The sequence below is a fragment of the Mesorhizobium sp. WSM4844 genome, assembly GCF_055811775.1.
Window position 1 is genome coordinate 51,994 of record NZ_JBVVQB010000003.1, and the last position, 54,205, is coordinate 106,198.

Annotated in this window: 68 protein-coding genes (2 of these 68 running past the window's edge); 59 read left to right on the top strand and 9 right to left on the bottom strand. The window is 61.5% G+C overall.

Annotated elements, in window-relative coordinates:
* The 8 genes in view from AC0L2A_RS03875 to AC0L2A_RS03910 are tightly spaced (each overlapping or abutting the next) and all read left to right on the top strand, a layout consistent with a single transcriptional unit that may run on beyond the window.
* Positions 1-1,761: the 3' portion of a DNA methyltransferase gene (locus AC0L2A_RS03875; RefSeq protein WP_473607610.1), read on the top strand. The gene continues 864 nt to the left of window position 1, outside the view; the window shows 1,761 of its 2,625 coding nt (coding positions 865-2,625); the start codon falls outside the window, past its left edge; it ends in the stop codon at positions 1,759-1,761.
* Positions 1,758-2,372: a hypothetical protein gene (locus tag AC0L2A_RS03880; protein ID WP_473607611.1), complete on the top strand. Its 615-nt coding sequence runs from the start codon at positions 1,758-1,760 to the stop codon at positions 2,370-2,372. The genes AC0L2A_RS03875 and AC0L2A_RS03880 overlap by 4 nt, the downstream gene beginning before the upstream one ends.
* Positions 2,369-2,791 carry a hypothetical protein gene (locus AC0L2A_RS03885; protein ID WP_473607612.1) on the top strand — a complete coding sequence of 141 codons (423 nt, stop codon included), beginning with the start codon at positions 2,369-2,371 and terminating at the stop codon, positions 2,789-2,791. The genes AC0L2A_RS03880 and AC0L2A_RS03885 overlap by 4 nt, the downstream gene beginning before the upstream one ends.
* Positions 2,788-3,087 (top strand): hypothetical protein, encoded by a 300-nt coding sequence (locus AC0L2A_RS03890; RefSeq protein WP_473607614.1) that lies wholly within the window; start codon positions 2,788-2,790, stop codon positions 3,085-3,087. The genes AC0L2A_RS03885 and AC0L2A_RS03890 overlap by 4 nt, the downstream gene beginning before the upstream one ends.
* Positions 3,084-3,377, top strand: coding sequence for a hypothetical protein (locus AC0L2A_RS03895; protein ID WP_473607615.1), 294 nt, complete (start codon positions 3,084-3,086; stop codon positions 3,375-3,377). The genes AC0L2A_RS03890 and AC0L2A_RS03895 overlap by 4 nt, the downstream gene beginning before the upstream one ends.
* On the top strand, positions 3,374-3,937 hold the full coding sequence (locus tag AC0L2A_RS03900; protein ID WP_473607616.1) for a DUF1643 domain-containing protein: 564 nt from the start codon (positions 3,374-3,376) through the stop codon (positions 3,935-3,937). The genes AC0L2A_RS03895 and AC0L2A_RS03900 overlap by 4 nt, the downstream gene beginning before the upstream one ends.
* Positions 3,934-4,494 (top strand): hypothetical protein, encoded by a 561-nt coding sequence (locus AC0L2A_RS03905; RefSeq protein ID WP_473607618.1) that lies wholly within the window; start codon positions 3,934-3,936, stop codon positions 4,492-4,494. Before AC0L2A_RS03900 ends, AC0L2A_RS03905 begins: the two co-directional genes overlap by 4 nt.
* Complete coding sequence (locus AC0L2A_RS03910; protein WP_473607818.1) at positions 4,491-5,825, top strand: DNA cytosine methyltransferase; 1,335 nt, start codon at positions 4,491-4,493, stop codon at positions 5,823-5,825. The genes AC0L2A_RS03905 and AC0L2A_RS03910 overlap by 4 nt, the downstream gene beginning before the upstream one ends.
* On the opposite strand, the gene AC0L2A_RS03915 is transcribed toward AC0L2A_RS03910, so the two are convergent.
* Positions 5,826-6,011, bottom strand: coding sequence for a helix-turn-helix domain-containing protein (locus AC0L2A_RS03915; RefSeq protein ID WP_473607619.1), 186 nt, complete (start codon positions 6,009-6,011; stop codon positions 5,826-5,828).
* Positions 6,008-6,274 (bottom strand): hypothetical protein, encoded by a 267-nt coding sequence (locus AC0L2A_RS03920; RefSeq protein ID WP_473607620.1) that lies wholly within the window; start codon positions 6,272-6,274, stop codon positions 6,008-6,010. The genes AC0L2A_RS03915 and AC0L2A_RS03920 overlap by 4 nt, the downstream gene beginning before the upstream one ends.
* A 65-nt stretch (positions 6,275-6,339) precedes the next feature.
* Here AC0L2A_RS03920 and AC0L2A_RS03925 point away from each other — a divergent pair, with 65 nt between their 5' ends.
* The 28 genes from AC0L2A_RS03925 (at position 6,340) to AC0L2A_RS04060 (ending at position 26,539) form a co-directional block, all read left to right on the top strand.
* Positions 6,340-7,224, top strand: coding sequence for an adenine nucleotide alpha hydrolase family protein (locus AC0L2A_RS03925; protein ID WP_473607622.1), 885 nt, complete (start codon positions 6,340-6,342; stop codon positions 7,222-7,224).
* Positions 7,221-8,129 (top strand): hypothetical protein, encoded by a 909-nt coding sequence (locus AC0L2A_RS03930; protein ID WP_473607623.1) that lies wholly within the window; start codon positions 7,221-7,223, stop codon positions 8,127-8,129. Before AC0L2A_RS03925 ends, AC0L2A_RS03930 begins: the two co-directional genes overlap by 4 nt.
* Positions 8,126-8,575: an XF1762 family protein gene (locus AC0L2A_RS03935; RefSeq protein WP_473607624.1), complete on the top strand. Its 450-nt coding sequence runs from the start codon at positions 8,126-8,128 to the stop codon at positions 8,573-8,575. Before AC0L2A_RS03930 ends, AC0L2A_RS03935 begins: the two co-directional genes overlap by 4 nt.
* Positions 8,572-9,726 (top strand): helix-turn-helix domain-containing protein, encoded by a 1,155-nt coding sequence (locus tag AC0L2A_RS03940; protein WP_473607626.1) that lies wholly within the window; start codon positions 8,572-8,574, stop codon positions 9,724-9,726. Before AC0L2A_RS03935 ends, AC0L2A_RS03940 begins: the two co-directional genes overlap by 4 nt.
* Entirely contained in the window at positions 9,701-10,378 is a 678-nt protein-coding gene (gene nusG, locus AC0L2A_RS03945; RefSeq protein ID WP_473607627.1) for a transcription termination/antitermination protein NusG, read from the top strand. Before AC0L2A_RS03940 ends, nusG begins: the two co-directional genes overlap by 26 nt.
* Positions 10,379-10,498: 120 nt before the next feature.
* The gene (locus tag AC0L2A_RS03950; RefSeq protein ID WP_473607628.1) at positions 10,499-10,831 is read left to right on the top strand and encodes an HNH endonuclease family protein; all 333 of its coding nucleotides are present in this window, start codon (positions 10,499-10,501) and stop codon (positions 10,829-10,831) included.
* A gap of 186 nt (positions 10,832-11,017) precedes the next feature.
* Positions 11,018-11,404 carry an AraC family transcriptional regulator gene (locus tag AC0L2A_RS03955; protein ID WP_473607630.1) on the top strand — a complete coding sequence of 129 codons (387 nt, stop codon included), beginning with the start codon at positions 11,018-11,020 and terminating at the stop codon, positions 11,402-11,404.
* Between the two features lie 153 nt (positions 11,405-11,557).
* Positions 11,558-11,932, top strand: coding sequence for a hypothetical protein (locus tag AC0L2A_RS03960; RefSeq protein ID WP_473607631.1), 375 nt, complete (start codon positions 11,558-11,560; stop codon positions 11,930-11,932).
* Positions 11,933-11,938: 6 nt separating this feature from the next.
* A complete protein-coding gene (locus tag AC0L2A_RS03965) occupies positions 11,939-13,816 on the top strand; it encodes a terminase large subunit (protein ID WP_473607633.1) in 1,878 nt (625 codons plus the stop codon).
* Complete coding sequence (locus tag AC0L2A_RS03970; RefSeq protein ID WP_473607634.1) at positions 13,816-15,153, top strand: phage portal protein; 1,338 nt, start codon at positions 13,816-13,818, stop codon at positions 15,151-15,153. The genes AC0L2A_RS03965 and AC0L2A_RS03970 overlap by 1 nt, the downstream gene beginning before the upstream one ends.
* Positions 15,146-16,135: a collagen-like domain-containing protein gene (locus AC0L2A_RS03975; RefSeq protein ID WP_473607635.1), complete on the top strand. Its 990-nt coding sequence runs from the start codon at positions 15,146-15,148 to the stop codon at positions 16,133-16,135. Before AC0L2A_RS03970 ends, AC0L2A_RS03975 begins: the two co-directional genes overlap by 8 nt.
* 12 nt (positions 16,136-16,147) lie before the next feature.
* The gene (locus AC0L2A_RS03980) at positions 16,148-16,834 is read left to right on the top strand and encodes a head maturation protease, ClpP-related (RefSeq protein WP_473607637.1); all 687 of its coding nucleotides are present in this window, start codon (positions 16,148-16,150) and stop codon (positions 16,832-16,834) included.
* A gap of 92 nt (positions 16,835-16,926) precedes the next feature.
* A complete protein-coding gene (locus tag AC0L2A_RS03985; protein ID WP_473607638.1) occupies positions 16,927-18,342 on the top strand; it encodes a phage major capsid protein in 1,416 nt (471 codons plus the stop codon).
* Between the two features lie 77 nt (positions 18,343-18,419).
* A complete protein-coding gene (locus tag AC0L2A_RS03990; RefSeq protein WP_473607639.1) occupies positions 18,420-18,920 on the top strand; it encodes a hypothetical protein in 501 nt (166 codons plus the stop codon).
* A gap of 67 nt (positions 18,921-18,987) precedes the next feature.
* On the top strand, positions 18,988-19,341 hold the full coding sequence (locus tag AC0L2A_RS03995; protein ID WP_473607641.1) for a hypothetical protein: 354 nt from the start codon (positions 18,988-18,990) through the stop codon (positions 19,339-19,341).
* Positions 19,338-19,988 carry a hypothetical protein gene (locus AC0L2A_RS04000; protein ID WP_473607642.1) on the top strand — a complete coding sequence of 217 codons (651 nt, stop codon included), beginning with the start codon at positions 19,338-19,340 and terminating at the stop codon, positions 19,986-19,988. The genes AC0L2A_RS03995 and AC0L2A_RS04000 overlap by 4 nt, the downstream gene beginning before the upstream one ends.
* Entirely contained in the window at positions 19,985-20,614 is a 630-nt protein-coding gene (locus AC0L2A_RS04005; protein WP_473607643.1) for a class I SAM-dependent methyltransferase, read from the top strand. Before AC0L2A_RS04000 ends, AC0L2A_RS04005 begins: the two co-directional genes overlap by 4 nt.
* A 3-nt stretch (positions 20,615-20,617) precedes the next feature.
* A complete protein-coding gene (locus tag AC0L2A_RS04010) occupies positions 20,618-21,265 on the top strand; it encodes a hypothetical protein (protein WP_473607645.1) in 648 nt (215 codons plus the stop codon).
* A complete protein-coding gene (locus AC0L2A_RS04015) occupies positions 21,262-21,669 on the top strand; it encodes a hypothetical protein (RefSeq protein WP_287121437.1) in 408 nt (135 codons plus the stop codon). The genes AC0L2A_RS04010 and AC0L2A_RS04015 overlap by 4 nt, the downstream gene beginning before the upstream one ends.
* A 250-nt stretch (positions 21,670-21,919) precedes the next feature.
* Positions 21,920-22,270, top strand: coding sequence for a hypothetical protein (locus AC0L2A_RS04020; RefSeq protein ID WP_473607646.1), 351 nt, complete (start codon positions 21,920-21,922; stop codon positions 22,268-22,270).
* Between the two features lie 26 nt (positions 22,271-22,296).
* The gene (locus tag AC0L2A_RS04025) at positions 22,297-22,623 is read left to right on the top strand and encodes a hypothetical protein (RefSeq protein WP_473607647.1); all 327 of its coding nucleotides are present in this window, start codon (positions 22,297-22,299) and stop codon (positions 22,621-22,623) included.
* A 5-nt stretch (positions 22,624-22,628) separates the two neighbouring features.
* A complete protein-coding gene (locus AC0L2A_RS04030) occupies positions 22,629-23,255 on the top strand; it encodes a hypothetical protein (protein ID WP_473607648.1) in 627 nt (208 codons plus the stop codon).
* Entirely contained in the window at positions 23,255-23,668 is a 414-nt protein-coding gene (locus AC0L2A_RS04035; protein WP_127319339.1) for a hypothetical protein, read from the top strand. Before AC0L2A_RS04030 ends, AC0L2A_RS04035 begins: the two co-directional genes overlap by 1 nt.
* A gap of 8 nt (positions 23,669-23,676) precedes the next feature.
* Complete coding sequence (locus AC0L2A_RS04040; RefSeq protein ID WP_473607649.1) at positions 23,677-23,847, top strand: hypothetical protein; 171 nt, start codon at positions 23,677-23,679, stop codon at positions 23,845-23,847.
* Positions 23,848-23,907: 60 nt separating this feature from the next.
* Positions 23,908-25,392 carry a phage tail tube protein gene (locus AC0L2A_RS04045; protein WP_473607651.1) on the top strand — a complete coding sequence of 495 codons (1,485 nt, stop codon included), beginning with the start codon at positions 23,908-23,910 and terminating at the stop codon, positions 25,390-25,392.
* 96 nt (positions 25,393-25,488) lie between these two features.
* Positions 25,489-25,728: a hypothetical protein gene (locus tag AC0L2A_RS04050; RefSeq protein WP_473607652.1), complete on the top strand. Its 240-nt coding sequence runs from the start codon at positions 25,489-25,491 to the stop codon at positions 25,726-25,728.
* 26 nt (positions 25,729-25,754) lie between these two features.
* Positions 25,755-26,192, top strand: coding sequence for a hypothetical protein (locus AC0L2A_RS04055; RefSeq protein ID WP_473607654.1), 438 nt, complete (start codon positions 25,755-25,757; stop codon positions 26,190-26,192).
* Positions 26,132-26,539: a phage tail assembly chaperone gene (locus tag AC0L2A_RS04060; RefSeq protein WP_473607655.1), complete on the top strand. Its 408-nt coding sequence runs from the start codon at positions 26,132-26,134 to the stop codon at positions 26,537-26,539. Before AC0L2A_RS04055 ends, AC0L2A_RS04060 begins: the two co-directional genes overlap by 61 nt.
* A gap of 8 nt (positions 26,540-26,547) precedes the next feature.
* Here AC0L2A_RS04060 and AC0L2A_RS04065 read toward each other — a convergent pair whose 3' ends face one another.
* On the bottom strand, positions 26,548-26,808 hold the full coding sequence (locus tag AC0L2A_RS04065; RefSeq protein ID WP_473607656.1) for a hypothetical protein: 261 nt from the start codon (positions 26,806-26,808) through the stop codon (positions 26,548-26,550).
* A gap of 54 nt (positions 26,809-26,862) precedes the next feature.
* On the opposite strand from AC0L2A_RS04065, the gene AC0L2A_RS04070 reads away from it, so the two are divergent.
* The 3 genes from AC0L2A_RS04070 to AC0L2A_RS04080 are packed head-to-tail and all read left to right on the top strand — an operon-like array spanning position 26,863 to position 31,560.
* On the top strand, positions 26,863-30,156 hold the full coding sequence (locus tag AC0L2A_RS04070; RefSeq protein ID WP_473607658.1) for a phage tail length tape measure family protein: 3,294 nt from the start codon (positions 26,863-26,865) through the stop codon (positions 30,154-30,156).
* A 3-nt stretch (positions 30,157-30,159) separates the two neighbouring features.
* Positions 30,160-30,915 (top strand): hypothetical protein, encoded by a 756-nt coding sequence (locus AC0L2A_RS04075; RefSeq protein ID WP_473607660.1) that lies wholly within the window; start codon positions 30,160-30,162, stop codon positions 30,913-30,915.
* Complete coding sequence (locus AC0L2A_RS04080) at positions 30,916-31,560, top strand: hypothetical protein (protein WP_473607661.1); 645 nt, start codon at positions 30,916-30,918, stop codon at positions 31,558-31,560.
* 25 nt (positions 31,561-31,585) lie between these two features.
* On the opposite strand, the gene AC0L2A_RS04085 is transcribed toward AC0L2A_RS04080, so the two are convergent.
* Positions 31,586-31,879 (bottom strand): hypothetical protein, encoded by a 294-nt coding sequence (locus AC0L2A_RS04085; RefSeq protein ID WP_473607662.1) that lies wholly within the window; start codon positions 31,877-31,879, stop codon positions 31,586-31,588.
* 53 nt (positions 31,880-31,932) lie between these two features.
* Between AC0L2A_RS04085 and AC0L2A_RS04090 the strand changes: the two genes are divergently transcribed.
* The 12 genes from AC0L2A_RS04090 (at position 31,933) to AC0L2A_RS04145 (ending at position 43,787) form a co-directional block, all read left to right on the top strand.
* Positions 31,933-32,349, top strand: a complete 417-nt coding sequence (locus AC0L2A_RS04090; protein WP_473607664.1) for a DUF6950 family protein — start codon at positions 31,933-31,935, stop codon at positions 32,347-32,349.
* Positions 32,346-34,364, top strand: a complete 2,019-nt coding sequence (locus AC0L2A_RS04095) for a phage tail protein (RefSeq protein WP_473607665.1) — start codon at positions 32,346-32,348, stop codon at positions 34,362-34,364. Before AC0L2A_RS04090 ends, AC0L2A_RS04095 begins: the two co-directional genes overlap by 4 nt.
* Positions 34,365-34,372: 8 nt before the next feature.
* Positions 34,373-35,497, top strand: coding sequence for a hypothetical protein (locus AC0L2A_RS04100; RefSeq protein WP_473607666.1), 1,125 nt, complete (start codon positions 34,373-34,375; stop codon positions 35,495-35,497).
* 13 nt (positions 35,498-35,510) lie between these two features.
* Complete coding sequence (locus tag AC0L2A_RS04105) at positions 35,511-35,714, top strand: hypothetical protein (protein ID WP_473607668.1); 204 nt, start codon at positions 35,511-35,513, stop codon at positions 35,712-35,714.
* A 53-nt stretch (positions 35,715-35,767) separates the two neighbouring features.
* Positions 35,768-39,070, top strand: coding sequence for a hypothetical protein (locus AC0L2A_RS04110; protein WP_473607669.1), 3,303 nt, complete (start codon positions 35,768-35,770; stop codon positions 39,068-39,070).
* A 66-nt stretch (positions 39,071-39,136) separates the two neighbouring features.
* A complete protein-coding gene (locus AC0L2A_RS04115; protein WP_473607670.1) occupies positions 39,137-40,372 on the top strand; it encodes an N-acetylmuramidase domain-containing protein in 1,236 nt (411 codons plus the stop codon).
* Complete coding sequence (locus AC0L2A_RS04120) at positions 40,369-41,025, top strand: hypothetical protein (protein WP_473607672.1); 657 nt, start codon at positions 40,369-40,371, stop codon at positions 41,023-41,025. Before AC0L2A_RS04115 ends, AC0L2A_RS04120 begins: the two co-directional genes overlap by 4 nt.
* A complete protein-coding gene (locus AC0L2A_RS04125; RefSeq protein ID WP_473607673.1) occupies positions 41,025-41,318 on the top strand; it encodes a hypothetical protein in 294 nt (97 codons plus the stop codon). Before AC0L2A_RS04120 ends, AC0L2A_RS04125 begins: the two co-directional genes overlap by 1 nt.
* Before the next feature lie 177 nt (positions 41,319-41,495).
* On the top strand, positions 41,496-41,825 hold the full coding sequence (locus AC0L2A_RS04130; protein WP_473607674.1) for a hypothetical protein: 330 nt from the start codon (positions 41,496-41,498) through the stop codon (positions 41,823-41,825).
* Complete coding sequence (locus tag AC0L2A_RS04135; RefSeq protein WP_473607675.1) at positions 41,822-42,361, top strand: hypothetical protein; 540 nt, start codon at positions 41,822-41,824, stop codon at positions 42,359-42,361. The genes AC0L2A_RS04130 and AC0L2A_RS04135 overlap by 4 nt, the downstream gene beginning before the upstream one ends.
* A 53-nt stretch (positions 42,362-42,414) precedes the next feature.
* Positions 42,415-42,660, top strand: a complete 246-nt coding sequence (locus AC0L2A_RS04140) for a hypothetical protein (protein WP_473607676.1) — start codon at positions 42,415-42,417, stop codon at positions 42,658-42,660.
* A gap of 251 nt (positions 42,661-42,911) precedes the next feature.
* Positions 42,912-43,787, top strand: a complete 876-nt coding sequence (locus tag AC0L2A_RS04145; protein WP_473607677.1) for an ATP-dependent DNA ligase — start codon at positions 42,912-42,914, stop codon at positions 43,785-43,787.
* Between the two features lie 7 nt (positions 43,788-43,794).
* Here the strand turns inward: AC0L2A_RS04145 and AC0L2A_RS04150 are convergent, their stop codons facing one another.
* Positions 43,795-44,031, bottom strand: a complete 237-nt coding sequence (locus AC0L2A_RS04150; RefSeq protein WP_473607679.1) for a hypothetical protein — start codon at positions 44,029-44,031, stop codon at positions 43,795-43,797.
* Between the two features lie 72 nt (positions 44,032-44,103).
* Between AC0L2A_RS04150 and AC0L2A_RS04155 the strand changes: the two genes are divergently transcribed.
* The 3 genes from AC0L2A_RS04155 to AC0L2A_RS04165 all read left to right on the top strand — a co-directional run bounded on the left by AC0L2A_RS04155 (position 44,104) and on the right by AC0L2A_RS04165 (position 45,258).
* The gene (locus AC0L2A_RS04155) at positions 44,104-44,418 is read left to right on the top strand and encodes a hypothetical protein (protein WP_473607680.1); all 315 of its coding nucleotides are present in this window, start codon (positions 44,104-44,106) and stop codon (positions 44,416-44,418) included.
* Between the two features lie 224 nt (positions 44,419-44,642).
* Positions 44,643-44,894 carry a hypothetical protein gene (locus AC0L2A_RS04160; RefSeq protein ID WP_473607681.1) on the top strand — a complete coding sequence of 84 codons (252 nt, stop codon included), beginning with the start codon at positions 44,643-44,645 and terminating at the stop codon, positions 44,892-44,894.
* Positions 44,845-45,258: a hypothetical protein gene (locus AC0L2A_RS04165; RefSeq protein ID WP_473607682.1), complete on the top strand. Its 414-nt coding sequence runs from the start codon at positions 44,845-44,847 to the stop codon at positions 45,256-45,258. The genes AC0L2A_RS04160 and AC0L2A_RS04165 overlap by 50 nt, the downstream gene beginning before the upstream one ends.
* A gap of 133 nt (positions 45,259-45,391) precedes the next feature.
* On the opposite strand, the gene AC0L2A_RS04170 is transcribed toward AC0L2A_RS04165, so the two are convergent.
* The 3 genes from AC0L2A_RS04170 to AC0L2A_RS04180 form a co-directional block, all read right to left on the bottom strand.
* The gene (locus tag AC0L2A_RS04170; RefSeq protein WP_473607684.1) at positions 45,392-45,949 is read right to left on the bottom strand and encodes a hypothetical protein; all 558 of its coding nucleotides are present in this window, start codon (positions 45,947-45,949) and stop codon (positions 45,392-45,394) included.
* A 115-nt stretch (positions 45,950-46,064) separates the two neighbouring features.
* Positions 46,065-46,337, bottom strand: a complete 273-nt coding sequence (locus tag AC0L2A_RS04175) for a hypothetical protein (protein WP_473607685.1) — start codon at positions 46,335-46,337, stop codon at positions 46,065-46,067.
* Positions 46,338-46,798: 461 nt separating this feature from the next.
* Positions 46,799-47,614: a methyltransferase domain-containing protein gene (locus tag AC0L2A_RS04180; protein WP_473607686.1), complete on the bottom strand. Its 816-nt coding sequence runs from the start codon at positions 47,612-47,614 to the stop codon at positions 46,799-46,801.
* Between the two features lie 35 nt (positions 47,615-47,649).
* On the opposite strand from AC0L2A_RS04180, the gene AC0L2A_RS04185 reads away from it, so the two are divergent.
* The 4 genes from AC0L2A_RS04185 (at position 47,650) to AC0L2A_RS04200 (ending at position 51,402) form a co-directional block, all read left to right on the top strand.
* On the top strand, positions 47,650-48,909 hold the full coding sequence (locus tag AC0L2A_RS04185; RefSeq protein WP_473607687.1) for a TRAP transporter substrate-binding protein: 1,260 nt from the start codon (positions 47,650-47,652) through the stop codon (positions 48,907-48,909).
* A 60-nt stretch (positions 48,910-48,969) separates the two neighbouring features.
* Positions 48,970-49,506, top strand: a complete 537-nt coding sequence (locus AC0L2A_RS04190; protein ID WP_473607689.1) for a TRAP transporter small permease — start codon at positions 48,970-48,972, stop codon at positions 49,504-49,506.
* A gap of 3 nt (positions 49,507-49,509) precedes the next feature.
* Positions 49,510-50,799 (top strand): TRAP transporter large permease, encoded by a 1,290-nt coding sequence (locus AC0L2A_RS04195; RefSeq protein WP_473607690.1) that lies wholly within the window; start codon positions 49,510-49,512, stop codon positions 50,797-50,799.
* Positions 50,800-51,147: 348 nt separating this feature from the next.
* On the top strand, positions 51,148-51,402 hold the full coding sequence (locus AC0L2A_RS04200) for an RSP_7527 family protein (protein ID WP_473607691.1): 255 nt from the start codon (positions 51,148-51,150) through the stop codon (positions 51,400-51,402).
* Between the two features lie 118 nt (positions 51,403-51,520).
* Here the strand turns inward: AC0L2A_RS04200 and AC0L2A_RS04205 are convergent, their stop codons facing one another.
* Positions 51,521-52,432: a dihydrodipicolinate synthase family protein gene (locus AC0L2A_RS04205; RefSeq protein ID WP_473607693.1), complete on the bottom strand. Its 912-nt coding sequence runs from the start codon at positions 52,430-52,432 to the stop codon at positions 51,521-51,523.
* 410 nt (positions 52,433-52,842) lie between these two features.
* On the opposite strand from AC0L2A_RS04205, the gene AC0L2A_RS04210 reads away from it, so the two are divergent.
* Positions 52,843-54,205: the 5' portion of a GH32 C-terminal domain-containing protein gene (locus AC0L2A_RS04210; RefSeq protein WP_473607695.1), read on the top strand. The gene runs 350 nt beyond the window's last position; the window shows 1,363 of its 1,713 coding nt (coding positions 1-1,363); its start codon is at positions 52,843-52,845; its stop codon lies beyond the right edge, outside the window.

The window sequence follows — 54,205 nt, forward strand, 5'->3', positions numbered from 1 at the left end:
AATGCCGCGCTCGGCGTCACCCAGGCGAGCGCCGCCAAGCGCGACAGCCTGGCCGCGCGGATCGCCAAGATGGTCGAGCTGATCGCGCAGGATCCGGAGGCGCACCGCATCCTGTGGCACGACCTCGAGGACGAGCGCCGGGCGATCGAGGCGGCGGTGCCGGGGGTGCGCTCGATCTATGGCACGCAGGGGCTTGAGGCGAACGAAAAGCACGCCATCGGCTTCAAGGACGGCAAGTTCCGCGACCTCGCGACCAAGCCGGAAATGTCGGGCGCCGGCAACAATTTCCAAAAGCATTGCCACTGGGCAATCTTCGTCGGCGTCGGCTTCAAGTTTCACGATTTCATCCAGGCGGTGCACCGGATCGTGCGCTTCGGCCAGGTGCATGAATGCCGGATCGACATCATTTTTTCGGAGGCCGAGCGCGAGGTTCGCCGCAACCTCGAGGGCAAGTGGGCCGAGCACGAAAAGCTGATGGCGCGCATGGCCGAGATCATCCGGCGCTATGGGCTGGACGGCCTGCCGCTCGATGACGTGCTGTCGCGCTCGATCGGCGTGGCGCGGCGCGAGGAGCGCGGCGAATCCTTCCTGATCGCGCATAACGATGCGGTGCTGGAGGCACGGCAGACGGCCAGCGCCAGCATAGGCGAGATCGTCACCTCGATCCCGTTCGCCAACCATTACGAATACACGGCGAGCTACAATGATTTCGGCCATACCGACGACAACGGCCACTTCTGGGCGCAGATGGATTTTCTGACGCCGGAGCTGTTCCGGATCCTGAAGCCTGGCCGGCTGGCCTGTATCCACGTCAAGGACCGGGTGCTGTTCGGATCGGTGACCGGCGAGGGCGTGCCGACCGTCTCGCCTTTCCATGCCGAGGCGATCTTCCACTACCTCAAGCACGGTTTTCAGTTCGTCGGCATGATCACCATCGCCACCGACGTAGTGAAGGAAAACAACCAGACCTATCGGCTGACCTATTCCGAGATGATGAAGGACGCCACCAAGATGGGCGTCGGCTGTCCGGAATACGTGCTGCTGTTCCGTCGGCCGCAGAGCGACCTTTCGCGCGGCTATGCCGATGAGCCGGTGGTGCACGACAAGCCGCTGGTTATCGCGCCGGACGGCTCGCATGAACGCTGGAGCGACGGCGACCGCCGGCCGCAGGTTCCGGCCAGCGGCTACACGCTGGCGCGCTGGCAGCTCGACGCGCACGCCTTCTGGCCGTCTTCCGGCAACCGGCTGCTGACCACCGATGAGCTGGTGCGGCTCGGCCCGAAACCGCTGCGCGCGCTGTTCCAGAAGGTCAGCGAAGAAGCGGTCTACGATTTCGAGATGCATGTGAAGCTCGGCGAGGAACTGGCCGCGCGCGACAGCTTGTCGAAAACCTACATGACGCTCGATCCGCCATCGAAGCATGATGCGGTCTGGACCGATGTCGTGCGCATGCTGACGCTGAACGGCGAGCAGGCGTTCAAGAACCTGGAAAAGCACGTCTGCCCGCTGCAGTTCGACATCGTCGACCGGCTGATCGACCGCTACTCGAACAAGGGCGACATCATTTACGACCCGTTCGGCGGGCTGATGACCGTACCCTATCGGGCCATCCTGAAGGGCCGGCGCGGGCAGGCCTCCGAGCTGTCCGCCACTTACTTCCATGACGGCACGCATTACTGCCGCAAGGCCGAAGCGCAGATGGCCGTGCCGACCATGTTCGACATGCTGGGCATCGGTGACGAGCTGGAGGCGGCGGAATGACAATAACCGCCGCACTCTTCCGCGACATTATCGCCGCGCTTGGTGAGCAAGCAGCCGACGACATCGCGTGGTCGGAAAACCTCCAGCCGCCGACGGATTCCGAAGACTTCGCGTCGGAAGCGATCTTCGTCATCTGCAATTCCGGTATGAAGAACACCATCGCGGTCAAGATATTCGCTAAGGTCATGACGGCCATACAGGGCGGCATCAGCGCCTTCGCTGTCTTCCGCCATCCAGGCAAGGCCAAGGCGATCGACACCATCTGGCGAACGCGGGATGACCTGCTTGCGGCCTATCTCGCCGCACCTGACAAGATTGAGTTCTGCGCTTCGCTGCCGTGGATTGGCGGCATCACGAAATACCACCTCGCCAAGAACTTTGGCGCTGACGTCGCCAAGCCGGACGTCCATCTGCAGCGCCTCGCCGATCGTGAGGGAATCACTGCTCAAGCGCTCTGCGAAAGACTTGCTGGCGAGTCCGGATACCGAGCTGCCACGGTCGACGTCGTGCTGTGGCGCGCCTGCGCCAACGGCGTCCTCAATTCCCGAACGGGCGAGTTCTTGGGCGCTCCCTCTGGTGAGCAGGTTGCGCAGGGAGAGCTTGGGCTGTGACATCTGACACGTCCATCCTGCGCGCCATGGCCCGCCTGCGAAAGGCGCTGGAAAAACGCATGCGCATGGATGATCGCGCCGAGGAGTTGTCCGCGCGCGAGGGAAGGCCGATCCGTTCCGGCAGGCTTGCAGCCTATGACACCGCCCGGCTGGGCCGCAGGCTGCGGCCGATGCTGGAATATGACGGGCGCGGCTGGAAGGCATTGGCTGACGAGATCGGCGTGACCTCACCGGACCTGTCGCGGGTCATGGCCGGGCAGGACATCGCTGCCGGAAAAGTCTTCGCCATCTGCGACTGGGCCGGCCTCGATGCCCGCTCATTCTATCGCCCGCCGCTGGGCGCCGCGCCACCGCGCAAGCGAGCAAGGCGCGGGCGGATGTTTCACGGGAAAAGCACTGAAACAGGAGTTGGGCCATGACGCATTCCAGCGATGCGATAGACCCTTTCGTGCGCCGCATGCGCAATGCGGAAAGCGATTCCGCGCGCGCGGCGGTGCTGCTGGAAGCGCCGGTATTCACGCTTATGCGCTGGCGCCAAGTGTTCGAACTGTACTGCCGACTCGCCGCATTCGACGAGGGAACCGACTATCTCGCGGTGCTGGCGGAGACGCTTGGCAAGCCACGCCATCGCGGGAACCTCGCCGGCACCATGCCGATGGCCGGCGCAACGGCGACGCTGCTCGGCGTGCTTGATCAGGCGGGAGGCGGATCGTGAGCGCGGTCGGCAAGAATGTCGATCCGCTGGCGCGCGCGCTGGCACCTGTGGTGCGGGAAATGCTGATCGCCGAGGTCGAGAGGCTTGCTGCGGCGATGCCGGCGGCAAAGCCCAAGGCCGCCAGCAAGGCCGATGACGACATCATGGAAGCCTGCCGCCAGGTGGCCAGTGCCGCCGACAGGCTGGCGCAGGCAAAGTTCGGCGTTGGCGAGATCGCCGCGCGCAAATCGCTGGAACGGGCTGCGACCTTTCTAGGCCGCGCCATGCGCAAGCACGGGCGGATGCCATGAGCGTCGACCTCTTCGGCCACGATGCGATGCAGCGCGACGCCACCTTTCACGGTGACGACCGCGTCACGCTAACGCGTGCTTGGGGACCGGGGCCAAAGGCGTGCTTTATCGGCTGCAATCCGTCGAGGGCCGGCAAGAAGGTCGATGATCCGACTTGCCTTTGGTGGACGGCATGGTCGCAAATCTTCGGCTACGGCCGCTATGTCGCGGTGAATATGTATCCGTTCGTGACCAGCAGCCCGGCCGAATGCCGCAAGATGGCGGATTGGGAAAACAATGGCCCCGACTGGTATGCGCGTGACGCGCTTTTGCACAACCTCGATATCGTGGTTCAAGAAGCCAAGGCCGCCGACATCGTCATCGCCTGTTGGGGCGCCATCGCGTGGGATAGCGACTGGATCGAGCATGTAATCGAGCACATCCAGTCCGGCGAAGCGCCGTGGCCTGACCTCTATTGCTTTGGAACGACCGCCAGCGGCGCGCCAAAGCATCCGATGGCGCGTGGCGTCCACCGGATCGCTCGTGATCAGAAGCCCATCCTTTGGAGGGCTGCAGCATGAACGCCGTCGCGCTCTCTCCCGATGCCGCTCGCCTGCGCGCCATCCGCGCGGCCCTGGCGTCGATCGAGCCGGCTGTGTGGACGCGCGTGCACGGCGCGGCTGGCGCGTTCGTGGAATCGCGCGGCGAGATGGGAGAGCTGTTCGTGCTCGCGCGCTTCGATGAGGCGACGATCGACGAGATCGCCTTCGTAGCCGACGCGCCGGACACGGTGCGATTCCTGCTGCAGCTGCTCGATGCCGCCTTCCGCGAAATTCGCCAATTGCGCGGCCTTCCAGAACCGCGCCGGGCCGATCAGCAACGCGGTGAACCGATGGCGCGCGACGTGAAAAACTTCGCCGCCGAATGCGCGATGAAGTGTCAGGACGCGGCCTTCAAGGTGTTCCTGCATGAGGTGCACGGGCTGGAAAAGCCGCTGACCGATGAGCGCGTGGCACAAAAAGTACGCTCGCTGCTCGGCGTGCAATCACGAAAAGAACTGAACAATGGCGGGCGGGCAAGCGAGGCGTGGACAGCGCTGCGCGGCAGCTTTTCCGCATGGCTGAAGGCGGGACGATGAATGTGGCTCTATGTCCCGGACATATCGACATCCTCTCCATTTGCACCGGCGGCGGCGGACTCGATCTCGGCGTCGAGCTGGCAATTCCAGGCGCTCGCAGCGTCGTGCTCGTGGAGAGGGAAGCCTTCGCCGTCGCGCAACTGGTTTCAGCGATGGAACAAGGTCTCCTTCATCCAGCACCTGTGTGGAGCGATGCCAGAACCTTCGATGGCCAGCGCTGGCGTGGATGCGTGGACGGCCTCATTGGCGGCATCCCGTGCCAGGCTCATTCCCTTGCCGGAAAGAAGCGAGGCAGCCTCGACGAGCGCGACCTCTGGTCACCCGCGCGCCGCATCATCGTCCAAGCCCGCCCATGGTTCGTCCTCATCGAAAACGTCGGCGGCATGCTCTCGCCGGGGGATGACGACATCGCTGGAGCCGAAAGAGTTTGGCGAGACCTTCGCAAGCTGGGTTTCTCGGTTGAGGGCGGACTGTTCACGGCGGCAGAAGTCGGCGCGAGCCACGAGCGCGAGCGCATCTTTATCCTCGGCGTGGCCGACCCCGGACGCGACCAACAGAGTTCGGGACGAGGAGACGCTGGCGAAGTGCGCGGCATTCCGGAAGCGCAATGCAGGGCAGAACACGGTGCCGCTGTACCTAGCGGAAGTGGCGCAGAACTGGCCAACGCCGTCGGCGCGGGATTGGAAGGGATCCAACCAGGAAGACATGCACGATCGAGGATCGAAAGGCGCGCCGCTGAACGAGACAGCGGTTCTGTGGTCAACGCCTCGCGCGACGGACGGCGAGAAGGGCGGCCCGAACCAAAGCTTCAGGAACGGGACGGGCCTGCCGCTGCCTTCACAGGCGCATCAATGGTCGACACCATCGGTGGCGGACACCACGGGCGGCAGGATGACGAGATCCGGCGAGCGGTCAAACGAACTTCTTCTCAAGGGGCAAGCGGCGATCCTCTCGGACCAATGGGCGACGCCGCGCGCCATAGAGGGCGAGAAGGGTGGTCAGTGGCAGAACGCCAACAAGCAGCAGACGAAACAGACGTTGACGCTGACGGGGCAGGCGAAGGCTATCTATTCCCCCCTGGCCCAAGTGACCGTGAAAACTGGCAAGCCGCACTCGAAAGAGCGCCGCAGCTTGAACCCGCTTTTCGTCGAGTGGCTGATGGGCTGGCCTCCCGGCTGGACGTTGCTCGCGTGGACCGACTTAGGATGCTCGGCAACGGCGTTGTGCCGCTACAGGCAGCGTATGCGGTTCGCACTCTCGCAACTCGCCTCGCCGGCCGAGGCTCCGCCGGCGCAGCTCGCCTTGTTCGGATGATGGAGGCGCAGCGATGATCACTTCGCCTTGGGAAAGCGCTCGAACAGTTCGAGGAACACTTCCAGCCATTCGGGAATCTCGCGCTCGCCTGCCTTCCAGCGCCGCACCGTGCGGGCATCGACGCGGATGCGGCGGGCCAGCGGCGACTGCCAGTCGTCGCCATAGAGCGCCTTGGCGCGGCTTTCCAGTTCTGCAGGGGTCATGCGATCGGCACGATCTCGACCGAAACGACGCGCACTGTGCCGCCCGTCTCACGGCTGATCAGGTCGCGGCCGATCTTGCGGCGCTCGCCGATAGCATAGTTCTCCGCTGTGGCGGCGCTGCGCGTGTCGTGGCGATGCTGGCTGCCGTCGGCGTATGTCGAGACGACTGCGTGCGTCTTCGGCGCGGCCAAAGCTGCCTTGATCAGCGCCGCTGTGCGCGGGTCCATGTTTGCGAAATTGTCTGGTGTCTGCTGGTCCGTCACGTCAAGTCCTCCGGTTTCGATGCTGATTGTGTAGGACCATTGGCCCTATGTGTCAAGGGGGAAGCATGAGCGCCGGCGTCATGACGAATCCGTACCTGATCACCGGCCCCGCGCTGATCTCGTTCTCTGGCGGGCGCACCAGCGCCTTCATGCTGCATGAGATACTGCGCGCGCATGGTGGCACGCTTCCCGAAGACGTGATTGTCGCCTTTGCCAACACCGGCAAGGAGCACCTGAAAACGTTGCGCTTTGTCCACGAATGCGAGACGCGATGGGGCGTCCGTATCCATTGGGTGGAGTGGCGCAAGGGGACGCCAGGATTCGAGGAAGTCGGCTACAACAGCGCATCACAGCGCGGCGAGCCATTCCGGGCGTTGATCGAGAGCAAGCAGCGGCTGCCAAACGGGCATGAGCGGTGGTGCACCGAATACCTCAAGGTTCTGCCGATCTTTGCACTGATGCGCCACCAACTCGGGCTTGAACCGGGCGGCTACGAAGAGGTGATCGGCCTGAGAGACGACGAGGGCCTTCGCATTTTCAGCGGCATGGAAAGGGCGGCAAAATCCGGTCGTTCCGTCACCTATCCTTTGGCAAAGGCGAAGGTGCGCAAAGCCGATGTTTGGCGCTTCTGGCTCGGCGAGAACCTGGACGCGAGACGATTGGGGCACCCGCTGCCGCAAGGTTTCGACCTCGGCCTGCACGCTTGGGAGGGCAACTGCGATTTCTGCTTCCTCAAAGGGAAAGGGATACGAAAGCGCATCATTCGCGACAATATGGTTGTGCCTGCATGGTGGGCAGCACGAGAGCTTGCTACCGGCGGACAATTCGACAAGCGCGACAGTGTGGAAGATCTGATCGGTCAGGTTCGCAAAACGCCAAGCCTGTTCGATTCCGCCGACGACGAAGAATACGACGTTGAGTGCGGCCTTCACTGCGAGGTGGCGGCATGAGCCAAGGGTTCGACATCGGCCATTGGTCTGGCGGCCTCGCTGAGTGGACTGATGATGACACCGCGTATCTGTCGGTAGCCTTTACCTGGCGGCTAAACGACGCCTATCAGCGCGCCTGCTGGTATAAGGCGGCCGGCTACAAGGTCCGCGCCGGCGGGCCTGGCATCTTTACGCGCAAGCATTTCCTTGCCGATGTCGCCGAGATCGGTGGCTCGATCCCTGATGCGGTCGTGCATCACAATCCGATGGCGACCTTCGCCAGCCGCGGCTGCCCGGTCGGATGCTGGTTCTGCATCGTGCCGAAGCTCGAGGGCAAGACGTTCACGCTCATTCCGGATTTTCCGGTTCGGCCTGTGCTCTGCGACAACAACCTGTCGGCGCTGCCGGCCGACTTTCAGGATCACGTCATCAGCCGCTATCGCGCTGCTGGCGTGCCGCTTATGGACGCCAACTCAGGCTTCGAGCCGCGCACCTTCGACGACGAGGTTTTCGCGCGCTGGTCGACGATCAATGTCGGGCCGTGGCGCTTCGCCTATGACGACCAGGCCGAGCGGCCATTCGTCGAGCGCGTCATGCACATGCTGCGCGATGTACCGTCGCGCAAAAAGCGGGTCTACGTGCTGGTCGGCAACGAACCGATGGCGGCCTGCATCGAGCGCGTGCGCGAGGTGATCGCATGGGGCGGCGAGCCGCACGTTCAGCCGTATATGAAGCTGAATGCCCTTGAGCGGCGCGCGCATGTCCGCTTCGACTGGTCGGAGCAGAGCCTTCGCGATCTGGCGCGCTGGGCTAACCGATACCTCTACAAATACACCGATTTCGAAGGCTATCAGCGCTCGGCGAAGTCGCCGCCGCGTGCCGGGGATCGGCCGGCTGACCTGTTCGACGTGGCGGTGCCGGCATGAGCGGTCTTCACCGGATTCCGATCGAACTTGCTGAGGCCAATGCCTTCGTCCGGCGAGTGCACCGGCACCTCGACGAGGTGGTGGTTGGTCACAAGTTCTCGCTCGGTGCTGTGCTCGACGACGCGATCGTGGGCGTGGTGATCGTAGGCCGACCTGTCGCGCGCGGCCGGCAGGATGGCTGGACGCTGGAAATCACCCGATTGGCCACGGACGGCACGCGCAACGCCTGCAGCTTCCTCTACGGCGCTGCCTGCCGCGCCAGCTTCGCGCTCGGCTACCGCCGTGTCGGCACCTATACGCTGGCGCACGAGCCCGGCACGTCGCTCGTCGCCGCGGGGTTCCGCCTGGTCGGCGAGGTCAAGGGCAGGTCTTGGGATAGTCCGGGCAGGCCGCGCGTCGACAAGGCCCCGATGGAAAACAAGCTGTCTTGGGAACGCATTGCATGAGCCACGCCGCGACAAAATGGGCGTTCGACCAGCCCGAACTGCATCGCGACATGAAGCCCTCGGAATGGGCCGTGTTGATGGTGCTTGCCGACTGCCATAATCCGGTCAACGGCTGCTTCCCGAGCCAGGACTACATCTGCAGCAAGACGAACCTTGCCGAGCGTGCCGTGCGCGATCAGCTCACCCATTTGCGCGAGCGCGGCCTGATCGATTGGGACGCTGTCCGCGAGAACGGCAAGCGCGGTTCAAACCGTTACCGGCTGGGCTTTGAGAAAGACTTTCAACCGGCAAATTCTGCCGGTAGCTCCGAGCCCGCCGCAACCGGCGAAATCGAGCCTGTTCAACCGGCAGATTCCGACAGTTTCAACCGGCAGAATTTGCCGCCTAACCTTGTAAGGGAACCGGTAAGTGAACCTGTTGAGAGAGAGCGCGAGCGCGAACCTGAAGATCGAAAAACGGTGGAGCGCTGGCTGAAGCGCATTCACCCGACATGGCCGACCTTCATCGCCGACAGCGGCAAGACCGCGCTCGCCGCGGCGATGGCGCTGACGGCGGAAGAACGCGAGGTGGCGGCCGACCGCATGGCCGATTATCTCGCCGCCGAGAAGGCTTCCGGCGGGCGCTGCGCCTTCGGCGTGTATCTCTCGGAAAAACGCTGGGAGCGGCTTGGACCTAAGCCGGAAGCACCGGAGAACCCGGCCTATGCGCCGGCCTTCGGGCCGGTATGGGCGGCGATCCGCATGCGCGACTTGGTCACCGGACCGAAGGCGCCGCCTGCGCCGCTGAAGGGCTGGGAAGAGAGCGCCATCGCCAACGGCAGGCTGGACCGGGAAACCCTGGAGAAGGGCAACCGGATGCGGGCAGGGTGGCCTATGGTCAACGCGCTGCACCAGGCAGCCGAGACGCGCGGGCTCGGCATTCACGGCTTCGGCCCCGCGGAAGAACGCCTCGGCAAGCTGTGTGAGTTCGTGCCGGTAGGCAGCGACGTCTGGAAGGCCTGGAAGCTCGAACACGACCTGCGCGGCTGGCCTTGGCTACCGGATCCCGGAACGATGCGCGGCGTGTATTTCCCGGCTGGCGGGCCGGCAGGACTGGAAGCATTTCGACAAGCGGTGCGAGGGACCAATGATGCACAGCAAGCGGCCGAGTGACGTGGAGCGTGCTTGGCTCGATAGCAAGGGCGATCCGATCAACATCGACTATGCCTGGCAGAAGAGCGATGAGCGAATCGCCCTGCGGCGCCGGGAGCGGGCGATGCTTGCTGCAGCCGGTATGGATGGTCCTGAGGCCCGTTGGTACGTGCTGCGCGTCGAGGAGAGGACCGACATAGCTGTGGATAAGGCACTCGACGATGCCAATGTAGAACGCTGGATGGCTATCAAATCGGTGCTGCCGCCACGGCGGAGCGACCGCAAGAAGCAGCGTTCCGAACCCGTCTTGATGGCCGCTTTGCCTGGTTATGTGTTCGTGCGCGTTGTCTCCACGCCTGCGACATGGGCGGCGCTCAAGACGGTCAAGGGCGTAGTAGACGTGCTTGGTGGAGCGGACAATCCGAAGCCGCTGAAGGCTGCAGAAATCCTTAAATTGCAAACCTTTATAGAGAAGAACCCGAGGGCTATAGAGGTGCTGACAAACGCGCTCAAGGTCGGCGACAGGGTCAGCATCGACGCTGGTCCCTTCGCATCCTTCGAGGCTATCGTGCTGGTGCTCGGGGATGCCGAGCGCATCAAGGTCGAGGCGTCACTATTCGGTCGGGCAACGCCGCTCGAGCTCGACCTTGCACAAGTCACCAAACTGGAATAGCGAATCCGACCCAGGATGATCCGACAGAGTCGCACCCGGCAGTAGCCGAGGGAAGCGCCAGCGGACCCAGGTGAAGCTAAGGGCGCGGCCCCATGTTTCCCCGCAATGGATAAGATTCCAGTGGCAAAGCTGAAGATGATGGCGCCGGCGATCCGGACCATGGACACGCGCACGGTCAAGGTCGCACCCAAGACTGCTGATGCGTTCTACCTGTCGCCCGAGTGGCGCAAGCTGATGGCAGAGATCATCGCCGAGCGTGGTCGCAGATGCGAGGACCCGCAATGCGATGGCAGGACCCATCGACCAGGCATGCGCGTGTTCGGTGACCACGTGGTCGAGCTCAGGGACGGCGGCGCGCCGCTCGACAAGCGCAACATCATGCTCCGGTGCGGAGCATCGCACACCAAGAAGACGCTGGCCGAGCGGGCCAAGAGGATGGCCGCCCGACCCTGATGGGGGAGGGGGGGTGAAATCTCTAGGGCCTTCATGGGGTCCGAACCGCTTGGGGCTAAGCCAGGGATTTCTTTTTCGATGAGCGAAATTTTGGACCTATTCGGTCACCCATCACGACCAGGCTACGGATCTCGCGGCCGGCCAGCGTACGAAGTGACAGAACGAGACCGCAACAAAATCAAGTTGTTGCTGGCGCTGGGCTGGACAATCCCACGGATGGCGAATGCGATCGACGCTTCGCCTGCGACCGTAAAGAAGTATTTTAAAGCCGAACTCAAGAAGCGAGACGCCATGCGAGATAGGCTCGATGCCCGGCGCGTCGAGCTGGCGATGGAGCAGGCGAACAGCGGAAACGTCGCCGCTCTGAAGGAGCTCGGAAAGATGATCGAGCGCAATGACATGATGTCATCGCATCTCATGGCGCACGGCATCATCGCCGGCCACGAAACGAAGGCTCCCAAGCTGGGGAAGAAGGAGCAGGCGCTGTTGCGCGCCAAGGCTCCCGATACCGAGACGCCGCTCGGCGAATTGATGGCCAGGCGCCAGGGCAATACGGACAACTCGATGAACTGACGACCTCCGCCGGTCGTGATTGATGCCTCGCAGCCACGAGGTTCAAGCGCGAGACGAAACATCTGGGCTCCATCGGCCCCGGTGAATGCGATCTCGCATTCCCCTGTGTAACTCGCGCTGGGCGTGGCTGACCGGGCGCTGATGGAGGCTTCTATGGAACTGGTCAAGTATGAGGCGGCCTGCCGCGCCGTGTCGCAGGCGAAGACGATCGACGAGGTCAAGGAGATCACCAACCGAGCTGAAGCCATGCGTGCCTATGCACGTCAGGCTCAGAACCGCGAACTTGAGATCGACGCGATGGAAATCCGGGTTAGGGCTGAGCGGCGGCTTGGAGAACTAAGCGCGACTGGCGTAGATTCAGCACGTATCGAAGCCTCCCGTGCAAGCCGGACGCGTATTTGTCAAAACTGCGGTACGAGCTTCCTGGCGCATCGCCCAGGCGTAGCGGCGCGCAAGGGAGAAAGTCGAAACGGCATCTTCTGTTCACGAGCTTGCATGCACGGCGATCAGGCGGCCGGAATCGCTTAGCCGACGATGTGGGATCTGAGCTGCGTCGACTGGGAAGACCGCATTCGGTCCGGCCAGTCCCTGATCCCCGACCTCGACCTGTTCGAGGATGAGGCGGACATCGCGGTCAAGTTCTTCGACGCGTTGCGCCTGCCAGACGTTCCTGGCCTGCCGCTGCTGCGCGACGCCGCTGGCCCCTGGTATCGGGACATCGTCCGCGCCGTTTTTGGCTCTCGCGACCCGGCCACTAACGAGCGGATGATCCGCGAAGTTTTCGCGCTGGTGCCAAAGGGCCAGTCCAAGACGACCTATTCGGGCGGCCTCATGGTCACCGCCATGCTGATGAACCTTCGCCCGCGGGCGGAAATGATGTTTGTCGGTCCGACGCAAGCGATTGCCGAGCGCGCCTACAGCCAGGCTGCCGGCATGATCGAAAACGATGTCGAGCTGAGCAAGCGTTTCGACTTGAAGGGCCACGTCAAGGAGATCCACGATCTCCTGAACAAGTCGGTCATGCGCGTCGAAACCTTCGACGTGAAGATCATCACCGGGGCGATGCCCGTCGTGGTGCTGCTCGACGAGCTCCACCTGCTCGGCAAGAACCCGCACGCCGCAAAGGTCATCCGCCAGATCCGAGGCGGCCTGGAGAAGAACGCGGAAGGGTTCTTCATGATCATTTCGACGCAGAGCGACGAACCGCCGGCCGGTGCGTTCCGCGATGAGCTGATCACCGCCCGCAAGATCCGCGATGGAAAGTTTCGTGGCCGCGACATCAGGGCCATGCTGCCCATCCTCTACGAGTTTCCTGAGGATATCGCTAAAGATCCCGTGCAATGGCAGGATCCGAAATATTGGCCGATGGTCATGCCGAACCTCGGCCGCTCGATGCGCATCGACAGTTTGACCCGCGATTGGGAAACGGAGCGGTCGAAGGGCGAAAAAGACATTCGCATCTGGGCGAGCCAGCATCTCAACATCGAGATCGGCATCGGCCTGAAATCTGACGGTTGGGCTGGCGCTGAATTTTGGGCCGTAGCTGAGGAACCAGAGCTCGACCTCGACAGCCTGATCGAACGCTCGGAGGTGATCGTCGTCGGCATCGACGGCGGCGGCCTCGACGATCTGTTCGGCGCCAGCGCGCTCGGCCGCGAGAAGGGCACCAAGACCTGGCTGGCGGTGTCGAAGGCCTGGTGCCACAAGAGCGTGCTTGAAAGGCGGCAGACGATCGCCGCCCGGCTGCTGGATTTCGCCAACCTCGGCGAGATCGAGATCATCGACGATGAGTTCGTCGACGTCGCTGGCTTGGTGACGCTGCTCGAGCCTTGCGAAGCACTCATGCTTCCCAAGGATGTCGCGGCCATTCTGGTCCTGGTGTCGAAGATCCTTGAGGCTGGCTTGCTTGCCGCCGTCGCAATCGATGCCGAAGGGCCATACGGCGAGCTGGCGGATGCATTGGCCCTCATCGGTGTGACGCAGGAAAATAAGAACCTGGTCGGCATCGGCCAAGGCTACAAGCTGATGAACGCCATCAAGACGTCCGAGCGCAAGCTCGCGAACGGCACGCTGAAACACCAACCCAGCCAGCTCATGAACTGGTGTGTCAGCAACATCAAAATCGAGCCGACGGCCACGGCGATTCGCGCCACCAAGCAAAACGCTGGCGATGCGAAGATTGATCCCGCCATGGCGCTGTTCGACGCCGTCTCGGTCATGGTGACGAATCCCGAAGCTGGCCGCTCTGTTTATGACGAACTGGCCGACAACGATGCGGATGCACCTGCAGAAGAGGTGCTTTCCAATGACGAAGAGGCGGCAATCCTGGCCAATCCTGCGCATCCGCGGTGGCAAGAGATGCGCGAAAAATTCGAGCGGCAGTTAGAAACCGCAGACGAGGACTTTTACTGATGTTCGATGGTCTCCGGAACAGCTTGGCGCGAGGGTTCGATATCCTCGCACAGCGCGTTTCGAGCGAGCCGCGCCATCCCGACGCACAGCGCGTGCGGGGCGGATCGCGAACGCTTGCCGGCGTTTCGATCACGCCCGATTCCGCCGTCACCATCGCGACGGTCTGGGCGTGCCTTCGCTACTTGTCCCAGACGGTCGCGGTTCTGCCCTGGCACGCGATGAAAGACGGCGTCAAAGGTGCGGAGATCCAGTCAAAGAATTCCGTCGACTACCTGATCAACAAGCGGCCGAATCCTGAATGGTCCTCTTTCCAGTTTCGTGAGACCCTTACCCATTGGGCGCTCCGCTGGGGCAACGGCTATGCCGAAATCGAGCGCGACCAGCTGGGCCGTCCATTCGCCCTTTGGCCAATTCATCCGGATCGCGTTGAGGTTTTCCGCGACATCGATGCCGGCGAGCTGTTCTACGAGGTCAGCAACGGCGCCGGCGGCAAGATCGAGATGGCGGCCAGGGATATGTTTCACCTTCGCGGTTTCGGGGAGGGTCCGGTTGGCGTCAATGTCATCGCCTATGCCGCCCAGTCGCTCGGCTGGGCTAAGGCGGCGCAGATTTTCGGCGCCACGTTCTTCGGCAACGGCTCGACCCCGTCTGTCGTCGTCAAGAACAAAAAGCCACTCAGCCCGAAGGGATTGGAGAAGCAGCGCGCCGAATTCGACCAGTTGTACAAAGGCCCAGCTCGGGCTCATCGCACCGCGCACACAGACAATGACGCCGATATTGAGAAGATCGGCCTCAATGCCGAGGAAACGCAGCTCATCGAGGTGCACCAGTATCTCGTCGAGGAAATCTGCCGATGGTTCGGTGTCCCGCCGCACAAGGTGATGCACCTGTTGCGGGCAACGTTTTCCAACATCGAGCACCAGGCGATCGAGGTCGTCGTCGATAGCGTTTCGCCTTGGGTAAAGCGTTTCGAGGATGAAGCCGATTACAAGCTGTTCGGCCAAAACCGGCAGGGGCTCTACACCAAGATGAACATGCGGGCCCTCATGCGCGGCGACCAGAAGACGCGCGGCGAATATTACAAGTTGATGCGCGAGGTCGGCGCCTATTCGCCGAACAGGATCCTAGAACTTGAGGACGAGAATACGATCGGCGCGATCGGCGACATCCACACGATGAATTCGACGTATACGACTCTCGATCGCATCGGTCAGAATCCCGCTCCCGCTCGCGGCATCGGAGACAATGGCGGGCCTCCCTTGGAAGAGGATTCTGCGGCTCGAGATGCGCGCGAGGCGTTCGAGCGCATCTTTGCTTCGGAGCCGGCCAATGTCTAAGCAGGTGATATTGGCTCGGGCGACCGGCAACCCTCCGCAGCCGAAGCCGCAGAACGCACTTGTCGCGGTTTGGAACGGCATGGCCGATCTGGCCCGCCGTCTCGTGGCGCTAGAACAGAAGCCGCTCGGCCGCGACGGACGTGATGGCTTGCCTGGTGTCGCTGGTCCGCAGGGCGTGCAAGGTGAGCGCGGGGAGATGGGGCCGGTCGGACCCGCTGGCGATGCCGGCGAGCGTGGCGAACCTGGGCCGCGCGGGGAAGCTGGACCGCTCGGTGAGGCTGGCCCTATTGGCCCGGTCGGACCCGCTGGCGATCCCGGCGAGCGTGGCGAACCAGGGCCGCGCGGGGAAGCTGGCCCGCTCGGTGAGGCCGGCCCTATTGGCCCGGTCGGGCCGAAGGGCGAGCAGGGTCTCCGTGGCGAGCAGGGCATTCCCGGACCTAGAGGGGAACCCGGTGAGGTAGGATCGACCGGGCCTGCCGGTCCAGTCGGCGAAATCGGTCCTCGGGGGTCGCAGGGAGATATCGGCCCTCAAGGCATTCAGGGCGAGCCCGGGCATCAAGGCGAGCAGGGGCCTGTCGGCCGCGATGGCCGCGACGGCTTGCCTGGGGCGCCAGGCCCGCAGGGTGAACGCGGCTTGCAAGGCGATGTCGGTCCGGCTGGACCGCAGGGAGAGCAAGGCCCGAAGGGGGAGGCCGGCGACGTTGGTCCGTCCGGTCCTATGGGCCCGAAGGGTGACCAAGGCGAAGCCGGACCGCAAGGCATTGCCGGGCCGCAGGGGCCTCGCGGTGAAATCGGTCCGCAAGGCCCGCGCGGCATCAAGGGTGACCCCGGCGAGCGCGGTGAGCAGGGTCCGGTCGGCGCCGCACTGGAGATCGTCAATCTCCGACCGGCTAGCCTTGCAACCGCCGATCTCGGACGGATCTACGAAGCCGAGATTGTCCTCAGCGACGGTATCGTGCTTCGCGTTCTCACGCTGCAATAGAGAGGGACGGACATGAGCGTTCAAAAGATAGGCGGCGCCAAGGCGACGTCCAACGGATACCGGATTGTCGCCCGCGGCGCCGACAGGGCAGAGATCTACGTCTATGGCCCGATCGGGATGAGCTTCTGGGATGACGGCATCAGCGCCGCACAGTTCCAGAAAGACCTGAAGGCGCTCGGCAGCGGGATCAAGACGATCGATCTGCGGATCAACTCCGAGGGCGGCGACGTGATGGATGCCCGCGCGATGTACACGCTGCTCGTCCAGCATCAGGCCAAAGTGATCGCCCACATCGACGGGCTCGCGGCATCAGCAGCCTCTTTCCTGGCGATGGCCGGTGACGAGATTGAGATTTCCGAGGGCGGGTTCTTCATGATCCACAACAGCCGAATGCTGGCCCGAGGAGGTGCAGAGGATCTGCGTCGCGCCGCCGAGCTTCTTGACCAGGTCGACGTCACCATCTGCGACACGTACTGCGCCCGGTCGAAAAAGGATGCGACCAAGGTCAAACAGTGGATGGATGATGAGACCTGGTTCACGGGCAAGGAAGCGGTCGAGCACGGCTTCGCCGACAAGATGGTCGCAAACCTCCAGGTCGCTGCCTCGGTGAGGGATGCCGCCGGTTTCAAGAACCTCCCGACGCAGTTGCTGCCGCGTCGCGCCGCGGCTCTGGCGAAGATCGCCGCCCTCGCTCGGTAATCGAAATTCCGGCGTCTGCCGGTGTTGGCCCCATCGCGCCTTGGCCAAGCGCATTCAATGCGGCCGAGGCCGCTTTCCTGAAAGGAAGAGAGATGAGCAAGCACGTTGTGCGGGCCGCAATTGGCCTGCTCTCCGCAAGCGCCGCGATTGCCGGCGGCGCCTATTTCGGCCCGATTACGATGGATGCGGCGAGCGCCATCACAGCCCTCGAAGAGCGTCGTCAGGAACTGATCGACGCCTCCCAGGCTCTCGTCGACGCAGCCGACGAGGCCGACGAAGACATTTCGGCGGAGGACCTCGCCACCATCGAGGCCAATGCTGCGGAGGCCGAGAAGCTCGAAAAGCAGATCAACGCCCGCAAGGCGCTTCTGCCGCAAGGTCAAGGCCGCCGCACAACGCCGGAGCCGACGAACAAGAATGAGCCAGGCGGCGGTCAGCGGAAGGTCCCAGCCAATCCTCGCAACGCCGATCCGCGCGGTGGTTTCCGGTCATTTGGTGATTTCGCTGCTTCGGTCCGCAGCGGCTCGATCCAAGGCAATCAGCCCGATCAGCGCCTGATGAATGCAGCAACCACTTTTGGAAGCGAAGGGACTGGCGCGGATGGCGGATTCCTGGTGCCGCCGGAATTCTCTCGCGAGATCATGGTCAAGGTCGAAGCGGAAGAGGGCCTGCTGAACCGCGCCGAAGAACTCAAGACCGGCACGAATAGCATGACTATCCCGAAGGACGAGACCACGCCGTGGCAGTCGACCGGCGGCGTGCAGGTATACTGGGAGGGCGAGGGCGCATCTATCACGCAGAGCAAGGGCGTGTTCGAGACCGCCACCCATCGGCTCGTCAAGCTCACCGCACTCGTTCCGGTGAGCGATGAACTCCTGGAGGATGCGATCGGAATGGAGTCTTGGCTTCGCGCCAAGGCCCCTGCCAAGATGGCGTCGAAGATCAATACAGCATTCATCCGCGGTTCCGGTGTCGGCCAGCCGCTCGGGATGTTGAACGCACCAAGTCACATCTCGGTGGCGAAGGAGACTTCGCAGCCGGCAGACACCGTTTATTTCGCCAACATCAACAAGATGTGGGCGAGGATGTATGCGCCATGGCGCCGCAATGCGATATGGCTGATCAACCAGGATATCGAGCCGCAGCTCGAATCTATGGCATTCGACCCGGCCGCTTCCTCAAAGGTTCCCGTCTATCTGCCGGCAGGTGGGGCGTCTGCATCCCCGTACGCATCGCTCAAGGGTCGCCCGGTCGTTCCGATGGAGGCGTGCTCGACGCTGGGCGATAAAGGCGACATCATCCTTGTCGACATGAAGCAGTATTGGGCGCTCAAGAAGGCTGCAGGTATTCGAACCGATACCTCGATCCACCTCTTCTTCGACCAGGCGCTCACCACGTTCCGCTTCATCTTCCGGCTGAACGGCATGCCGGCATGGTCCAGTGTCATCACGCCGGAAAACGGCACAACGACCCGCTCCTGGGCGGTCACGCTCGACGAGCGCGCCTGATCATCCTGACGGGGCTTTGGCCCCGTCTCCTTCCCATCACGCGCCGCAGAGCGGCCTAGATTGAGAAAGACACTCCCATGAACCAGCACATCCTGGAAAAGCTCCAGATCGCGGCGGGATTCGTGCCCGTTAGCATGGCCACTGCGCCGACCGAGGACTGGGTCAGCCTGAAGAATTACGGCCGCATGGCCATAGTGTTCTTCAAGGCTGCCGGTACCGCCGGCGACGACCCGACGCTCACGCTCGAACAGGCGACTGCGGTTGCCGGTACCGGCGCGAAGGCTCTCAACTTCACCCGTATCGACGTGAAGCAGGGCGCCGATCTGTTCGCGATCGGCCAGTTCACCACAGTCATTCAGGCCGCGGGCAACACTTATACGGAGGCAACCTCTGCGGAAGCGCAGGCGATCTGGGTGCTCGACGTCAAGGCTGAAGACCTCGACGTCGATGGCGGCTTCGACTGCATTCGCGCTTCGATCTCCGACGTCGGCACCAACGCCCAGCTCGGCTGCCTGCTCTATCTTGGCCACGAACCGCGATACGCGTCGGCAACGCTGCCGTCGATGATCGCCGACTGATCAGCGTCAAACCACATGGCGGGGCTTTGGCCCCGCCTCCCGCTCCCCATTATAAAGGATTGGCGTCATGCCGAAGGTGAAGTTTCTTGAGGACCGGATCGTCAAGGACGGTACCGGGACGAAGTTCGAGGCAGGCAAGGTCTACGAGATGTCTCAGGGCTCGTGCGATCACTGGACTGTTCGTGGCGTAGCAGTTTCTGTCTCTAGCCGTGCAGCGGCGAGCGAAACCCAAACCGTTTCGGCGACAGGTGAGGTGATCGGGCCAAGCGCCGAGGAGATCGCTGCCAAGCAAAAGGCTGACGAGGAGGCTGAAGCCGCTGCAAACAAGAAAGCTGCGGAAGACGCAAAAGAGGCTAAGTCGAAGCTTGTCGCCACTCAGGGCGGCGTGTCTAGCGGCAGGATGGGCCGGCCCAGGGCTTGAATTTGATCTCGCCGAAAGAGTTCTGGGCCCCGGAACCGATATTCCAGGGCCAGACGGTCTTCGTTGTCGGCGGAGGCCCGAGCCTCGTCGGTTTCGACTTCACCCGCCTGACCGGCCGGCGCGTCATCGCGGTCAATTCCGCCGGCTATGACGTTCCGTGGGCCGACATCCTCTTCTTCCATGACAATTCGTGGTTCGAGGAAGATCGGAACCGTGCGCTCGTTGACGGCTGGAATGGTCAAGTCGTCACCGCCTCTCGCCATGCAAAACGGGCCGCCCCGGAGCGAGTGCTGCGCGTCGAAATCGCGGAGCGGCCAGATTTCCCCGTAGGGCATGCCCCGATCAAGGCGGGCCGGAGCAGCGGTCAGACGGCGGTATCCCTTGCCGTCACCATGGGCGCGGCCACCGTCGTGCTGCTCGGCTTCGACATGCGAGAGGCCGCGGGCATGACGCACTACCATGTAGACCGGCCGCTCTACACGAAAGAACATGCTGCGCGCACGGCCTGTGAATACGCCGCGACCTTCCTGCCGGCCTGGGCTGGGTGGAACAAGGCAGCAATAAAGGCAGACTGCCGGATCCTCAATGCGACGCCAGGAAGCGCGCTGACGGAGTTTCATGCCGCCGATCTGGAGACGATGCTTTGAATGCAGTTTCGCCGACCAGGGTCGACGTCGGGTCGGTCCGCGCTTCTCAAGCACTGGCGCGGTTGCTCGAATACGCCGACGTTCGGCGCATCCTCGATATCGGTTCCGGCGTCGGTGACCACGCTCGCATCATGCGGGCTGCCGGCAAGGATGTGACGACGGTATCTCTGGAGCCGCCTGCCGATTTTATCGGCGATTATTGCGCGGCACATGTGCCATCCGAGTTTGATGCGATCTGGGCAAGCCACGTCCTCGAGCATCAGCCGAATGTCGGCCGGTTTCTCGAATTGTGCTTTAGCGATTTGCGACCAGGCGGTGTCCTCGCTATTACGGTCCCGCCGGCAAAGCCTGACGTCGTCGGCGGCCACCTGACGACATGGAACGCCGGGATGCTGCTCTACAACCTGATCGTCGCTGGCTTTGACTGCCGGGATGCAAGGGTGTCTGCGCCGTATTCAAGTGGGCTAGGCTACCCGCCCTACAACATCAGCGTGATTGTCCGGAAGCGCCGTGCCGAGGTTCCGCCGCTGCGCTTCGACAACGGCGATATCGAAATACTTGCTCCCTTTTTCCCGATTCCTGTCCGTCACGGGTTCGACGGCCGGCTATCCGACATCAACTGGTGAACGATGCATCGTCTCCTGACCATCACGACGGCGGCAGCCGATCTGGCGCTGTTGACGATCGAAGAGATGCGGGCTGCTGCCGGCGTGACCGGCTCGGGCTCGGATGAAGCGCTGCGCGCCATGGAGCGGCGCATCGCGGCGGCTATCATGTCGGAATGCAATATCGCGATCGGGCCAAGAAACCCGCCGACGCTGCGCCGCGAGACCCTGACCGAGACGATATATCAGGCTTGCGGCGAAAGCCTCGTCCTGTCGCGCCGGCATGACGTCGAGATCGCGAGCATCGTCGAGGATACTGTGACGCTTCTGGCGGCCGATTACATGGTCGATCCGGAATCCGGCATCGCTACCAAGCTCTGCAGCAATTATCCGACATGGTGGACGGCGCGAAAGGTCGTCGTCGTTTACGACGCCGGGTTCGAGACCGTCCCCGACGATCTGAAAATGGCGGCGATTGATTTCTTCCGCCTGTCCTGGCTGGAGCAGAAACGCGATCCATCACTGAAATCCGAAGTCGTCGATATCCCCGATGTCCGGCGTGTCGAGCGTGGCTATTGGGTTGGCTCGGTCCCCGGTCAATCCAATGAAGGCGCGGTGCCCGACATCGTCGCCGGCCAGCTCACCCGCTTCCGCAACATGATGGTGGCATGATGGACAATCCTGGCCTCTACTCGCTCGGCGATTTTGCCGTTGCTGCGGCAGGAACGCAGATCGGCGATGTTATCGACGATCTCGCCGGTGTGTCTGAAATCGATGTGCAGCTGCGGCTCGCCTATGGCAGTGGCGGCGCGTCGATCAAGGCATTCCTTCAAACCTCGCTCGATCAGGGAACGACGTGGAATGATCTATGGTGCTTTGCCGGTGCGACCGCGAGCAAGGTGCGTGCGCGGCGCCTGAAGCCTGATGGCGTCGAACAGACACCGACCGATGGCGCTCTTGCCGACGACACGGCAGCAACCGGTATCGTGCTCGGCGATCGCGTCCGGCTGAAAGTGGTCTCGACAGGAACCTATGCCGGCAGCACCGTGCTTTCGGCGAGGATCCACGCCAGGTGACGACGCGAGATTTTATCAATGTAACGTCACCAGTGGCCGCCGTCCCTTTGTTTCTCCGGTGGCCTTGGTCGGTTCCGCCGCGTGTCCGTAACTGGGAAAGGCCGGAATGGGGATACGTTGACGGTCTTCCTGCGGAATTCAGTATCCAATGGGTGCGATTTCATCTTGGTGGGTTTGAGACTGCAACAACTCGGCATCCGTTGCCGCAGGTGACACTCGCGACAGACGATCTCACGATGTTGCTCCCCGCATGACAACGCCTGCCGAACTGATCGCCGATCTCGACGCCGCGCTGCTCGATTCGGGCGAAGACGCGAAGCTTCGCCGGTTGACGCTGGGTCCGAATGCGATCCAGATCCCGTTCGATGTCGACGTCAGGGCTTCGATCCGGCCTCTGCGGCCGGAAGAGCTTACCGGCAGCATCGATCAGACCTGGTCTCGAGTGATCCTGAGCCCGACGGACATCAACCATGGCTTCTCACTGCCTGTCCGCAAGGGCGACAAGATCGTGCAGGACACCAAGGTGAGGAATGTCGAGTTTGCCAAGCATATCCGGGTCCAGAACGTCCTGGTGCGGGTCGAATTGACGGTTGCCGGCTGATGCCGCGTTTTCTCACGGAGGCTACCATGCACAGACGTTCCTTCCTCGCAGGCCTTGGCCTCTCACCGCTCGCTGCCGTTGCCGCGATTGCTGCCCCTGTGAAATCGCCCTATGCAGCCATGGCCGGAGCCGAAGCCCATACCGCCGTTACTCCGGGCGTTTCCTATCTCTTGGGCAAGTCGCTTCCGCCTGTCGTGAATGGCGTTGATGATTGCGAGGTCTATCTCGGCAGCGGTCGGTTGCTTGGCGATGAGCACGTTAGAAAGATCGCGTATGACAGTGCTCTTGAGGTGATCGGGCAATACGAGCGTTCCATGCCGTCTCGCCTAGCACACGTGAGCCAGCGCGGCTGACAAAGATGGCTGGCTTCCAATTCTTCGAGCGCGACCTGAAGCTTGCCACGGCCGGCATAGAGCCGGAGGCGATCGACAAGGCGCTGGCGGCTTTTGCGAAGCAGGAGCTCAAGCGCGTTATCGGAGAAGGGATCGCGAGCCCGACCTATGAGCGCTATGTCAACGGCGTCCACAATGCGCCGGAAGAGGCGGTGAAGGCTCCTGGCCCGATCGTCTATGAATTCGTCAATTGGCCGCTCGTTATCAATGCGGCCCTGGCCGAACTGCAAAAGCGGTCGCCGCGGCGATCAGGAAAGTTAGCTTCGTCGTTCATCGTCATCGCGGGCGGACGCGCGGTGGCGACAGATTTCAGCAAAATCAGGCCGGACGCGGAGATCATCATCACCAACTTCATGCCGACGGTGAGGAAGGCTGAGGTGGGCTATCTGGGCATACCGGAACAGCGCCTTTTCCAGGGCGCCGCTCGCTTAATGGGGAGCAGATTCCGAGGTGCTTACAGCTTCGAGGCCAAATTCCTCAACATACGGGCCGGCCTGCATGCGCAGATCCCCTACCGCCTGAAACGTGGCACTCGGCGATATGCGGTTGGGAGTCCGATTGCCTACCCCTCTATCCTGATCAATGCGCTCTGATGGCCAGTCCTGAAGCTTTCGACGTCGTCGTTCAGCAAATCGCCGATCAATGGGGCGGTTTGACCGATGTCGTGTTCGAGAACGATCCCTACGAACTGCCGGACACGCCGACAGAGTTCATCTACGTCGAGGTCTTTGGGGATTTCTTCGATCAGGTGTCGATCGGGGCCGAGCTGCGGGACGAAAACCTCTGGCGGGAGGCCGGCCAAGTCTATCTGCATGTCATGACGCCGAACAACACCGGCAGCCGCCGGGCGCGCACGTTGGCGAAGCAGCTGGTCGGTCTGTTCCGGGGCCAGGATATCGACAGCGTCACATTCCGCGATGCCTCGATCGGCGCCGGCGATCCCGGCCGTACCTTTGCCAACTATTACGCCATGACCGCAACCGTGAATTTTGAAAGGGACGAATGATGGCTCTCGTGCTGAAAGCATTCCCGACGCGCCTGCGCCGGTTCAAGGAAGGCGATCGCGTCTCGTCGCAGGACGATCTGTCGCCGCAAAGCTTCGATGGCCTGGCCGACGCCGGCTACATCGAAAAGCTGCCGCACCCGGCGAAGCCGAAAAAGCAGGATCCTTCCAAGGCGGACTAGCCTCCTCTCATCCGATCAACCCCGACCGCCCATTGAGGCGGCCCATCGATGGAGCCTCCAATGGATTCCAACCGCACCCGCATGACCGTCGTCGAGGAAGTCACCCTCGGCACGACGCCTGTCACGCCGCGCATGCGCACGGCGCGCTTCACGGGCGAAACCCTGGCATTTCGCCCGACCTTCGGCACCTCGGAAGAGATCCGTGACGATCGGATGAACTCGGACCCGATCAAGATCGGTGAGACCAACAGCGGTCCGATCAATGGCGAGCTCTCGTTTCCGGTCGATGAATCGCCGCTGTCGACCTGGCTGAAGACGCTGATGTGCTCGACCTGGCTGAATACGCCGTTCCGGGATAATGACGGCGTCGCCGATTCCGTCATCACCGCGCTGGCCGACACAACTGACGTCGCCACGGTGACCGCCGGCGCCGCATTCGTAGCCGGTCAGCTGGTGCGCTTCACCGGCTTCACCCCGTCGGCGAACAATGGCATTTTCAAATGCACGACCGGCAGCGCGACGGTTCCGGCATTCCTTGGCGCCGGCTTTGTCGCCGAAGCCGCGCCTCCTGCTACAGCGCGCATGAAGGTTGTCGGCTTCATGGGCGCCGCGGCCGACATTACGGCCCTCGCTGACGGTCTCGGCTCGACGCTGCTCGACTTCACCACGCTCGGCCTGCGCGTCGGCCAGTGGGTCAAGATCGGCGGCACCGCCGATATCACCAGCTTCGCCTTCCTGGTCACCGCCGGCGCGATCGCCCGCCGCAACGCCTGGGCGCGCATCACGGCGATCGCCGCCGCCAAACTGACGCTCGATAACCTGCCGGCCGGCTGGGCGACTGATGTCGGTACCGGCAAGACGATCCAGGTGTTCTTCGGTGACCAGATCAAGAACGGCGTCGACACCAAGAGCTGCACGATCGAGCGCGGCTTCATGGGCCAAGCTGTGCCGACCTATATTGCACAGCGCGGCATGGTCGCCGGCGAAGGCCAGTTCAACTTCACGACCGAGGACAAGGCGAAATACACGTTCACGTTCTCCGGGATGAGCGGCCAGGCTTCGACGACGTCGCTCGACAGCGCGCCGGATGCGGCAACAACGAATGCCGTCATGGCGGCGGCGGTCAACGTCGGCAGGATCGCGGAAAACGGCGTCTGTCTTGGTTCGCCGAACTGGATGCAGTCGCTGCAGATCAGCGTGAACAACAATCTGCGCATGATCAACGCGCTGGACTGCGACGAGACGATAGGCCCGGTCGACATCGGCAAGGGCAGCTTCGACGTCACCATAAACGCCCCAACCTATTTCGGGTCGGACGCGCTGCTGACCAAGCTCTTCGCCGGGACGCCGAGCAACATCAACACGCGCATCGCCAAGAACAACCAGGCAATCATCTTTGCGATCCCGCGTATCACCTTCACCGACGGTGCCCCATCGGCGACGGCCAAGAATACCGACACCGTTCTCCCGCTCGTTGGCCAGGCGTCCAAGGATGAACTGACCTCGGCGCATCTCATCATCGATCGCCTGGAATATTTCGTCTGATCAGAGTTCCCGGCCGACACCGGGACTGGTTCTGCGCAGAAGGCGGGCGGCTTGTCGGAGCCGCCCGATCCTCCAACTCCCCGACAGGAGAGAAGTGTGAATAACTTCAAGATCGTCGTGGGGGAGAGACTCCATGACTGTACCGTGGAGATGAACGGGTTGCCGCTTAAGGGCGTCTGTCGCATCTCCTTCGACCTCAACGCGGCCCAGACCGCTACGATGCTCCATCTGGAGATCATGGGAGAGATATTCGTCGAAGGCGAGTTCCGCGACGATGCCATCCTGCAAGTGCGGCAACCGCATCCTGCGCCTGCCCCTCACCACCCCTCAAAATAACCTCCTTCCGACAAAGGACATCATCAATGACAATCAAGCTGGCCAGCCTGAGCGCTGACCTATCGAAGGAACGCGAAGGCGACTGGATCCCGATCAAGGAATGGCCAGGTCTCGACCCGGAAAAGCCATACGAGATGTCGCCGTTGCCCGGGCTCGAATTTCTGGTGCGGTCGACGAACTATCCAGACTACGTGACGGCACGTCAGGGCATGCTGGAAAAGCTGAAGCAAGAGTATCCCGACGACAAGGTGCCAGCAGACGTTCAGGCGCGCGTTGAAGGCCAGCTGTCAGTCGAGCATCTCCTGCTCGGCTGGAAGGGCCTCGACGTTGAATATTCGCCCGACCTGGTCGGCACGATCCTTGTTGCCGAAGAGCATCGCGTCATGCGTCAGATGATCTTCTGGTGCGCCGGCCGTGTCGGCAAGAAAAAGGTCGAGTTCGTCCAGGCCGCAACAAAAAACTAACGGCGGCCTTCCGCTACGACCTCGAGCGGAATGGCCAGGACAAGTGGCTGGCGAAGATCGCGGCCGAGTTCCCACGGGAACTTCCAAAGGAAAAGGTCCCGACGCGCCCTGAAGAGGCCCGTGCCGAGTACTGGCACGATTTCTACTGGCGGGCATGGGAGGCGCTCCGCTTCGACCGGCAGTATGGCGCGATGGGCGGCGAATCGCCGATCGGATTTCTAGCCTATGATGCCTATGCAAGGCGCTACGGCATCGAGGGCGAGGCCTTCGAGCGGTTTCACGCTTTCATGACCGCCATCGATACAGAATGGCTGGAGTATCAGGCCGAGAAACAGAAGGAGGACTAATCGGTACCCTATCTGCCTGACGCTTTGCCGCGGTCATCACGCAACATTGAAAGTTGTCGTTCTTGGATGTCTCGGATCGCATCCAACAGATCGATCGCGCGCCCAACGCAATAAAGGGCAGCACCTGTGACTACACCAGACAGCCCGGCGATCAACCAGAATGCTGGATCAAGCTGCAAGTGGAGGGATGAGGAGATTATCCCCATAGCGATGCAGATGGCGCCACATACGACGCCGATCATGCCGAAACCTTTGACTATCGCAGTCACTAAAACCTCCCACCGAAAGCCGGGACGCTACCGCACGTTCAGGAATGGAGCAACATGACCATCCAACTCTCAACGCTCCGCGTCGCAGCGGATCTCGACGGTTCGAAGTTCGTCCAGGGCGCGAACCAGATGGCGGCGGCGCAGCAGCAGCTTTCCGCGGGCAACAAAATGGTTGCGGTCTCCATGACCGATCTGGAGGGAAAGGTCTCGCGGGCCGGCGATCCATTGGCGCGACTTTCTAAACAATTCATCGATGGCTACGGCACCGCCCAGAGGTTCGAAACCGGGCTGCGATCACTCAATCGCATGCTTGAGCAAGGCAAGGTTGATGCAGCGCAGGCCGAGCAGATTTATGCAGGCATGAACTCCAAGCTCGGCCTGGTGGCGAATGGGACCGATCTTGCAGCCCAAGGCTTCGGCCGGCTCGGCGCGGTGATCGACACCGTGAACACGCGAATCGCCTCGCAGACCTCGCTTGCGGCGCGCAACACCGAAGCGCTCAATCGCATGGCGGTCGCCAATGACAACGCTGGCACAGCTGGCTCCGGCTTCCGCCGGCAGAACCTTGGCTACCAGGCTTTCGATGTCGGCCAGGGCCTCGCCTTAGGAATGAACCCGGCCATGATCCTGGCGCAGCAGGGCCCGCAAATTGCGCAGTTGTACGCCGGACAGGGCGGATTGAACGCCTTGTGGAAAGATTCCATCGGTCTGCTCGGAAGCGTAGCGCGGGCGGCCGGCCCATGGATCGCGGCGGCCGGCGCGCTCTACGGCGCGTATAAGCTCATTGGCAGCTTTTCCGCCGAGGCCTCGCTCGGCATTGATAAAACGACGGCCGCGCTCGCCGAGCAGGCCGCACCCCTCGGTGCGCTGGAGTCTCAGATCAGCGAGCTGTCGCGCATTCAGGACGTCTACTCGAAGTCCATTGTGACAACTGGCGACGTCCATAGGACGATGACAGATCAGATTATCGCCGACACGAAGCGGGAGTTCGACGCCAAGAAGCAGCTCCTTGAGCTCGAGGAGAAACGGCAGCAGGCCAGCATCGCCGCGCGGCAGTCCGAACTCGCAATCGCAGGGCTCCATCTCCAGCGCGACATCCTAGCTGGCGACCCTGGATCTCCTTGGAACCCCTTCGATAGCACCAACCCCGTGTCGACCAGGATGGACTTGGAAAGACAGGGCTTCGCGGATCCTCGCATCAATGGCGGCATCCCCTTTGTCCGACTGCCCGATGACATTTCAGGGCTGTCGAGAACCCAAGAGCTTCTCGATAAAAGCCCGCTGAATGACAAAATCAAAGAATTGCGGGCCAACCTTGAGCTGACAGAAATCGGCGCCAAAAAGCTCCAGGAAGCGCTGAAGAAGACGTTCAATGATGCCGGCGGTGTCGGCGGACCGACCTTCGCCGGCGGCAACATTCCGATTCCCCAATTCCGTGGCATCGACGACATGCCAGGCTACGTTGAGGTCTACGACGACCTGATCAAGTCTGGCAAAGCGCGCCTTCTGCAGATGGAGCAGGAACGCAACGGCCTCGGCCTGGTCGGTGGAGCAGCCGCCAGTCTTCGCTTCGAACAGGATGCCTTGAACGCCGCGATTGCCAAGAATGTCGAATTGAGCCCGGCGCAAATTGCGGCGATCCGCGCCCAGGCCGCCGAATACGGCCGGCTAAGCGCGCTCACGGCGGCCCAGACTGCCATTCTTGGGCAGGAGCAGAGCCTCGAACTCCAGCGGGCCGAGCTTGCCCTGATTGGTGAAAGCGCGTCGGTTCATGACCGGGCCATTGCCAATCTGAAGGCGGAGCAGCAGATCCGCCAGCTCGGCATCGATCTCTACGGCAAGGAAGCCGAAGCGATCCGCGCCAACTCGGCGGAATTGTCCGCGCTCGCCGATGCCTCTGCTAAGGCCAAGCTGCAGAAGGATCTTGCATTCGAGCGAGACCAGATGTTTCGCTCGACACAGGACCAGGCGATCGCGTCACGGCAGCAGGGGGCCGGTCTGGCGGTCGACCTCAATTCGCCGGCAGCGCAGCAGATGCGCGACCTCGCCAGGTTTGCAGACGCGAAAGGCCTCGCTGTCGGCTTCCTGACCGATTTCAAATCCGAGCTGCTGAGTAACGGTGGCGACGTCGGCAAGGCGCTTGGGGAATCAATCCTCAATGCGCTGACGACGTCGATGGACAAGCAGTTGAGTGACATCTTCGACCGGTTGGGGACGTGGATTGCTTCTGCGCTGACCGGACAGACGCCAGGCGCGGGCCTTGGCGGCGGCGCTGGCTTCGCAGCGAACACGACGCTCTCCGCCTTCCTTGGTGCTGGCGCCGCCAGCAACGACAATTACGCGAAGGGCGCGGTCACGCGCGCACCTCTGCCCAATCTGACGGGAATGGCCGGCTACATTCAGCAAGCGGCTACTGCGCGCGGAATTGATCCTGACACCGCACTTCGCGTCGCCCGTTCCGAGGGGCTCGCGCCCGGCGTATGGCAAAGCAACGCCATGAAGAACGGCATTCGCGAACCTTCCTATGGCCCGTTCCAGCTTCTCAAGGGCGGCGCTGGGACCGGATATCCGACCGGTTTGGGTAACGATTTCATGAGGCAGACAGGGCTCGACCCTGCCAACCCGGCCAATGCTCGTGCTGGTGTCGACTTTGCCTTGGACAACGCGGCCAGGAGCGGCTGGGGTGCCTGGTATGGCGCCAAGGCGGCTGGCGTCGGCAAATGGCAGGGGCTATCGGGCGCGAATCCGATAGGTGTGGGGGCGGAAAAGGCTGCGGCCGCTCTCGACAAGATGTCGGGCAGCGCGACCCAGACCGCACAGTCTCTTGCCGGTGGCCTTGGCAAGCTTGGGCAATCCCTGTCGCAATTTCCGGCTGCACCGGCCCTGTCTGCCTCTCCTGGCAGCGGTGGCGGTGGTCTATTCAATTCTTTCCTCGGCAAGCTGTTCGGCGGCGCTACCGGATGGGGGGCGGCCGGCAATTATCTCGCGGCAAATCCAGGTGGCTATATCGGTCTCTTTGCCGACGGCACGGAAAACGCTCCGGAAGGCTGGGCATGGGTTGGCGAGCGCGGTCCGGAGCTGCGTAAGCTGCGCGGCGGCGATGTTATCCGAAGCCATGGTCGTTCCATCGAAATGGCCGCGAATCGGAACGGGAGTGCCAAGGGCGGTGGCCGTGGTCAACAGGGCCGGGTTGAATTCAACGTCAACATCGACGGCGCGAATGGGGATGCGCACGTTCGTATGCTTGCAAGGCAAGCCTTCGACGAGGGCATTGCTGAATATCATCAAGCCCAGGCCAGCGGCGGTTTTGGTGAACTACAGCGGCAATATGTTTCGCAGAAGGGTTAGGGCATGGGTCGCTATACCAGTTTGCCCACGCTCGATATCGACTTCATCAAGGCGTCGGAAATGTCGTTCGACAGCAAGGGCGGCGGCATCGAGGGCGGGCGAAATGGCCTCGGCGAATCCGTCACCATCGAAACCACAGGCGGTGGCGTCTTCATCGCCAGCTATGAAAACTGCTTCGCTCAAAGGCCGGAGGAGCACGAATACATCAACTGGGTCGCGGCGCGGATGAACGGCTCCTTCCGGTTCATGAACGTGCCGGTTCGTTCGGACTGGATGGGCCCGTTCCCGCTGATCAACGGCGTGCCCAAGCCGATAATCGGCGGCATCCCGCATTCTGACGGCTCCCTGTTTTCCGACGATTCCGGCTACAGCCAGGCGACGGTGTTCGGAACCGTAGGGGCCAATGCAGCCCTCAACGCCGGCCAGATGACGATCAACATCTTCGGGGCCAGTCGCAGGCTCCGGTGGTCGGACTGGTTCTCAATACCGCACGCGGTCAAGGGCTGGCGCGTTTATCGATACTGGGAGGCCTCCGACCCTGTTGACGTCACCGTCGATGTCGATGGCGTCAGCTATAGCGGCTCGCAATATGTGGTCTCTCTCGATCGGCCACTTCGGGAAGCCGTCATAACGGGAACCCGTATCGAATTCGCCCGGCCGCGCTGTGTGGCCAAGTTCCCCGTCGGATTCACGCTGGCGTGGAAGGCGCGCGGCTTCATGCAGTCGAGCGTCAGCTTTCAATTTGTCGAGGCGTTCTGAATGGCCTGGCAGGATACCTACGCTAGCTTGATCGGCTCGTATTCGGTCAACTACGTGCCGCAAGCCGTGCTCGACGCGATGGCTGGAAGCCATATCCTCGGCATCTTCTTTCGTCTGGAGACCGATCCGGGTCTGCACATCTGGGCAGGTGTGAACGACATCCCGGCCGGCGTCGACGGCATCGATCCTGACGGGACAGTCTATCTCGGCGGCGGCCGACTGCTCAACATCCCGACGCTCGAGGTGTTGGTCAATGGCCAGTCGAGTTCCGTCGAGTTCGGCATCGCCGGCATTGACCCGTCCACTGCCCAGAAGGTGGTGGACACCATGCCGGATGTGCGCGGCAAGGATCTGAAAATCGGCTTTACCACGCTGGACCAGTATTACCAGCCGATGTCGAGCATTGTGGCGCTGTGGACCGGGACGGCCTCGCATCCAACGGAATCGTCTCCCCCGGTCACGGGCGGCGAAGACAAGAAGACAAATCTCAGCCTGGCCGTCGTCTCCGGCACCAACACCCGGTCTCGATCAGCCCAGGTGACGTGGACGCCGGCGCATCAGAAGGCTCTCTATCCTACAGACGAGTACTGCTCTGGCGTCGCTCGGCTAGGCCGCGGAGTGGCGCCGCCCTGGCCAGATTACTAGGAGTTGAAGGAAGTGATCGAGGCAATCAATTCGTCTTGCCCGCCTTTGGTGCCGGGCTCTGCTGATCGACCAAGTCAGCCATCTTCCGAAGGATATCGGCTGTTGCGCGAGCTTGATTGGTCGAAAGTGCCAGTTGATGGATGCCTTCGTCCGATGTTGTTCGATCGGTGGGAGCCTTCTGATTTGAGAAAACCAAGCGCAGAGCAACGCCGCCGTGCTCAAGAGGAAGGCATCTCAACTTTGTCAGATGTGAAAGGTTGAACGAGCCATCGGCATTCTGAGCCCACTCTGCAATGTCGATCTCTGAAAGCTTCTTCATGCCTCTCTCCCATCGCTGCCGCTGGGACCCTATCCCGTTCATCAGAGAGATCCATGACCTTGGAAGAATACATCAGGCTGCCGCACCGGTGGCGGTGGGGAGGCATGGGCGGCGATGACTGCACGACCTTCTGCGCCGCCTGGGTATTCGAGGCCACAGGCAAGGATCCTGCCGCCGATCTGCGTGGGACCTACTTCACCGCCGAAGACGCTGAGGCTGTTTTGCGGGCCGCTGGAGGCGTCGAGAGTCTCGTCGGGGCAAAGCTCGGCGCTCTGGGCTTCCAGCGCGTCCAGCAGCCGGCGGACGGCGACATAGGCATCATTCGCGCCATGGCCGGCTTCAACGCCGACGGCGCATCAGTCAAAGACATCCCCGGCATCAAGTTCGGCCCGCTGTGGGCGGTGATGTCGGCGCGGGGACCAATGGTCAAAAAGCTCGATTGGACCGGCGTGGCATGGCGCATAGCGTGAGTTCGCTCGATAACGTCCTGCGGGAGGCGTTGAAGGGCCGTGCCGTCTCGTACGGCACTGGGATCGGTGCGTTCGAGACGACGACGACACAGGAGTTTCTCGCCTCGGGTTGGAACGGCGAGTATCAGTGGCCGGTCCACAGGGACCCGATCTTCACGACGATCTTCACCGCCATTCTCGGTGCAGGGAAGCTCACGCTGTTCGGCACATCGATCTCCTATGCTGCCATCGCCTCGGCCATTGTGACGACAGCTCTCACTGTCGGCCTTACCTACGCGATGGCGCCAAAGCCGCCCAAGCCGGAGGATGGCCGACAGCCGCTAACGCAGCCAATTCCGTATCGCTTCTGGGGCGTTGGCGTTGCGAGGCTGGCCGGCGCAATGATGCTGTGGGAGTCCGTCGACAGCGACATGTACTCGGTGCAGGCCATCGTCGCACACCGGATCAACGCCTATGTCGACTTCTACCTGAACGACGACAAGGTCACACTGGAAGTGGGCGGTGGGGTCGAAGACCCTCTGCACTCCAATCGTTACGGCTCCAACAGGGCCCGCATTTTCTACAGTCTAGGCCTCACTCCGGAGACCGCGTTTCCTGTTTTGGTGGACGAGCTCAGCGATCAGGGCATCTGGACAGTCAACCATCGCGGCGACGGCCAGGCCTCTGTCGCGATGATCTGTGTCACGCCGGCGCAGGCGAATTTCCCGAAGGCATTCCCTTATGGAAAGCCGGCCCTGTCGGTGGTTGCCGAATTATCCCTGTGCTGGGATTTCCGTGATCCCTTGCAGGATCCGGATGATCCTTCGACGTGGGTTTTCACCAAGAACCCGGCTATTCATCTCGCCTGGCACGAATGTTTCAACCCGTTCGGCACGAAGCGCGACTTCAAGAAGGCCATCCTGCCAGTCCTCGACATGTGGCAGGAGGAGGCCGATGTCTGCGACGAGCTCGTTCCGCGCGCTGTAGGCGGCACGGAAAAGCGCTACGAGTGCGGCGGCTTCGACACCACTGAGCACGATCCGAAGGCCGGAACCAACGCGATCCTCGCCACATGCGACGGCTGGATGTGCGAGCGAGGCGATGGTGCTCTGCTGTTCGTCGCCGGCAAGTTCCGCGAGAAGTACGTCGCGACGCTGACTGATGCCGACATCGTCGGCTACACCATTCAGCACGACGTCCTTCCCGAGGAGGAGTGCAACCGGCTCGTCCCGAAATTCACCTATCCGGCGACAGACTACACATCGACCGACACGGACTATTTCGAGGACGTTCCGGCCCAACTCCAGGCAGGGCGTGTGTTGCCCCAGGACGGCAACTATCTGTGGGTCCAGCAGTGGCGCCAGGCGCGGCGGCTCGCGAAGCGCGAGTTCGCTCGGATGCGCCAGAAGAAGCGCGGCTCGCTCGATGTCCGCTTCACCGGCATCAACGCAATCTATGCTCCTTGGGTCAGGCTCCAGACGCCAGTGAGCATTCCGTCGCTGAACGGAAAGCTCGTCAACAACCGCCGCTCCGTCCTGTCCGTATCTCGAGGCGGCTTCCAGATGACCTTCGTCGTCATGCCGCCGGACATCGAGGCGTGGGATCCTGCGACAGATGAAGGCGCAGCGCCGCCCGTTCCGCCGAAGCCCGTCTCGGATGGTCTCCCAATTCCGGTCATCGACACGGCGATCGCAGTCAGTTCATCGGGCTCCGCTTATGTTCGCGTCGCGATCATTGACCCGGATCGAGAGGACGTCACGCCGGTGTTGCGCTACCGGGTTGTCGATACGGGGGGTGGCGTTCCCGGTGCGTGGATCGAGCAAAAGTTTCCGGATGCGGCACCAGCAGCCGGTCTAGTTGTCCTGAACACGAACGCCGTCCCACTGGCAGCGCAGATCGAAGTGCAAGCCGCTTTCATCGGATCGAACGGCAGCTATGGCGACTGGACGACCTCAAGGTTCGTCATCCCGACCGCTGTCTCTGCCCGCCATGCCTTCAACGTGGCCACCAACAGCCAATACCTCTTTGACGTGTAGGAGCCGATATGGCCGGAACTGATAGAAGCTTCCTCGATGGAGGCGGCACCTCTCACAATCGATCGGTGACAACGGTTGGCGGCAGAGACCTTGGCCGTCAGGTCATGGTCGACGAGACTGATGCTCCCATCGATCTCGCTACGCAGACGACCTTGGCGGCGATCCTTGCCAAGATCATCGCCTCACCAGCAACGGAAGCTACGCTCGCCAGCATCCTGGCAAAGCTTAGTAGTGCGACATCACTATCTGACGCGACGCGCCTGCCTGTGTCTCAGTTGGATGGATCGGCCGTGTCAGGCTCAGTCACCAGCGCGGCGACGCTCTTTACGGCTGATATGCTCGGCTATGAGTCGGCCGCAGTGCAAGTCACCAGCGCGGGTACATCTTGCACGATTGCCTACGAGACCAGTGACGACAACACCAATTGGGTGTCAACTGGAGGACTCAATGTTGCGACGATTGGATCGTCTGCCACAGCGATAACTTCTACTGCGGCGATCGGCCTTAGATTTGGCAATTTGTTGCGGTATTTCCGCGCCCGTGTGTCAATTTACGGCAGTGGTACTGTTGCCGTAGTTGGGTACGCTAGAAAGTCGCCAGCATTTAACTCCCTTCCTTCTATATCTTCTTCTGGTACATCTACTGTAAGCGGCATCGCTGCGCATGATGCGGCCATTTCGGGTAACCCGGTTCGCATTGCCGCGCGCGCGCTGAGCGCCATCTATACGGCGGTATCATCTGGCGATGTCGCCGACTTGGTTACTACGCTTGCTGGCGCTCTAATTCAGAAGCCTTTTTCAATACCAGAGAATGACTGGTCCTACGCTGCCGCTTCCGGTGGCGAAGTTGGAACCTCGGACATTGCCGTAAAGGCCGCCGCCGCTGCCGGCCTGCGCAACTACATGACGTGGCTTACTGCGGAGAACGTGCACGCCAGCGTCGACACCGAATTTGTTGTGAAGGACGGTTCCACCGTCATCTATCGGGGCTTCGTCAAGGCGCTTGGTGTTTCGCCCTTACGCGTGTCGTTTCCGTCGCCACTCAAATCCAGCGCCGCGACCGCCTTGAACATCGCCAACATCACGACCGGCTCGCAGGTCTACTTCAACTGCGGCGGTTACGTTGCGCCGTAACAGGGAATCGAAAATGGCCAAGTGGAAAATCCTGAAAGAGCAGCCCGTCCCGGTGAAGAAGCGGACCAAAGGCGATCTCTCGTCGTGGTCCAAGTTCGTCGATACCGGGGAAACATTCGAAGGCGATCAGATGAAAGCCGAGGCGCACATAGCCGCTTTGCAGGCTGAACAAGGCGGCTGCTTTGCCATCGAGATGATCGGCCCCGCCGAAGAATAGCCCATCGCACCTACCGCCCCGTCTCCAAAACTCTATCCAGAGGACGATTCGCTATGGCGAATGAAATTCGCAACGCGTTCAATCTTGTCTATGCCGATGGTCCGAGCGGTTCGCCGACAGAGCCGCCGAAGTCCGAGATCCGCGGCATCGTCGGTCAGACGATCCAAGATCAGGTCGATGCCCTGCAGGCTGACGTCGATGCCGCTGAGGCACTACTGCTTGCAGGAACCAAGCCGCCGCTGCTTTCTGTGCGGCTGCTCACCACAGTCGATGTCGCTACGGCGACAGGCATGGAGAACGGCGATACCTTTGACGGTGTAGTGCTTGTCACTGGCGATCGCATCGCCAAGGCTGTTGTCGGCGGTGCCGCATCAAACGGCGTTTGGGTTGTTCCGGCTTCCGGTGCTGCCTCCCGCGCTGCGGATGCGAACACGTCTGCCGAGTTGCAATACTCAACGTTCTTCGTTGATGAAGGCTCGCACGCCGGCCAGCAGTGGGCCGTTAAGACGGGCACCATAACGACGCTCGACACCACACCTGTTGTCATCGAGCTTGTAAGGGACGCTGTTGGCTATGAGGGTGAGCTCATCGCTGCCCGTGGCCCGTTCGGCACTCTTGATGCTCGCGAGGACGCTCAGGACGATCGAATGGACGACTTATCGTCTGAGACGAGGGTAATCTACGATCTCGACAGCGGCACCAAGGTGTTCCGGGCGACCTACCCGATTGCCAATGCCGCACCCGCCAGCACCTTCGAGGCTGGCGGCGTGGTGTCGGTCCCGGCTGGTGGCGTACCGCAGTTCGACATCATGATCACCGCGGAAGAGCGGGCGCTGCTGATTGCCGAACGCTGCGATCTTGCCATTGTCCATGCAGGCGGCACCGTGATCGATGGCGCGACCTATGAGCAGTGGAATGGCGGTTCGATCATCGGCACCGGCACGGCCATGACGCTGGTCGGCAACGACTACATCGCGACAGACATCGCTGTTGAAGCGGCATTCACCAAATTCCGGGTCAAGTACGACAACAACCCTGGCTCGGGCACGGCGAAAACCCTTTACCCCGAGGCCCGGCTTATCGTCGCTGCTGATACGCCTTCGGCCACCACCATCGACCATAAGGCGATCACAGAGGCCACGACGGAGGCGATCGAGGACATGCCGGTCAACATCGCCGCCGATGGACCGTATTCGATGCGCGTGCTTGCCGGCGCCGGCGCGGCTCCTGTCTATAATTCGGCGACACGGGAGATCACTCTCGCCGCCGACACGCAAAGCGAAATTGTCTTCATCAATGGGCCAAACATCCGCGCCGGGGATACGGTCTACGCTAATATGAAGGTGGTCACCGACGACACGTTAGCCGGCTTTTCCGGCATCTTCGCCATTCCGGTTCGGATGACCGCCCACAGCACCGGACCAGGCGTTGTCGCCGAACTGACTAGGATGGCCGACAACATCTACTATCACGCGGTTTTCGCCGGCAATGATGGTGATGGCAACGCGCCGGGATCAATTGTTCTGCGTCCGGACACGCGCGCCTCCGGCCTTAAGGCCGCCAAGCAAGTTGTGATTTCTGACATCTGGATTTCGCGAGGAACTTCACGGCCGGCGCAAGAGGGTCTAGCTACCGCGCTTACCTCACTTAAGAACACAGTCACGCCCTCGGTTGCGGCCATCGATTATACTGAGGCTGCAAATCTCCATATTGCGCGAGCAAAAGCATCGGCAGATGGCAGACTGGCGGCGAGCAAGTGGGTAACGTCCTACGGTCTGGACGCCAATGCCGGTTCGGAAGAACTACCCTACCTGACCATTGATAAGGGTCTGGACAACGTTACGGCCGGTCAGACGCTTGCCCTGCAAGGCGGCGTAAATCACAAGGTTCTGGCTTATCGCACGGCCACCGATATTAACATGGTAGGTATTGGGCTGGAACCTGCTGTCATTGATGCAAGGCAGCATATAACCGGTGCATGGACGCTGGAAGGCACCTCTTACAGTAAAGATGTAACCTTCCGCGAGGCGACACAAAACGCCGGTGTACTTTCCGCCACGTGGAACTATCAAGTCTGGGATGGCGAAACTTTGCTGACTTGGAAAGTTGGTGGCGCTGATATTGCGGCCAACAAAGCGGCGGTTGATGCTGCACCCGGAAGCTTCACGATCTATCGCACCGGCTCGGCCGTGCAAGATCCTCGCAGCGACATCAATGCGACTGGCTATACTATTTACATAAACCGCGTGACGGGCGCAGACCCTACCGGTGCCGATATCTCTGTAGCTGATATAGCTATTGCGATGCAGTTTATCGGCGGGACGCAAGACAACATCACGGTGAAGGGTGGCGCTTGGAAGGACTTTGAAAAGTCTGCATCAGTGGGTAATATCCCTGTACACAAAAACTTCAACTCTAAGGACTTCGGCCAACACGCGCATGTTGGGCCGGTGATTTACGGTGGGTATAAGTGTCAATTTGACGGTGTGCCGATGGTTGGCATGTCGGGCGATATTGTTGGTAGAGCATCCGGCGAGGGCATCAACATCTATACCGGCACATATCGCAATATTGATCTGGTATGGCCTGCCGACATTATCGAAGTGAATAATTCCGGTTATGGTATAGGCGGGCACGGATCCGGAAATCAGTGCTACAGAAGTCTCCAAATACCGGGACTGTTACGATTTAATAGTGTGACCAACGGCCTTGGCCTTGGGCAAATGTCTGTTACGCAACCGTTCGCCGTCAATGGTATTGTGCTTGGCAGGGTCGAACTGAATGGTGTTGACGAGGCATTTACGCCCGGTAGCAGTCTGAAAATCTTGCGCGGCGGTAGCGTTCGCCTAAATAATCGATCGCTCAACAATTCTAACAACCGGACTGGTCTGTATAAGTTCATGACCTCTGGCGAAGTCTTCGAGTCATGGGATCTCGACGTTTATTCGGAAGACGAACGGCCGGTTGTTCTCGGCACGGTCAGCAAGTATTTGATCTGGCGCGGTTTCACCGGCAACGCAGCTCCGACACTCCTGGCGCGCGGGCTTCAAGATAAAAGTCCCGCCGGCAGGCATCTTACTGCTTTCGGCACAACCAGTAGCGCGTTCCTGGTCAACATCGATCTCGGTCCTTCTGCCAACCGGAACACCATCATAGGCGACCTGGTCCCTAGTTACACGGCCACCGGCTATCTTCCTGCGAGCATTACTGTCGCTGCCGGCACGACCTTTGGCTTCGCAGGTATGACGCGCGCGGCCATGCGATCATTCTTCGACGGCAACGCGGTGCCACATAATATCTCAGACGCCACAACCATTGTCGGCCCCATGGGCGAGATCGTGGAACTGCCAGCCTAACCGCCACTGCCACCACAACAATCACTGACCACTTGAACCTGCCCGCGAGGGCGGAAAGGAACGACCATGGACAAAACGTTCAAGGGCGCCGCGAAGCGCATCGCCGATCGCGACATATCGCGCATCGGCGCGATGATCGGCGTTGGCGAAGACGAGATGCACGCCTTCATGGATGTCGAGGCGGCAGGATCAGGCTTCGATCGCTACGGCCGGCCAAAGCTGCTGTTCGAGCCGCATGTGTTTTATCGCAACCTGGCCGGCGCCAAACGGACCGCCGCGGTCAAGGCCGGCCTCGCCTATGCCAAATGGGGTGCAAAGCCCTATCCCAGGGACAGCTATCCGCGCCTGGTCGCGGCCATGGAGATCGATGAGGCTGCGGCGCTGAAGTCGGCTTCGTGGGGCCTGACCCAGATCCTCGGCGACAACTTCAAGGCGGCTGGCTTCGGGACCGTGCAGGCGATGGTGCAGGCCTTCATGGCGGATGAGGCGGCGCACCTCGAGGCCGCGGTCAGGTTCATCAAGGCCAACAAGCTCGACGACGAGCTGCGCAACCACAACTGGGCCGGCTTCGCCAGGGGCTACAACGGGGCCGGTTACAAGAAGAACCGTTACGATTCGAAGATCTCGGCCGCCTTCGCAAAGTGGCAGAAGATCCGCGATACGCCGTTGCCGCCGAGAGACGCTACGACGCCTAGGCCCGCTATGAAGAAAGCGCCTTCCGTGGTCGCTGCCGAGGAGCTCTCGGCCGAGCTCGCGGCCGGAGCTACTTCCGAACCGGCAGCGCCGGCCGTCGACAAGGAAACGATCGAGCGCGTCCAGCAGCAGCTGAAGGATCTGGGCTACACCGAAGTCGGCGGCATCGATGGGAAGACCGGCACAATGACGGCGACAGCGATCCGCGCCTTCCGCGCCGAGAATGGCTTGCCGGAAGGCGACGGCATCGACGATGCGCTGCTCTTGGCGCTGCAGAAGGCCAAGCCGCGCGTGCTGGCGCCGGCGCGCAGCGAAGCGCCGCCCGAGATCGTGCGTGAAAAAGTGCCGGAGGTTCGCACTAACTGGCTGACTAAGATCGGCGCCTTCTTCACCGGCATCGCCGCGCTGATCGGTAGCTTCTTCGACGGCATTCTCGGCAATCTCGACGAGGCTTCCGGTTTCATGCAGCCGGTCAAGGATGCCGCCGGCGATGTGCCTGGCTGGATGTGGATGCTGGCGATCGCCGGCGTCGCCGGGGGCCTGTTCCTGATCGCGCGCCACGGCGAGACCAAGGGCGTCGAAGCGTTCAAGACCGGAGCGCGGCGATGAGCGAGGTCAAGATATCGTGGTGGGAGCCGACGGATCGCGAACGCCAGTGGCTTCGCCGGTATACGTCGAGCGATCAGCACAAATGCTCGGCGACGGGCGGCTATTGCAACGCCATGTACGAACTTGGCGAAGCCGACATCCTCTACACCAAGGATGGCTATATTGCCGGTGACAGGGACAATCGAAAGCCGCCGGAAGGCGACCCGCGTTGGCCTAAACTATGCGATGCGTGCGGTCGGTCGTTCGGTAATGACGATCCCCATCAACTCTTCGGCAGGCAAATCTACATCTGCGAGGCGACAGGCGAGCGCTCCACGCTCGACAAGGCGCCGGTCGGCGCTTGCTGGGATGCCTGGTGGATTTCCGAGCGTCGCAAGGAGGGTCCCACCGGAAGCGGCTATTTGGTTGGCCCCGATCATCGGTCGCTCGTGGTGAAGCTTCCGGGCAATCACGACTGGCACATCGACAGCCGCGCTAGCAACTGCACGAAGCCGGATGACAACGAGCATTTCTGCTGGGTCCGTCACGGCCGCCCGGAAGATGGCACGCTGCATGTCGACAAAAACGGAAACACGTGCTCGGCCGGGGCAGGCTCGATAGCAGTTCCCGGCTTTCATGGCTTCCTACACAACGGCGCCCTGAGGGGCTGCTGATGTCGGTGCTCATCGGTATCGTCGCAGGCCTGCTGGGCGTCAATCGCACACTCGCCGGCATCATCTCCATCGGTGTCGCCGTCCTCGCCGCCTCGGGCGCGGCGTGGGGCGTCTATGCCTACGTCAAGCACAAAGGCGCGGAAGAGGTCCGCGACCAGATCCAGAAGGACAACCAGGATGCGATTCGCAAGGGCATTGAGGCCAGCCGCTCTCTTGACGAGTGCATTGCTGCTGGTGGGGTGTGGGACTTCCGGCGTCAGCGGTGTTCCCGCGCTACGCTCGGCCCTCGGTAGCAGCCTTGCTGGCGCCCAGGGCAAGACGGCCGATGATCAGAACCGGATCGATCGCACGATGGCGCCGGGCTGCGCCATCGGCTTTTACAAGCCGGACGAATGCGACCGGCATAGCAAGGCCAGCGCCGGGCGGCGTGCCGAACTGAAAAACTGAGCAGAGGCACGGGCGGGGAACTGATGACTGAAAATGGTGACGATCGAAAGCTGCCGCGCAGGCTCCTCGACATCGACCCGGAGACGGTAGGATGGTTGGACCGGCTTACCACAGAAGAACGATCAGCGCTTATCTGGGCGGGAAAACTGCCAAAATACCAACGCGAACGCCTCGATCTATTTCTCGCCCTGGAGCAGGAGAAATTCCAGGCCGGCTTCAAGATCGTGGAATTGTGGACGCGGACGGCGTGGGTCGCCAAGACGGCGACAAAGCTTCTGTTGTTCGTCGCCGGCACGCTGGTGGCGCTCAACCAGGTCATGGCCTATTTCGGCGCCTCCGGAGGCAAGCAATGATCCTGAAGCGGTCATGGAACGCCTTCTGGCGCAAGGTCGACGTGCCGGCGGCGATGGTGTTCATCATGGCCGCGCTCGCCGGTGTGGGCGTTGCCGTGATGGTTTCTTCGGCGCTGGACAGAGATCCGCCGATCGCGTTCGAACAGGCGACGGTCCTGACGCCAGAAGTTCCACAGGGCGGTGTCCTCGACATCCAGTACACCGTCGTCCAGAGCCGGATATGTGCTGCCACGGTCGAGCGCTTTGTGACCGATTCGGAAGGCACCATTCACGTGCCTTCGACCTATACGGTTGGCCGGCGCGCGTTGATCGATGCCTATCCGCCTGAAGGCCGGGAGAGCTATCAGCGCTCGGTCACCATTCCCCTGGCCGCCGCGGTCGGCAAGGCGCGCTACGATGCCCGCTTCTCCTATATCTGCAACCTCTGGCAAAAGCTGACGAAGCCGATCGTCGTTCGCGCCCCGGCGGTGGACTTCATCATCACGCATGCGCCGGCCCCGCTCGAGCCGCTAACGCCAGAGCAGCCGGCTGGCTGACCGCCGCAAATCCGCGCCCGGCGGTTCCGGGCATCCCCAACATGGAGAAGACCATGCCTAAGATGCGCGCGAAGCTGCGCCTGCACCACATCGACAAGCAAAATGCCCCAAACAGCGAAACACTCTACTTCCATGCTGTCGCGGCATCCAAGTATCCTGAGGATGGCAGCGACGAAAACAACACCTACGCGAAGTACTCGCCATCGGCGTCGCTGCAGTTGCAGGTCGCCAACCCCTCGCTTGTCGGTCAGTTCGAAGCGGGTAAGGAATACTATCTCGACTTCACGCCGGCCGATTGAACCTCCAATCTGGTCGCAAAAAATTAAGGCCCGCTGTACCGAAGGGTGCGGCGGGCTTTTTTGCGCGTCTGGATGGAACACAACCCTGAGAAGAAAGTTCGGTCCTTGCAGCACGTTCTCGCAGACAATGCTGTGCGATCGGATGGCCCGATCAGCCCGCGTCCTTCCCTCCGGAGGCGCGGGCTTTTTTGCGTTCGGGAACCGAAACGTTCAAAGTTTATTGAATCGGGTCTGTTGGCGTTGGAGTTTGCATGAGCGGGGCGAGGCTGAAGTTCATTAAGCCGCAAGAGCCGGTGCTGGTCGAAACCCCGCCAGTGAGCAACGACTGGCTCCACGAGATCAAATACGACGGGTTCCGCACTCAGCTCATTCTCGATTGGGCCGGCGCTCGGGCACTCACCCGCACCGGCATCGACTGGTCAAAGCGCTACTGGCCGATCGTCGCCGCGGCCGAAAAGCTGAAGGCCAAGTCTTTCGTCCTCGACGGCGAGGTGATCGCGCCGGACCCCGACGGCCGGCCGAATTTTCACGAAATGCACTCGCGCATGGCATGGAACGCCGAACTGCTGGCCTTCGTCGCTTTCGACATCATGCACCTCGATGGCAAGGATTTGCGCTCCCTACCGGCGATCGAGCGCAAGGCGATCTTATGGGATCTGGTCAAGCCGGCAGAGGGCATCATCCAGTACAGCCAGCACATCCAGGGCAGCGGCGACGATTTCTACCAAGCCGTCGAGAAGATGGGCCTAGAGGGCATGGTTTCCAAGAGACAGGGTAGCCCCTATCGCAGCGCCAAGAACAACTCCTGGCTCAAGATAAAATGCTGGGAGATTGGCAACTTCGATCTGCTCGGCATCAAGCGCGAGCCTGGCAAACAGACCGAAGCAATCCTCGGACGCAATGGACGATATGCCGGCAAGGCTGCCGTTAGCACGACACGTTCCATCAAGGAGCGATTGCGACAGCGGATACAGCAAGCCAAGGCCAGGCCACCGGAGGGCCTGCCGAAGGCTGTGGTGACGCCCGACGTGGAATGGGTAGAGCCGGGTATCAAGGCCGTCGTGAAATCACTGCGCGGCGAGAATAAGCTGCGCCACGCCTCGGTGCAGGGATTCAGCGACAAGTGAGCCGCAGTCAGCCGGCGAACAGGTGTTTGGAACCGGTCGTCACCATCCAGTTCGCCCGGTCGATGTGACTGCGAACAGCGTTGCGGGCGCGGACCGGTTCAAGAGCCGGGTCGATGCCGAGAATGCGCTCGGCCATCTCTTCTATGCTGGCTTCGTCGGCGCAGTAGTCGAGGATCTGCAGGTAGATGGTGATATTCTCTTTGTCGTAAACCGTGATGGATTCCGACCACGGGACTTCTTCCATGATTCCAGGCTTCATGACGAACTAGCTCGCTGGTGGTTGATGCTGCTTCTATCACCGGATGATGCCGCTGCCTTGGCAATCGTCAAGAGCCAGCTCTATATCGACCGGATGGCGAAAGGCTGGACACTGCAATCACTGATCGATGGCAAGATGCGGCTCATCGCGTTCTGCCACAATCCAAAATGCCACCACAATCAGGCGCTCGACCTGGAGGCGATCAAGGTCAAACTCGGCCCTGACGCGCCGGCGATGTCGGATGACCTCACACCAAAGCTGAAATGCGCCAGGTGCGGCGGCAAGCAGGTCGGCCTGACATACACTCCCGACTACGCCGGGATGAAACGCGTGGACGTGAGTCCTTATCGGAAGGCGAGGGAAGGGCGCTGACTGGTATCACGCCGGCTGGGCATTTCGACTCGGAGCGTTCTCTGGGGACCCCGCGCGCTAGTGTAGTTGGGTTTGAATCTTATGGCGCCTTGAAGAACCCTACATATTAAACTTGTCTCCATTCCTGACGACTACACTGCCCAGCTATTGCTTTCCCAGTTGGAACTTGTCAGTCTGGGCTGCGTTTCGGTGGGGGACGGGTAACAAGCAAGGGCTTGACCTGTATGGATGAGATGACGCTTCAACTGACACTTGGAATACTTTCAGCGGCTGCCGTGGTGTATCCGGTAGCTAAGTTGCTTAAGGTCGCTTTTCATGAAGCCTTCCCGAAAGCCGTTGAGATTTACGACTCCAAGGGCAAGATGATCGGAACTCTCTCGGCCGAACACTTGGAAGCCGCGGACATCAAGGATCTGCGGCTCCTTCATGAGCGTGTTCGGCGGGAGAATCATGTCAGGACAAGAGCAGCCGCTTAACGAGAAACGAAGGGGCGACCTTTCAAAGATCGCCGGCGGCGGGGCTGGCTCGGGTCTCATCGTCTGGATTTCGGCGACGAATCTAACACCAACCTGGAAGCTGTTTTTTGAAGCAATTGCCCCCTGGATCGCGATAACCATAAGTGCGATCGGACCGTTCTTCGCCTCGGCGTTGCTCCAAGAACTGAAGTTCCAGGGGCTTAAATTTCTCCGTGCACGGGCAAAGCGGTATCTGCTGACCACGGCCGAAGGGTCCGACAATCGCCTAAGGGCTCAAGAGAAATGTGACGAGGTTGAGGCAATGATCGGCGACCTGATCAAGGATAGTGCGTCTAGCCTCAACCGATGGTCCAGTAAGTCATAGCCGCGCCTTCAAGGCGTACTGCGCCAGTGCACCCCTTGATCGATTGGAATCCTATCGAGTGTAACCCGGTTTCCGGGTCTCGATATCGCGATCCGCTGGCACCGCCAACATACGGCTTTGGCGGTCCATGCGGTCATTCGTGAGGGATCGCCTTCGCGGCCAGATCGCCGTCAATCGTCTGGCCGTCGCCAAACGCTTCCGGGAAAACTGCCCTCCAGTCCGGCTCGCCATCGCCACCGGGATGTTCGACGCCAGAGACATCAACGGTACGGACAAACTCTGCGATCCCGTGCGGATCATCGTCGCCCTCGGAAACGATCGCCTCGACGCTCTGAAGCCAGTTCGTCGGGCAGGTGTGCTCGCCGTAGAAGTAGGCCTTGCCCTTATCTTCAAACTCGTGCGGGCTGTGATAGCCGCCCTCCACTATGAAATAGATTGGCTTCTCCTGCGGCGGGATCACCAGCAGATCGTAGGACTTTACGAACTTCTTGCCATCGTCGAACGGCTCAACCTCGACGTCGGTCGACGAGAGGACTGAGACCTTGTATTTGCCGCCACAGTCGTCGCACTGCCACGGGCCCGCTTCCTTTGGCATTGTGTCGTTGAACAGATGATCAACCCTTTTTTTGCCGACATTGCAGTACGGGCAGCAGATGTAAATCGTGGTCTCAGTGGTCAATTTTGCTTTCATGACTTCTCTCCGGGCGCAAGCGCAAGTGCGGCGTCTATATCGATACTCCTCGTCTGATGGTTTCCAGCCATCGTCAGCGGTGTCGCTCATTTCCTCCTCACTGTGTCGCCGATGTTCATTCCTCGACTTCCGGAACCACAATTCCAAGAATCGCTCGGCCGCATGCTGCTTCGTAGCTGTTGGGATCGTCCCTGAAGAAGTCGCCGCCGGCCCGCTCGAAACAGATCTCGGCACACCGCTTGCGCTCGGCGAGAACGGCCTCCATGGCGAACTCCATAAAAGCGTGAATTTCTATAAATTTTCCATCTCGACTGCGAGAAAGGTCCAAGCTGCTATTTCCGAACTGGCACCAAACTGCTTCGTGAATGTCGTCTGGAATCTCGCTCATTTTGCTCTGCTCCGGCTGGGTGACATGCCAGCTATCCCTATGCTCGACATTGACACGTCTTGTGAAGGGCAGGGACACGGCGCATTGATTTCATTGCGTTCCTAGGAGCCTTCCAAGCTGAATATGTCGCAAACCGGATATGCCGTTTGCCGCACCTTCGTGTACCACCAATTGCGCCACCTACTGTGCCACAAATTTTCCAGTTTTGCCGAATTTGCCAATGATATCAAAAGCACACGCAGGTGCGGGTGCATCTCGACCGCACCAGCTTTATCCAACAAGCTGTTATTTTCATTGTGCGTTTTCTTGTTTCCCTGCAGTCCTTCCAAGGCTGTTTGTGCAAACTGAACACTGCGCGGTCCCGTTGCTGGTTGGATGCGGAATGCCGCGCCCTGACCGCGTGGTTTGACGCAAAGCCGTCATACGGCAAGGCTGTTGCCGGAAGGCAATGCATCTCTCAGCTACGTCATTCGCCCCCACGCCTGAAAGATGCGCGGCAGGGATATGGTCGTGTCCGACCGGTCGGCAAAGGCTTTGATCTCGCGCGTCACATGGTCGACTTCTTCGGCGGAGGCGATGCCCGATGTCGCGATCGCCTCGGCGATCGCCGCCATGGTGAGAGACGTGGTCTGCTTGACGTCGCGGCTTCGCCCGAAGGGCTGGACGAGACAGGTATCGACACTGGCAAAGCCCGCGCTCTCCAGAAGGCGGACCAGCCTGCGGCCGATGAACGGGTCGCCGCCGCGCGCCTTGAGCGTCGCGACAAAGAGCTCGCGATAGCGGTCGACGGCCGGACAAGGCGGATCGCAGAACTGGCCGGCATAGTCGATGTCCTCGACGATCAAGACGCCGCCGGGCGCCAGTGCCGCCTTCGCTCTCGCCAGCACGTCCTCCGGCCTGGCGAGATGCGTGAGCACGAACCGGATATAGACCAACGCGGCGCCCGAGACCGGCCACGGATCGAGCACGCTGGCCTGGTGAAACGCGACATTGGCGAGGCCGCGGTTGGCGGCCTCTTCGCGGGCCGCCGCCAGCTTCTCTTCATCGAGATCGAACCCGACGACGCGACCGTTTGAACCGACCCGAGCCGCCAGTTCGAAGCTGACGTCACCGCCGCCGCAACCGGCGTCCAGCGCCAACATTCCGTTCAGCGGTTCGAAGCGGTCGAGAAGCGCCCGGGTCGCCGGCGCCAGCACGCGCGAAATGAGGGCGAGCCGCGACCGCCCCTCCTCGCCACCCTTGATGATGTAGGTCCGGAGTTCCTCTGCCTTGGCCATGGGTCGTTTTTTCCCATTGCTGTTGACGCTGGTTGTTGTTGACGCCGGCGTTCGGCCAGCATCGGCACCGAGCCGGCGGCCGCCTGCCGCAGCAAAGTGCCATAAGGCGCCGCGGGCGATCAACAACGACGCTGCCCGTTGTTACAGACGTAACCAAATTCCGTCTCGCTGAAATCATTCTGCAGCGAAATTCTCCGAGACAATGCCGTTCTCGACATGAGAGCAGCGGAGCGCGAAGGATGAGCTATCACCAGTCATGTAACGTCGTCAGAAACATTCTCTTGGTGATCGGGATCGTGGCCGTTGTACTTGCGCTGACCGTGGCGGCACCGGCGCAGGAGGTGACGCTGACAGTGGCCGACCAGAATCCGCCGACCTCCTGGGGCTCCGTCCACGCGATGCAGCCCTGGATCAGGAAGATCGAGGAAGCAACCAAAGGCCGCGTGAAGATCGAGCACTATCCCGGGCAGACCCTGGTGAAAGGGACGGAAACGTGGAACGCGGTGCGCGCCGGCATCGTCGACATCGGCTGGTGCTTCCATGGCTACTGGCCGGACATCACCCCGCTGTCGGACGTGATCACCCTGCCTGGCCTGCCGATCACGTCCGCCGAAAAAGGCAGCGAAGTGTTGTGGAAACTCTACGAAAAGTTCCCCGCCATGCGGAAGGACTATGCCGAGATCCAGCCGCTGGCGCTGTGGACGAGCCATCCGTACTTCCTCCTCACCACCAGCAAACAGGTGAAGACGCTGGATGACCTGAAAGGTCTCAAGATACGCGTGACCGGCGGACCGCCGACCGAGCAGATGAAGGCGCTGGGCGCCGTGCCGACACTGGTACCGATGCCGGATGTCTACCAGGCCCTCGACAAGGGCGTGGTCGACGGCATGGGAGCGCCCTGGGAGGCGGTGAATGCCTTCCGGCTTTACGAGGTCGCGAAATACTACACGATCGCGCCGCTTTCTGCCGTGTACGGCTCGCTGTGCGCCAACAAACAGAAATGGGAGAGCCTGCCCACGGACATCCGCGACGCCATCATGAGCGTCAGCGGCCTCGAAGGTTCGAAATTGTGGGGCAGGAACTTCTTCGACGCAGCCGAACAGGCAGCCCTCGACAGGGCCGAGGCGGAAAACCGTGAGATGATCGGCTACGCGATGCCGACGGACGAGGTGGCGCGCTGGAACAAGATCGCCGCTCAGCCGCTCTGGGACGCGTGGGTCAGAAAAATGGAAGCCAAGGGCCACGGGGAGGCCCGACAGATTCTCGAAGCCACCGTCGAGATGTTGAACGATTGACGGTCGCCGTTTCTCAGAGCGAGACGACACCTCGACGAAAATTCATCTCCAGAGAAGCCGATGTCCGACACGATGCCATCTTGCCACGACATGACCGTTTTTGGACGAATCGACACGTGGCAGCGGCGTTGCGAGTTCGTGCTCGCTTACGTCGCCGTCACCGCGACCGCAATCATGATGCTGCTGACCAGCGCCGACGCCGTCTGTCGCTATTTTTTGAACAGTCCGATCCTGATCGCCTACGAGCTCACCGAGAAATACTTGATGACCGCGGCAATCTTTCTCGGCCTGCCTGCCGCATTTCGAGGCGGAGCCTTCGTCCGGGTGACCTTTCTTGTGGATCGGCTTTCGCGGTCGCTGCGATCGAATGCTGAGCGCCTCGCATACGTCATTGCCATACTGTGCTGCCTGGTATTCGCGGCGGCGACCGTGCAGCAGGCATACCGCTCGCTCTCCGACCCAACGACGCTGAGTGCGCTTCCAGTTCCGGTCAGCCCGGCGTACTTGCTGGCCCCGCTCGGCTTCGTTGTTCTTGTGCTGGCAATCCTGACCGGCGGCCGCCGTGTCCTGACGGGCGCGCCCCATCGTGAATGTTAGCCGATGCTTACCGCGCTTCCCCTTGTCGCACTGGTCGCGCTTCTGCTGCTCGGCGTGCCGATCGCGGTCGCGCTTGCCGCGTCGGGCATGCTGGGCATTTATGTGGTGACCGGCGATCTCGCCAAGATGCTGGGCATCGTCGCCCTGACGTCATTCGATACGGTGGCGGACTATGCGCTCACGACCATCCCGATGTTCATCCTGATGGCCTATTTCTCGGCTTCGAGCGGGCTGGCGCGCGACCTCTACACGGCGGCGAGCAACTGGCTGTCGCGCATCCGCGGTGGGCTTGCTATCGCCACCGTATTCTCCTGCGGGGTTTTCGGCGCGATGTCGGGTGCGAGCGTCGCCGCGGCCTCGGTGATGTCGAAAATCGCCATGCCGGAGATGCGCCGGCACGGCTATTCCGACGAGCTTGCCGCCGGCGCGATCGGCGTCGGCGCCACGCTCGACATCCTGATCCCGCCAAGCGTCGCCATGGTGATCTACGGGCTTGCCACGCAAACTTCCGTCGGCAAGCTGCTGGTCGCCGGCATCGTGCCCGGCATTCTGGCCGGCATGCTGCTGGCATTGACGATCTATCTCTGGGTCACGATAAGCCCGGCGCATGCACCTAAGACCTATCGCGCTCCGGCCAGGGAGCGCTGGGCAAGCCTGGCGCGCGTATGGCCGAGCCTGTTGCTCATCGTCGTCGTGATCGCGCTGCTCTACCTCGGAATCGCGACGCCGACCGAGGTCGGTGCGGTGGGCGCGTTGATGGCGGGCGTGATCGGCGTCGCATTAGGCAGGCTGTCGGCGCACGACGTTTTGCAGGCGCTGAAATCGACGATTCGCACCTCCGCGATGATTTTCCTGATCCTGATCGGCGCGACCTTGTTCGGCCACTACATGACGCTTAGCCGTATCCCGCAGGAGATGGTTGCGTTGGTGACCGCGATGGATCTCAATCGCTGGATGGTGATCATCGGAATTTTGGCGGTCTACTTCGTCATCAGCATGTTCATGGACGAGATTCCGCTGCTGCTTCTGACGTTGCAACTGACGTTCCCGCTCATCACTTCGCTCGGCTTCGATCCGATCTGGTTCGGCGTCGTTTCCATGATGATGGTCACTATCGGGCTAGTCTTCCCGCCGGTCGGCCTTGTCGCGTTCGTCGTTGGCACAACCGCGGGAGCCGACCTGACGAAAGTCTACAAGGGCACCAGCATCCTGACGATTGCGCTCGTCGCGACGACAGTGCTGCTGATCATCTTCCCGCAGATTGCCCTGTGGTTGCCGGCGACAATGCGCTGATCTCGGTTGCTACAACTGTAATCAAATTCCTCCTCCCTTGAAATCATCCCGTAGTGCCGCCCATCGACTATCGCGCCAAACATTCTCGTCAATCAGGAGAGCGCGATGTATCGAAACGGCATTTTTCCGCACGAAGTGCGCCGAGCCCTCGATGGACAGATCGAGGAAATCAAGAACGCCGCAAGAACCGCAGGCAGGCGCGTGTCAGACCCTGACATTCAGTCGTTGCTGCGACCACTTTACGAGAAGCGCTACGGCTCGCGCAGAAAACACGCCTTCTATCGGCGATCCAGCCGCTGACTCGCTTCGGTATGGCTTTTTCCCAACGAACCGGGAGAGACAACATCGATGTGTCCGAACAAGGATCGGCAAACCTGCGAAATCGATGATCTCGTGTTCAGCTGGCGGCAGCGGCGGGGTCCTTTGGATCTGCTGGCGCTGGAGCATAGGGCGCGCCAGGCGCGAGCCGAGGCGCTGCGGACCCTGGCCCGTAGCGCAGTCCGGTGGTGCCACTCGCTCCCCTTGGCCCGTTCGCCGGCCGGACCCGGCGTCAATGCGCCTTCGGTCGAGGCTCAAATCCGCGACCAAAAGTCGAAAAGCTGAAGACGAAAGCTGGAGCATCAGGCAGCCAAACGTCTTCGTTTGGCGTTCGATAAGGCACGTCAAAACAAAGAGTAAGGGCGCGGTTTTGCGGTTTTGGTTCCATCGAGACGCAAGCGCTTTAAGCGCGACTTTCCAGCCGCATGAGCAAATAGTCGACCTCTTGTCTGGCCGCCGCCGACAATGCACTGCCCGGCTTGCGCTGGGCGTCCGACGCGATGGCGCCGCGCTTCATCATCACATATTTTCGTACTGCAAGCCCCACGCCGGGTTGCTGCTCATAGCGCAGATAGGGCAGGTGGGCGTCGAAAAGATCGTGCGCCTTGTCGCGCTCGCCGGCGGCAGACAGTTTCACCATGTCGACCAGCATATCGGGGAAGGCATAGCCGGTCATCGCGCCGTCGGCACCGCGCTCCATCTCGAAGTCGAGAAAGAGGCCGCCATTACCGGTAAGGATCGACAGCGGCCGCAGCGAGCCGTCCTTCTGGAAGCCGCGCAGCGCGCTGATCTTCTCCAGGCCCGGCCAGTCCTCGTGCTTGAGCATGAAGCAGGCCGGGTTGTCGGTGACGATGCGGCGGATGACGGCCGGCGTCATGATGACCGAAAGGGTCAGTGGATAATCCTGCAGGACGAAAGGAACATCCTCGCCGACCGCTTCGGATGCGTTGCGGAAATAGGTGACGATCTGGTCGTCGGTGCGCAGCGCCGGCGGCGGCGCGATCATCACGCCCTGCGCGCCAACCTCTATCGCGGCGCGCGCAAGGCTGCGCATGGCTGCGAAGCCGGGGGCGGAGACGCCGACGATGACCGGCAGCCTGGTGCGTGCCGCGACACGTTTGACGATCTCGATCGATTCGCCGGCGTCGAGCTTCAGGGCGTCACCCATGATGCCGAGGATTGTCATCCCATCGACGCCGCAGCGCTCGTAGAAATCGACCATCGAATCAAGCGATTCCCAGTCGATCTTGCCATCCGCCTCGAACGGCGTCGGGGCAATGGTGTAGACGCCTTTGGTGTCAGGGCCGATGGCCATGAGCTCCTCCTAAATCCAGCTTTCAACCATAGCGCAGGACCGACGGTCCGATCCAACCCGGCAGTCGGTCCGGACGGGCGGGGTCCCGTTCGTCGTTCCATCGTATGCGGACAACTGGTTGGCCGATCTGGACAATGGCTGCACGGGATTGCGCCGCGGGTCGAAACCCGCGGAAAAGAGAAGGTGATACGCCGTCGGACAATGCAATCATGCTCTGCGAGCCGTCAACCTTCTTACGCCGCGAGTTCAGCAGTTGCAGGCGGCGATCCGTGCGGCGATTGACCTCAAGGACTGTCGATCCTGGGGAATGACTTTGCCAAAGTCAAAATCCAGCCTTAACCTTCTGCAATGCATTCCAGGTCGAGCATCCGGTTTTGCCTGGGAAAGCCGCACGCAACGGAGCCCTATTTATGAGTGACAGCCAGGTAAGGATTGCGGCCGGGAACACCATTCGAAGCCTGCATGCCGATCTGCCGGTCAACGCCACCTTCCATATCTGGCTCAAGGCGACCAGGCCGGACGTTCCAGGCTCGCTGTCGTTTTCCAACGTTCGCGGCAAGTTCGGCGAGGTGAGCGTCGCGAACGCCGAAGAGCATGAATTCAGAATTTTTCACGTCTTCGGCGGCGGCAGTGTCGAACTGGATTACGATGCGGATCAGACCTCGGTTTCGGTTGCCTACTGGTTCGCATTGGCCGACGTGCTGGAGACAGGCATTACAGTTCTCCACACCAATCCGGGAAATGCCCCACCGAACATCCCCGACAGCTATCATTTTCGTCCGCCGTTCGGCTGGATGAACGATCCGAACGGATTTGGCCGGTTTGGAGGCCGCCCACATCTGTTCTATCAGCATTATTCGCATGGGCTTCGCTGGAACACGATGCATTGGGGGCACGCCGTCTCTTCCGATTATTTGCGGTGGCGTCACATGCCAATCTTCCTGTTTCCGTCGGAAGACCTCACCGCCAGGCCCGACAAACGGGGCGGCGCCTATTCCGGCTCGGCCATCCCGCTTGCCGATGGCCCGGGCATTCGCGTCTTTTTCACCGAGCAGGTACAGGACCGTATCCCGGAACAGCAGATCCAACTCACGGCCACTTCCAGCGACCTCATCATGGCGGGAGATGCGCACGTCATCCTGCCATACCGCCCGCTTGACCAGGGATTGACAGCGGATTTTCGTGACCCATACGTCTTCAGGGGACCGGATGGCCTTTGGAAAATGCTGCTGGGCAGCCAGAGCGATGAAGGCGGCGTTGTCCTGCTCTACGAAACCCTTGACCATACGGCCGCCACCGGATGGACGTATGTCGGCAAGCTTCTGGTCGAGAAACACTATCGGACGACGGCGATCGAATGTCCCTGTCTGCTGCCGCTCGACGGGCCTGCGACCGATCCAGCGACGCGCTGGGTCCTGATTGTCGGGCTGATGAACAGTGAGGACCGGTCGACCCGGCGCAAGAACCTGACAATGGCCATTGTCGGCTGGTTCGATGGTCGGACCTTTGCCAAGGAATTCGAACAGGAACTGGACTTCGGGACGGATAATTACGCCTTCCAGGCCTTCGCCGACGGTGATGCCATTGTCGGCATAGGCTGGCTTGCCAACTGGGCCGACACCGGACCGGCGATCGATTTCCCCACAGCCATGACGTTGCCTCGCAATATCCATCTGTCCGCAGGCGAGTTGCACACCCCGCCCATCGGCGCTGCCGAGAGCCTGCGGAGCCATATTCTGGACCGGACACGCCTCGCAGCCGGAGAGCAGGTAA

Bases quoted from the DNA above. Each gene is read 5' to 3' on its own strand.
- AC0L2A_RS03880 (WP_473607611.1), top strand. From the start codon at position 1,758: ATGACAATAACCGCCGCACTCTTCCGCGACATTATCGCCGCGCTTGGT.
- AC0L2A_RS03890 (WP_473607614.1), top strand. From the start codon at position 2,788: ATGACGCATTCCAGCGATGCGATAGACCCTTTCGTGCGCCGCATGCGC.
- AC0L2A_RS03900 (WP_473607616.1), top strand. From the start codon at position 3,374: ATGAGCGTCGACCTCTTCGGCCACGATGCGATGCAGCGCGACGCCACC.
- AC0L2A_RS03905 (WP_473607618.1), top strand. From the start codon at position 3,934: ATGAACGCCGTCGCGCTCTCTCCCGATGCCGCTCGCCTGCGCGCCATC.
- AC0L2A_RS03910 (WP_473607818.1), top strand. From the start codon at position 4,491: ATGAATGTGGCTCTATGTCCCGGACATATCGACATCCTCTCCATTTGC.
- AC0L2A_RS03915 (WP_473607619.1), bottom strand. From the start codon at position 6,011: ATGACCCCTGCAGAACTGGAAAGCCGCGCCAAGGCGCTCTATGGCGAC.
- AC0L2A_RS03925 (WP_473607622.1), top strand. From the start codon at position 6,340: ATGAGCGCCGGCGTCATGACGAATCCGTACCTGATCACCGGCCCCGCG.
- AC0L2A_RS03930 (WP_473607623.1), top strand. From the start codon at position 7,221: ATGAGCCAAGGGTTCGACATCGGCCATTGGTCTGGCGGCCTCGCTGAG.
- AC0L2A_RS03935 (WP_473607624.1), top strand. From the start codon at position 8,126: ATGAGCGGTCTTCACCGGATTCCGATCGAACTTGCTGAGGCCAATGCC.
- AC0L2A_RS03940 (WP_473607626.1), top strand. From the start codon at position 8,572: ATGAGCCACGCCGCGACAAAATGGGCGTTCGACCAGCCCGAACTGCAT.
- nusG (WP_473607627.1), top strand. From the start codon at position 9,701: ATGATGCACAGCAAGCGGCCGAGTGACGTGGAGCGTGCTTGGCTCGAT.
- AC0L2A_RS03960 (WP_473607631.1), top strand. From the start codon at position 11,558: ATGGAACTGGTCAAGTATGAGGCGGCCTGCCGCGCCGTGTCGCAGGCG.
- AC0L2A_RS03965 (WP_473607633.1), top strand. From the start codon at position 11,939: ATGTGGGATCTGAGCTGCGTCGACTGGGAAGACCGCATTCGGTCCGGC.
- AC0L2A_RS03970 (WP_473607634.1), top strand. From the start codon at position 13,816: ATGTTCGATGGTCTCCGGAACAGCTTGGCGCGAGGGTTCGATATCCTC.
- AC0L2A_RS03975 (WP_473607635.1), top strand. From the start codon at position 15,146: ATGTCTAAGCAGGTGATATTGGCTCGGGCGACCGGCAACCCTCCGCAG.
- AC0L2A_RS03980 (WP_473607637.1), top strand. From the start codon at position 16,148: ATGAGCGTTCAAAAGATAGGCGGCGCCAAGGCGACGTCCAACGGATAC.
- AC0L2A_RS03985 (WP_473607638.1), top strand. From the start codon at position 16,927: ATGAGCAAGCACGTTGTGCGGGCCGCAATTGGCCTGCTCTCCGCAAGC.
- AC0L2A_RS03990 (WP_473607639.1), top strand. From the start codon at position 18,420: ATGAACCAGCACATCCTGGAAAAGCTCCAGATCGCGGCGGGATTCGTG.
- AC0L2A_RS03995 (WP_473607641.1), top strand. From the start codon at position 18,988: ATGCCGAAGGTGAAGTTTCTTGAGGACCGGATCGTCAAGGACGGTACC.
- AC0L2A_RS04010 (WP_473607645.1), top strand. From the start codon at position 20,618: ATGCATCGTCTCCTGACCATCACGACGGCGGCAGCCGATCTGGCGCTG.
- AC0L2A_RS04015 (WP_287121437.1), top strand. From the start codon at position 21,262: ATGATGGACAATCCTGGCCTCTACTCGCTCGGCGATTTTGCCGTTGCT.
- AC0L2A_RS04020 (WP_473607646.1), top strand. From the start codon at position 21,920: ATGACAACGCCTGCCGAACTGATCGCCGATCTCGACGCCGCGCTGCTC.
- AC0L2A_RS04025 (WP_473607647.1), top strand. From the start codon at position 22,297: ATGCACAGACGTTCCTTCCTCGCAGGCCTTGGCCTCTCACCGCTCGCT.
- AC0L2A_RS04030 (WP_473607648.1), top strand. From the start codon at position 22,629: ATGGCTGGCTTCCAATTCTTCGAGCGCGACCTGAAGCTTGCCACGGCC.
- AC0L2A_RS04035 (WP_127319339.1), top strand. From the start codon at position 23,255: ATGGCCAGTCCTGAAGCTTTCGACGTCGTCGTTCAGCAAATCGCCGAT.
- AC0L2A_RS04045 (WP_473607651.1), top strand. From the start codon at position 23,908: ATGGATTCCAACCGCACCCGCATGACCGTCGTCGAGGAAGTCACCCTC.
- AC0L2A_RS04055 (WP_473607654.1), top strand. From the start codon at position 25,755: ATGACAATCAAGCTGGCCAGCCTGAGCGCTGACCTATCGAAGGAACGC.
- AC0L2A_RS04070 (WP_473607658.1), top strand. From the start codon at position 26,863: ATGACCATCCAACTCTCAACGCTCCGCGTCGCAGCGGATCTCGACGGT.
- AC0L2A_RS04075 (WP_473607660.1), top strand. From the start codon at position 30,160: ATGGGTCGCTATACCAGTTTGCCCACGCTCGATATCGACTTCATCAAG.
- AC0L2A_RS04080 (WP_473607661.1), top strand. From the start codon at position 30,916: ATGGCCTGGCAGGATACCTACGCTAGCTTGATCGGCTCGTATTCGGTC.
- AC0L2A_RS04085 (WP_473607662.1), bottom strand. From the start codon at position 31,879: ATGAAGAAGCTTTCAGAGATCGACATTGCAGAGTGGGCTCAGAATGCC.
- AC0L2A_RS04090 (WP_473607664.1), top strand. From the start codon at position 31,933: ATGACCTTGGAAGAATACATCAGGCTGCCGCACCGGTGGCGGTGGGGA.
- AC0L2A_RS04100 (WP_473607666.1), top strand. From the start codon at position 34,373: ATGGCCGGAACTGATAGAAGCTTCCTCGATGGAGGCGGCACCTCTCAC.
- AC0L2A_RS04105 (WP_473607668.1), top strand. From the start codon at position 35,511: ATGGCCAAGTGGAAAATCCTGAAAGAGCAGCCCGTCCCGGTGAAGAAG.
- AC0L2A_RS04110 (WP_473607669.1), top strand. From the start codon at position 35,768: ATGGCGAATGAAATTCGCAACGCGTTCAATCTTGTCTATGCCGATGGT.
- AC0L2A_RS04115 (WP_473607670.1), top strand. From the start codon at position 39,137: ATGGACAAAACGTTCAAGGGCGCCGCGAAGCGCATCGCCGATCGCGAC.
- AC0L2A_RS04120 (WP_473607672.1), top strand. From the start codon at position 40,369: ATGAGCGAGGTCAAGATATCGTGGTGGGAGCCGACGGATCGCGAACGC.
- AC0L2A_RS04125 (WP_473607673.1), top strand. From the start codon at position 41,025: ATGTCGGTGCTCATCGGTATCGTCGCAGGCCTGCTGGGCGTCAATCGC.
- AC0L2A_RS04130 (WP_473607674.1), top strand. From the start codon at position 41,496: ATGACTGAAAATGGTGACGATCGAAAGCTGCCGCGCAGGCTCCTCGAC.
- AC0L2A_RS04135 (WP_473607675.1), top strand. From the start codon at position 41,822: ATGATCCTGAAGCGGTCATGGAACGCCTTCTGGCGCAAGGTCGACGTG.
- AC0L2A_RS04140 (WP_473607676.1), top strand. From the start codon at position 42,415: ATGCCTAAGATGCGCGCGAAGCTGCGCCTGCACCACATCGACAAGCAA.
- AC0L2A_RS04145 (WP_473607677.1), top strand. From the start codon at position 42,912: ATGAGCGGGGCGAGGCTGAAGTTCATTAAGCCGCAAGAGCCGGTGCTG.
- AC0L2A_RS04150 (WP_473607679.1), bottom strand. From the start codon at position 44,031: ATGGAAGAAGTCCCGTGGTCGGAATCCATCACGGTTTACGACAAAGAG.
- AC0L2A_RS04160 (WP_473607681.1), top strand. From the start codon at position 44,643: ATGGATGAGATGACGCTTCAACTGACACTTGGAATACTTTCAGCGGCT.
- AC0L2A_RS04165 (WP_473607682.1), top strand. From the start codon at position 44,845: ATGAGCGTGTTCGGCGGGAGAATCATGTCAGGACAAGAGCAGCCGCTT.
- AC0L2A_RS04170 (WP_473607684.1), bottom strand. From the start codon at position 45,949: ATGAAAGCAAAATTGACCACTGAGACCACGATTTACATCTGCTGCCCG.
- AC0L2A_RS04175 (WP_473607685.1), bottom strand. From the start codon at position 46,337: ATGAGCGAGATTCCAGACGACATTCACGAAGCAGTTTGGTGCCAGTTC.
- AC0L2A_RS04180 (WP_473607686.1), bottom strand. From the start codon at position 47,614: ATGGCCAAGGCAGAGGAACTCCGGACCTACATCATCAAGGGTGGCGAG.
- AC0L2A_RS04190 (WP_473607689.1), top strand. From the start codon at position 48,970: ATGTCCGACACGATGCCATCTTGCCACGACATGACCGTTTTTGGACGA.
- AC0L2A_RS04195 (WP_473607690.1), top strand. From the start codon at position 49,510: ATGCTTACCGCGCTTCCCCTTGTCGCACTGGTCGCGCTTCTGCTGCTC.
- AC0L2A_RS04200 (WP_473607691.1), top strand. From the start codon at position 51,148: ATGTGTCCGAACAAGGATCGGCAAACCTGCGAAATCGATGATCTCGTG.
- AC0L2A_RS04205 (WP_473607693.1), bottom strand. From the start codon at position 52,432: ATGGCCATCGGCCCTGACACCAAAGGCGTCTACACCATTGCCCCGACG.